Genomic DNA, 57671 nt, shown 5'->3' on the forward strand with positions numbered 1-57671 from the left:
AAGCTAAAACTTTAACATTTTTATATCCCATCATAATAAGATAGTTGGCAATATTGTGAGATTTGGCACACTCATATCCACCACAAAACGTAACAATAGTAGTCGTCATACTTGCAGGCATGTACCCTGTGAACTCTTTGAACTTAGTGTCAGGTACACTCAATGCTCCAATAATAGTTGACTGTACAAATTTGCTGTAAGGACGTGCGTCGATAAACAGAGCAGACTGTTTTTCATGCAGTGCTGCAGCTACACTTATTTCAATTTCTGAATAGCTTTTTTTACTCCATTGAGGCATTCCCGCAGGATAGATTTTGATATTTGTATACCCTTTATCCATCAACATTTTTGCTAACTTTGGACTCTTGACACACTCATAACCACCACAATAGATAATCAACTCTTTAGAAGTATCAATACCTTTCATAGCTGCTTCATACATGGTATCAAACTTGGTATCGGGAAGGGAGATGGCACTTGGGATGTGTCCCATTTCATATTTCTTTTCAGGTCGAGCATCAATAATGATTGCTTTAGCTGAAGCACGTGTTCCTTTGGAAACGGCTTTTTGAACATAATCAAAATCAACAACCGTTAAATCATACTTTTTAACCAACTCTTTCACTTTTTGTGAAGCATGGGTATTAAAACTTTTAACGGCATTTGCATTGGCTGTAAAAGCACACACTGACACAATCGTCAGTAATATAAATATCAGTTTTTTCATCTTGCTCTCCTTATACTATGTATCGTATTTATTATAAGATAAAAAGATTAAAAATTAATACTTATTCTTATTTCTTAAATTATGTGTGAGCGTATATAACACAGGCAGATAGATTAAGTTTAATACTGTCCCCCATGCCAAACCAAATCCAAGGGCAATGGCAATGGGTTGGAAAATGGCTGCTTGTCCTGTTGGAAAAAAGATTAAAGAACTCATACCAATAAGTGTGGTTACTGTGGTGATGATAATGGGTCTGAAACGTTTAGTTGCACGTGCAAAAATTTGTTCCATGTTGTCTGCTTTTTTCAAATAGGTCATCATAATAATACCATCATTAATCACAACGCCTGCAAGACCCAAAGCTCCAATCATGGATGGCATTGAAAGGTTAAGTCCCATGATTTGATGGCCTAAAAGCACCCCTAAAATAGAGAAAGGAATCACACTCATGACAATAAACGTATCTGTAAATGAGTTAAATAAATAGAGCATGGCAATCATGATAAGAACAATGGCCAATGCTGAAGCATACAACATGTCATGTCGCAATTCCGCTTTTTTTTCTGCTTCTCCTTTAAAGGTGAGTTTAATGCCATTTTGACGAATTTTTTCAAAGAGTGGTTCGAGTTTTTGAATTACTTCTGTAGAGGTGATAATATCAGGGTTCACATTGGCAAAGACATAGAAGTTTTTAATCCCTTCATCTTTTAGGAGTTGTTCAAATGCACGAATGGTTTTAAACTCTACTACTTCTTCAAGAGTGACAAAAGTACCATCACTTAAAGGGATTGAAGTGGTTTTAAAACTTTCAAAATTGTCTTTGCTTTGTGATTGGATTTTAATGTCAAGCATCTCTTTATCATCAAAGGAGACCCCTTTTTTCTTCAAAAGATACAAGTTTGAAAGATATGAACCTATAAAAGATTCACTTAATCCCAACTGTTCCCCATAGGAGTTGACTTTGATTTTAATCTCATCAATACCAAACTTCAGTGAGTTTGAAGCGGATTTGACCCCATTTATTTCTTCTATTGCGTGTTGTAACTCTTCCACTGCTTTGATGGCTTTTTGATTATCAGATGTTACAACTCCGATTTTAATATCGGCTTTAATAGGTCCCACTCGTCGTTCAAGAACAGCTAATTCATCTAAATTGAACTTTTCTTTATACTCATTGTCTTGCAAAAATTTTTTAAGTTTATTTGCCACTTCATCAGATGTGATGGTTCGTATTCGTCCTTCATCATCATAATAAAAACTCAAATAAGGGGTGACATATTTATCTAAAAAGTTAATGGCTTTTAGTTTTTGTAACTCCACTGTCATGTACATTGCGTACGGGAAGTTTTCAGTATTATCGCCCACATCTCGTCGGTATCCTGCCACAGAGTCAATGCTTCGTATAAAAAACTCCTCTTTATGTTGTATCATATCTTTTTCAATGGATTGAACAATCGCAAAAGATTGCTCTAAAGTAGTATTGGCATTGGCTTTGAGAGTGATACGTACATTGGTTGCATCAAATTTAGGGAACATTTGAAAACGTGAGTTTGCTACAAAAAGAACCGTTAAAATAGGTACAAGCACAATAAAAAGTGAAATAAAAGTCTTTTTGTAGTGCATAAAAAAGTGAATGATTTTATTGTATATTTCGTTGGCTTTTTCCCAGGAAGTAACTTTGTCTCCATTTTTAAGCATGTGTGCAGCATGTATGGGAAGAAAAATAAAGGATTCAATTAAAGAAGCCACCACCAATGCACTCAACGCAATGGGAATAAGCTTCATGATTTCTCCCATGGTTCCACTGATCATTAAAATTGGTAAAAATGAGAACAGCGTTGTCAAGGAAGCAATGGTAACGGGTTTGACCATCTCTCTTGCACCCATATAGGCTGCCTCTTTAGGAGAGTGTCCCTCTTCAATGTGTTGTTGGATATTTTCACTGACAACAATCGCATCATCCACAACAATACCAATGGCAATAAGCACACCCACTAAAGAGATCATGTTGATGGTGTATCCAGAAAGATACATATACACTGCAGCAATGACAAATGAAGTGGGAATACCAATAGCAATAATCGCAGACATTCGAATGTTGATTAAAAGTGCCACTAAAATAGTAATCATGATGATTCCTAAAAGAATATTAGATGCCACAATGTTTAATCGGTCTGTGATACGTTCACTGTCATCATCAGCTATAGTAATATCAATATTGGGGTATTTTTGTTTGAGTTCGGGAAGCAGTTGTTTAATTGATTGAGCGATTTTAATAGCGTCACCCGTTTCAGACTGCTCCACAGCAAGAGAAAGTGCATTTTCACCATTAAATGAGTACAGGGTTGAGGAGTCTTCATACCGTTTTGAAATGGTTGCAATATCTCTTACATAAACGGTAGCATCCCCAATTCTTATGAGTGTGTTCCCAAAATCTTTGGCGTTTTTAGCACCATTATAGGTTGAAAGATAGTAGTGTTTTGTTGGGTCTTCAATCTTACCAATAGGAAAAATATAAGAAAGCGTTGAAATGGCATCAAAAACAGAGCTTTTACTCAATCCTAAAGCATCGATTTTTTTCTCATCTAAAAGTACTTCAAAATATTTGTCTGAATCCCCATAAATAGTAATATCATTGATACCATTAATACCCATGATTTGACTTTTGAGTGCATCTGCAATGGGTTTTAACTCATCGGTGGTGTATTTTCTTGAAGTTAAAGAGAGATCAATCAAAGCTCGGCCTCGATCAAGTACATTAACGCTTGGTTCATCCATGTCTGAAGGCAAATCAGATTTGACCAACGTGATGATGTCTTTTATTTTATCCGCTTCTTCATATTTGAGTTCATTGGGTTTGAGTTCCAATACAATTGTAAATCTTCCCGGACTAATAACGGTGGTCATTGTATCAATACTGTCAAGGTTTTTTAGGTCATCTTCTATTTCAGTGACTGCCATTTTATCTAAAATATCAACCGATGAACCATTATATGAACCTTTAATGGAGATCATATCAAGTTCAAAGCTGGGAAAAATCTCTTTAGGGGTATTGGAGTATGACCATATTCCAATGGAGAAAATTAATACAAACAAAGTGTAGTTTACTCTGGTATTGTTTATAAAAAAATTGAGAACTTTATCAAACATTCCTAGCCTTTTAAAAATAACATAGGATTATAATATAGCTTTATTAACATTATGTTAATAATGAGCCTTATAATGGGAGAAATTATACAATATTTATTGTATGGTCATCCCAAAATAAGTTAAATGATTTTTGTAATAAGTGTATCAGTGGGTGCAAACTCCAATAAATCAAAAGGGAAGAAACTGAAATGACCCGTAATATGCAGTGAAATGAGGTCACTGTTGGTTTCTAAGGCATATTTTGAAAGCGACTCCACTTCAAGTGCATCTTGTTTGATAAGAAGGTCAATTCTGTTTTTATCTACATCAAGGGATTCATAAAAGTTATACGTGTTATTAATCGCACACGTATTGACTTCTTTTTGATACTCTAAGATCTCTTTTTGATCCACCCCATAAAAGTGCAGACGCCGTTCATAAGGCAAAGAGTAACTGTGCAGTAACTCTAAGTTTGCATTGGGCATGAGTTTGTGTACTGCATGAATGTTTTTTTGTGAAGCCTCACTTAAATCTGTTGGAATCAATATATTTTCAAATTTGAGTTTCTTACCGTGTGTTTTGATAATCAAACAAGGCACTTCCACACTGTTAACAATCGATTTGATGTTTGAACCAAGCAGTTGTTTTAAAGCATCTCCTCTCTCCCCTGAACTTCCTAAAATCACTAAAGAAGCACCAAGTGAATCAACATAACTCTTAATCCCGTCATCTAAAGAGAGGTACTCTTTGGGTATGTGAAATTGCTCTTTTGTAATGTGTGGGAAAACCATTTGAAGTTCACTAAAAGAGTGCGCATAAATTGTATCATACCCTTTGAGTGTTTTAGCAAAAAAACGCTCCTCTAAAATATGTACAATGTGCACAACATATTTATGAGTTTGAGCAAACTCCAAAGCTTGATGAATCACATCAAAACTGTTTGTTGAAAAATCTGTCCCTACAATAATAGTCTCTTTCATCATGGACCTTTACTCTTGCGTTGGTGTTTGAGCAATGAGTTTACACACGCTGCTGCTTGCTAATTCATTTTCAATAACAATATGATCAATGCCCAATTCATTTAAGATGCTCTTTTCATTGCTGTTGTGGATTTTTACAATGATTTTTTTCAATGAGACATATTTATGCAAAATGGTGCAGACGTTATAGAGCTTTTTGGGATTGTCAATGGCGACAATGACATATGCTGCATTTTGAATTTGCACGTTTTTTAAAATCTCTTTGTTGGTGGCATTGCCAAAAATAACAGATTCATTCTCTTTTTTAGCTCTTTGGTAGGTCTCTAAGTTGTTTTCAATGGCAACATATAAACAATCATTCTCTTTGAGATTATGTGCGATGTTTCGACCAAACTCACCAAAACCTAAAATAACCACATGATTTTTAAGCACCGATGACTCAATATTGTGTTCATTTTCATCGGGATGAGGCACAAATTTATCCGTGATATTGGAAAGGTTTTTAAGAATGATGGGAGTGAGAATCATACTTAAAACAATTGTTATAATCATGATTTGTCCATAGGGTGGACCGATTAAATCATACGAACGTGCCAACTCTAATAAAGCCAGAGAGAATTCACCCACTTGCACCAAACTCAATGCGGTTTTAATACTCACACGTTTACTCTCATTGAGGTGAATGATAAAATAAATAATGACAAATTTTAAAATCACCACACCCACTAAAAGGGCTAAAACAATGTGGATATACGAAGCAATGATATCAAACTTAATTTGCATTCCTACGGTGATAAAAAATATACCCAAGAGTAAATCTCTAAATGGAATCAAGTCAGCTTCTGCTTGATGTTTATATTTTGTTTCAGCAATCAACATCCCTGCAATAAATGCTCCAAGAGAGTAAGAGAAGCCTAATGCGTGTGCTAAGTATGAAGCCCCCATTGCTAGAAACAAAATAGTTCCTACAAAGAGCTCATCGGAGTTTGTTTTAACAATTTGATTAAAAAAGGGTTCCAAAAAGTATCGACCAATCAACCATAAAAAGAGCAATAAAAAGGTTGCACTTAAAAACATTCGAATCAAAAGTGAATCAATTTGTGCATCAGAGTTACTCATAAAACCAATGATCAATAAAATAGGAATCACAGCAATATCTTGCATGATGAGTATCCCCAAACTTCGTTGACCGTACCGTTTATTAATTTCACCTGTTTCATTAAATGTTTTTAAAACAATGGCTGTTGAAGACAGAGCAATGGCTAAAGCAATAATAAATGAAACTTGTTGTTCAATACCAAAAATATAGTGACTCATGGCATAAACGATTGACGCCGTGATCACAATTTGAAGTGTACCTGTAAGGAACACTTCATTTTTCATCTTTTTAAGATGTTCAATGGAGAACTCTAAACCAATGGTGAACATAAGAAATACGACTCCAAACTCAGCAATCTCTTTGAGTTCGTGATTATTGACTGCATCATGCAGGTCAAAAACATAAGCAATGATCGTTCCTGTTAAAATATATCCAATAATAGTAGGAAGGTGAGCTTTTTTTAAAATAATGTTTAAGACCAATGCAGTGAAAATTGTAAATACAATAATTGAAAGCATTTGGAAAATCCTGTATAAATAAAATGTTGCGAATTATAACATAAACATTATTATTTTAATGGAAAGGGGGAAAGGGCACGAAGCAAGCTTATCGGCTTGCTCCATAGATGTTCAGTTGGCTTACTTTTTCAAAGTCTTCATCCTCTTTGACATTCTCTGCAAAGACTTTGATATTGATCAGTGTTGAGAGCTCTTGCATCGCTTCAACAAAACCTTGTTTACTGCTGTCGTTGGCAATACCATTGGTATAATCTCTTGCCAATCGAATGTAATCGAGGTTATACTCTTTGATGTTATCAAGTGGAATAAACTTGGTCTCAAATCGTTTGATGATAATTTTCGCTCCACTGTCATGTATCGCTTTTGAGAATGTTTTGAATTTATTCTCATCTTTTGCAACCCCATAAGCGGTAATTGAAAATACCAATTGAGAAGCAACATTCGCATTTGCATGAATGGTTGAAAGTAACCAACTGATAAAGACACTGTTCTCAATGGAATCAAGCGATAAGTTGATTGAAATTTCATGTGCAATTTGGTTTTTGTTGATATAATCAATCACTTTTTTAACGACTGCTTTATCAAAGTCGATGACTTTTTCATACTTTTCAGCAATGGAGATAAACGTACCAATAGGGATAGAATCGCCATTTTTATCTTTGGCTTGTGTGAAGGCTTCTTGCATTACAAGCGTACCTTTTTTCTCTCCATTTAAGATATGCGCATCTCCAATATATCCCACTTCAAATTTACCATGGTCAATGATGTCATAAATGAGTTCTCGCCACTCTTCCATGTCTCGGGTTAAATCACTCTCATCTCGGATATAGGCTTCGTTGGGACCAATTTGTTTGGCCAATTGATACGCCTCATTCGCTGCATCCAAAATACCATATGTGGTACCAATAGGGTTAAATGGCGTTGCTCCAACATGTGCTACGCCATCTTTACCCAATTCAACTCCGAGTTTTTCAAACTCCTTTTTAAAGTGTTCAACGAGTTGTGTGGCTCGTTCATGTGAAAACTCTTTGGCAATTACAGCAAACTCTGAACCATAAAAACGATATGCAGAGACATTTTTACAAAAATCAGATTTGCACGTATCTAAAATATTGGCAAAACTTTTAATAAAATGATTCACCTCTTTAGAGGAGTGTTTATTGGCATACGAAGCCAAGTCATCAATTTTTATGGTTAAGATGTATCCATATGATTTTGCCATAAACATCTTTTTCATATCGGTTTCAAACGTCTGTTTGAGTTGCAATCCTGTGAGGTTATCCACAGATAATTGTTTGGTGATATTAGCAAGATTGTTGTTCAGCTTAGAGATAATGGATTCAATTTTTGTGGACATATCATTCATGGCAATGGCAACATTTTTAATCTCTGTGGTCCACGGCAAGTTTTTAATCACCCCAAAATTCCCTTTGGCAATATTTTGTGCCAGTTTTTCAATGTTTTTAAGCGGTTGCAGAATAAATCGTAAAAACAGCACCAACAGAGCAATAGAGACTAAAAAAGCTACGATGGCATAATAAATGGCGCCTTTGGCTTGTTCATAAAGTTTGGCATACGCTTCACCTGCATTGGCACTGACATAAATAACAGCAGCTTTGTTCCATCCATCACTGATCTCACTGCTTGTCTCTTTTAATTCAATGGGGATAAGGTTAATAAACCATTGAGGCACATACTCAAACTTTTCTTCACGTGTCTGTTTGACTAAAACCTTATCAAATTCAAACTCGACATTTTCTGTGAGGCTTGTTGTATCGTTTGTGAGCGTCACTTCAATGGGAAAATGACCTCCATTAAGATACGCTTGTGACGGTACAAAAATATAACTTTTTACACTGTTTGTTGTATTGGTGTTGTCGAGTTCTTCATTTTCTAAAGCCGCCAATTCATTTAATAATTCCGCATCATCATTCTGTTGTTTAATTTGTCCATATTTTGGATCAATCGTTATGGCTTGAACATACCAAGTACCATCATTTTTACCCACTTTATTAAGCAGTTGGGTGGTGGTAAAGGAAAAGTTAATGTCTTCGAGTCGAATCTCTTTATAAAAGCCACGATTGGCAATCGCTTTGATGATGGTTTCAATTTCTGGGTCTTGTTTATCTTGCATAAATGTTTTCAACGTCATCCCAAGCGATGTTGCCGTATCTTGAGCTTTTGTGATGGATTCACTCTGTAAATAGGCTTTGGTGTTGGTAACACTGATGATAAAATTTCCCGTAAATATCATAAAGAATATCAACGAGATGATGATATAGAGTTGTTTCGACAAAGACATTGTTTTTCCTTTTATTAAATTCGAGACATTAAGTCTTTCCAAGATTTTAAATTATTACTGCCGACGCGTTCGTCGCCTTTTCCTTTTGTTTGTGCTTTCCATAATCCTTCGGCATTAAAACTGTAAACAGGTTTCAAATCGGGACGTTTACTGGCGACTTGCAGACGTTTGTCAACATTGTCTAAAACAATTGGAATCGAGTTGGGTTTGTGATAATAGGTCAATACCATATGTGCTTGTTCATATTGTGTTCGAGCTTGAGATAACTTAACATAGGTAATACGTAACTTCTCATCCGGTACACCCAATTTGCGCAGTGTAAAATATTTTGCAATGGCGTAATCTTCACAGTCACCAGCACCTGTACCCATAAACTCAAAAGGAGTCGCCCAATAATCGTTTTGACCCCAATGTTTACTGTCCAGACTGTAGCGAATTTTATTGAAGAAGTCATTGACATCTTTGAGTTGATGCAAGATGTTTTTTGTTTTGGCTTCTTCAATCATATTGTCCCACAATAAAAGGCGTTGCACTGCTTGTGCATCGTATTTACTCTTATATTTTTCAAATGTTGATTGAGAGATATTTTTGGGGACAGTTGCAATGGTTATTGTTAAAAAAGCAACAGTGAGAAGAAGAAAAGTTCTTACAAGTTTTTGCATACAATAACCTAGTGTAGAGTGTGATTACGCATAAGCATAATCACCTATTCTAACACAAAGTTATTTTAAAACCTCTTCAATTTTTGAAGGCGAGGTTTCATTTTCGTCATATTTTACAATCAGAAGGTTTTCTGTTTCATTAATATACCACTCTTCAATGCCATAAAAGTCATGAAGTGCAGGTGTTTTTTCTTGATTGATGGTGTCTAAATGAATATAGGCAACACGTTTTTTCATTGGGTTGGGCATAGAAAAAATCAATAATAACCATAAAAAACAGACCACAGCAATCGAAGTTACAATGGCACTCATCGAAGTTTGTGCATAAAACATTCCTCCAAGAAGTCCACCTAAGAAGGTTCCTAAATATCCAAAGGCATTGAAAATTCCCAAAACAAATCCACGTTGGTGCACTTTTGCAAACTTTGAGGCCAGTGATTGCATGATAGGTTCGTGCATATTAAACCCAGTAAAGAATATAATTACACCAATGACAAACAGAAGGTCGTCTTGACCAAATCCAATGATTAAATATGAAAGGGCAAAGAAGACAATACCAATAATCAGCACCTCTTTAAACTTTCCATATTTTTCAGCCATAATGGCTGCTGGTGCCATTGCCAATACTCCAAAAATCATGGCAGGGATATAGACTTTATAAAGCTCTTTCATCTCCCAGTTAAACTCTTTTAAAAGTACCATTGGAATAATCATAAAAGCAAACGTCATCAACCCTTTTTGTAAAAAGTTAGTGATGTTCATTTTAACCAAGTTGGAGTTTTTCAGTACATTAAAAATATTCAGTTTTGTAGAGTATGTATGTGTGATTACAGGTGGATTTGGTACTTTTTTAACAATCAAATAAATTGAAAAAACAGCTAAGAATGCCGTAATCCAAAAAAGAACTTCAACTCCCGCATACGCACCGATGGTTGGTCCAAAAAGCATAGAAAGTGCAAAACTTCCTGCAATACTCGCACCCATAAAGGACATCGCTTTTGGGCGTTGTTCCTCTTTAACCAAGTCACTGATCATGGCAGTGACGACTGCACCAATGGCTCCAGCACCTTGTAAGAATCGACCCAACATGAGTGAAAAAATATCTACAGACAAGGCACAAATAATTGAACCAATTGCAAAAAGCAACAGACCCATAATAATAGTACCTTTACGTCCCAGTTTATCGCTTAAAATACCAAAAGGGATTTGAAAAAGCATTTGAGTTAATGCATATCCTCCAATGACCACACCAATAAGCGTTGTGTTTGCACCTTTTAAATTCATGGCATAGACAGAGATAACAGGAAGGACTAAAAAAAGACCTAAGAAACGTAGTGAAATAATTGAACATAAAGGTAGGATGGTTTTAATCATATATAATCCTAAAAAAGATAAAATAAGTCCGAATTATACTGTAAAAATACTTGAATAGAATTAAGGCATTTTTTTAATCAGAATAAAAAGGAAAATTTTATGAAAATAGTTTTAGCCACTGCCAATAAAGGAAAAATTGATGAGTTTAAAAAGCTCATGCCCAATGATGAAGTCTATGCATTTGAAGAGCTTATCGGTAAAATGGATATTATAGAGGATGGGGATAGTTTTAAAGCCAATGCCGTTATTAAAGCCCAAGCAATTTATGATAAGTTAAATGATGCCAATGCGGTTGTTATTTCAGATGACAGTGGGGTTACGGTTCCAGTATTGAATAATGAACCAGGTATTTACTCTGCACGATATGCAGGTGAGAGTGCAAGTGACGAACAAAATAATCAAAAACTCATTTCACAACTTAAATCTAGGAATCTAAAAAGTACTCCAGCATACTACACTGCTTGTATTGCTATTATTTATAAGAATGAAGTCTACACCGTACATGGTTGGATGCATGGTGAAGTGGGAGACACACAAAAAGGTGAGGGTGGATTTGGGTATGACCCACTCTTTACTCCATCAGGATATTCTCAAACCTTAGGAGAGTTGCCACCTGAAGTTAAAAAAAGTTTTTCTCATCGAAGTCAAGCATTGACATTGGCTAAAAAAGTGTTGGATGTGATTTTATAATTTTTTTAAAAATCGTTCATGCAGTCGTATTGAGAAACGCTCACTTTTACTTGTTATAAAGGTGTCAATACGTGCATGACCACTGTTGCATGAACCCTCTATGTACTCAATCTTTGCTTTGAATTGAAATAATCCTTCATCAAATACCAACTCATTTTGACACTCAAAATTGCTTTGATTTAAAAGAAAAGATTTGAAAAACAGTTGATGTACTCTTGCTTGTTCACTCATATATGCATTGCTTAAAGTATAACTTTGAAGTGTCTTGGTGCTTATGATTTGATAGCCTAAAAGTGAAAAAAGCAACACTAAAAAAAGTGTAATAAGCAAAGCAAAGGACTTTTTCATATTTTAAACCTCCAATCAACACATAAGTTTTTATGGCATAAATTTACAAGCAGTGTATTGTTTTGTTGTGTTACATTGAATGCATTTACCTCTTCAAGAAGTAAAGCACCATTTAAAAAGAGTTGTTTGTTTTTTATATAAAGTCTGCTTTGAGAAAAAATCAAATGGTAGTGTTCAAATAATGTTTTACTGCTTTGTGCATTTTTAAAATGTAAAAATTCATCTTGAGTAAAGGGTTCAAGCTCATACCAAAATTGCTCATTAAAATAAACTGCATAAATATTGTGAAGTTGGCCAAGTTTACTGTTGGCTGAGAAGGCTTTTTCTTTACTGCTTTGATTTAAATCAATGATACCACTGTAAAGATTCTGTTTAAAAGCTGTTTGTGCTTTTTGATGAAAAGTAAGTGTGGTATTGTTGGCATGAAATAACACACTGTTTGCAAAAAGGTGCGTTAAAAATAGTTTGCTGCTTTGTAAATTGATGTGTTGTCGTTGTTGCAAATATTCGCTTGTATGCGTTTCATGTAACTGTTTATAAAACTGCAATGCAAACAAAGTGGCACTGCTTAGAATAATGAGTGTGATAATAAGTTCAAAAAGAACAACGCTGCGTTTCATTCAAATACCTTCGACTCTACAATTTGAGCATTGGAATGTGCAACTTCATAACGCGTGAAGAGAAATGTTTCATCTTCATACGTACTTTTAATTATTTTGTTCCCTGAAATTTGTAACAGTTGTGCACCATCTTGAAAAAGTGTGAAATAACTTGTATGATGAGGTAAAGTAAAGGTTTCTTGCTTGAAGTTATTACTGATAGCTTCTAAAGATTTTTGGTCGTTAGTTTTAGGGTAAGTGAATTTTAAAAATCCACTTACTAAAAGTGCAATAATGGTGATTGCTAGAATGGTTTCAAACAGCGAGAAACTATTTTTGACCAACTTCTATGGCTTTTAAATAGGCTTTATCGATTGCTTTGATAAAGGCACTTCGTACATTGGCATCTTCAAGTTCCGCTAAACCTTGTGCTGTGGTACCTCCAGGGCTCATTACCCCTTCTTTAATCAGTGCTGGGTGATTGGTGTCAAGCAGTGCCGCTGTTCCTTCAAACAGACCTCGTACAAGCTCCACACTGTAACTTCTCTCTAATCCAGCTTTTACGGCACCATCTGCTAAAGCTTCAGCAACAAGTGCTAAAAATGCTGGACCACTTCCAGCAAGTGCTGTAGCAATGTCCAATTGATTTTCAGTGTTGACCCAAAGGGCACGACCAATGGAAGAAAAAATCTCAATGGCTTCTGCTTGTGCGTCTTTATCTCCTGTGATTGTGGTCATGGATTTTTGTTTTGATGCTGCAATATTGGGCATGGTTCTTATGTATCGTTTGGCTTTAATTTGTCGTTTCAGATACTCCAGTTTCGTTCCTGCTAAAATAGAGTAGAGTGTATTGGCTGTTCCATCCAGTCGCAAAGAGACGCTTTGTAAAGCATACGGTTTTACACAAAACAGAATGTTTTTTCCTGTAATGTCCTCTTTATCGCTCATCACTTTGATGCTGATTTCTGGAATCTTTTGTTGGAGTTTTTGCAGTTTGGCTGCATTTCGTCCAATCACTTCTACTTCATATTTTTTGGTCAGTCCAACAGCTAAAGCTTCAGCCATCATACCATTTCCGATTAATGTAAGTTTCATTATAGTACCTTTGGTTAGTCAATTGGTTTATTATATCAAATATTTTTTAATATGTGATTTAGAAGTGACTTATGTATTTGGTTAAGCTTCGATTGGATAAAATAGCTTGACTAATTAAGAGGACAAACAATATGGTTAAACTAAACAGTGTTTTTAAAACAAGCAAATATCTTGTTGCAAGTGGTATTATTGCAGCTTTATTACTGGGGTGTTCTTCGAAAGAACCAGGCATTAAAGAGTACAACAAACCTGCAGTGTATTGGTACAATAAAATGCTCAAACAAATTGCATTTTATGATTTAGAAGCAGCAGACGATACCTATATTTCTTTAGAGAGTGAGCACAAAAACTCACCATTGATTCCAACAGCGATGTTGATCATTGCTAATGCGCATATTGCTGAAGAGGAGTATGAGTTAGCAAAATATTACCTTGATGAGTACATCAAACGATTTGCATTGAGCAAAAATATTGATTATGTGCGATACTTAAAAATCAAAGCAAATTTCTTTGCTTTTGAAAGCCAATTTAGAAATCAACAACTTGTAACTGAAACATTAGATGAAATTCAAGAGTTTATGCAAAGTTATTCAAACTCACCTTATATTCATTTAGTACAAGACATCAGTTCTCGAATGGCAATGGCAAAAGCCTCTTTTGACCAAGAGATTTCAGAGTTATATGGTCGTGTGGATAAGCCAATGGCGCAGGAAATGTATGCACAAAAAGCAAAAGAGTCTTGGGAACATACACAAGATGTAAAACCTGTTGATGTTCCTTTTTACCGAAGTATATTTGAATAATTTTTAAAACAAAGGAGAGTTATAAATGGAATTAAGTAATTACGACTCTTTCCCTCAAGAGATACCATTAATTATAGAAGACGATATATTTTTATATCCATTTATGATTGCACCACTATTTTTAGGTGAAGATATTAATATCAAAGCAGTTGAAACAGCTATTGATACCAATAAGTTGGTGATTGTCAGTGTAAGTAAACCCGGACAAGAAGGTAAACGAGATGCCGATAGTTTCTACAACGTCGGTGTTGTAGGAAATATCATGAGAAAAGTGAGCCTTCCAGATGGTAAAATAAAAGTATTGTTTCAAGGATTGGCCAAAGGAAAAATTGAAAAATTTGACTCTGAAAACCCAGCATTTGCTTTTGTTGATACCATCAAACCTGAACCGTATGATGAGCAGCAAATTGTTTCACTCATTGATGTATTGCGAGAACAAGTTAAAAAACTTTCACGAATCAACTCAAAGTTTCCTGCAGATTTAATCAAAACCATCGATGAAAACAATGATCCTGTACGAATTGCAGACTTAATCTCTTCAGTATTAAGAGTGAAAAAAGATGAAGCGTATGAGTTATTTTGTGAACTTAATGTAGAAAACCGACTCATTAAAATCATTGAAGTGATTAAAAAAGAGATTGAGAGTTTTAAAATTCAAAATGAAATTACTCAAAAAGTCAACTCTAAAATTGAAAAAACGCATAAAGATTACTTCTTAAAAGAGCAAATCAAAGCGATTCAAAAAGAGTTGGGTACAGATAATAAAAAAGACCAAGAGATTAAAATTTACAAAAGGAAGCTTAAAAGACTCAAACCTTTTATGCCAAAAGATGGCTACAAAGAGACCAGAAAACAGATTGAGAAGCTTTCAAGAATGCACCAAGACTCTCCGGATGCTTCACTGTTGCAAACTTACATTGAGCAAGTGTTAGAGATACCATTTGGAAAACTCTCTGAAGCAAAAATTTCTGTTGCCAATGTGGAAGAACAATTAAATAAAGACCACTACTCATTGTGCAAACCAAAAGAGCGAATCTCTGAATATTTTGCGGTTAAAGAGTTGTTAGAAGAGCGTGGGATTGATGATGCCAAAGCCAAAGGTACCGTACTATGTTTTGTGGGACCTCCGGGTGTGGGTAAAACCTCTTTAGCCAACTCTATTTCACAAGCACTTCAACGACCATTGGTACGAATTGCTTTAGGTGGTATGGAAGATGTGAATGAACTTCGAGGGCACAGACGAACTTATGTGGGAGCTATGCCAGGACGATTAGTCAAAGGTTTAGTGGATGCAAAAAGCATGAACCCTGTGATGGTTTTAGATGAAATTGATAAATTGGGTGTAAGTCATAAAGGAGATCCAAGTGCCGTGATGCTTGAGATTTTAGACCCTGAACAAAACAATGAGTTCAGAGATTTATACTTGAACTTCTCTATTGACCTTTCACAAGTGATTTTTGTAGCAACTGCTAATGATGCACGACGAATTCCACCGGCACTTAAAGACAGAATGGAGTTTATTGAGATTTCATCATATACACCAAACGAGAAGTACCATATTGCACGAGACTATTTGATTCCTCAAGAGTTACAACGACACGGGCTTAAAAAAAGTGAAGTAACGATGTCAAAATTAACGATTGAAACCATTATTGCTAAGTATACAAGAGAGGCTGGAGTTCGTAACTTACGACGAGTCTTCTCTAAACTTTTTAGAAAAGCAGCCAAAAAACTCTTAACTGAAAAAGAGACCAAAAAGGTTTCAATCAACACTAAAAACTTGGTGAAATATTTAGAACAACCCATTTTTGAAATTGACCCAGCCGATAAGAAAAACTCTGTGGGTGTTACAAACGGTTTAGCTTGGACAGCAGTGGGTGGAGATGTGCTTAAAATCGAAGCCATTAAACTCAATGGAAAAGGGGTGCTTTCTTTAACGGGGAACATGGGGGATGTGATGAAAGAGTCTGCACGTATCTCACACAGTGTAGTGAAAGTACTTATTGATAAAGGACGCATCAAAGTTCCTCAAAACATCATTCCAAAATCGCCTAAAGAGAAAGAGGAAAAAACCAAACTGGATTCAAGTGAAGTGTACAAACGATACGACATCCACTTGCATATTCCTGAAGGGGCTACTCCAAAAGATGGCCCAAGTGCTGGAATTACGATGGCTGTGACCATTGCATCTATTTTGTGTGAAAAAGAAGTGCGGTGTGATGTGGCCATGACGGGGGAGTTAACTTTAAGTGGAAAAGTACTTCCTATTGGAGGATTAAAAGAGAAACTCATTGCTGCTTATAAAGCAAAAATGGTGAAAGTTTTGATTCCTAAAAAGAACTTCCAACGAGATTTAGAAGATATTCCATACGAAGTTAAAAAAGCGTTGGAGATTAAAGCCGTTGATACCATAGAGGATGTTTTAAAAGAAACATTAGTATAAGGTTATGCGAAGAAGAAAGGTTGAGCGAAATCCCGGACAAGTCATAAATAACTTTTTTACACTCGTAACGATTGTTATTATGACGGCGGTGATTACAATGTACATTAAGTATGTTGTTGAACCACAAAATGAAGCGTTGGGAAACCCCGACCTTCCTTGCCAAAAACTCACCTACACCTCACAAAAGATTTTTAATGAAACACTTTTAAAACAAGCCTATGCACTTTACAGTCAAGGTCAGATTGTTTTAAACGGTGGAGTGATACCATCTGAACATGCCCCTTCAAAAATCAAAAATGTGATTGATATAGAAAAGAGTGATAAACTTTTTTTAGATACAATAAATAAAAACGTACCCAAAGAGATGCAGCGTTATGTCACCATCAAATATGAAGTGATTGAAAACGATAAAGACGATCCTCGAAAAAAGAGTGAAGAGTGTCGTTTGGTTGATGGTTCATTGATGACCTCTTTTAGAGTCAATGGGAAAGAGGCATACCGTATGTATACCGATTTTGAAAAAGCAACCATGCAAGATATCTCTCAACGAGTTGAGTGTACGATAAAGGCGTTTGAACATAATGCAAAACTTTAAAACTTATACCCTAACCAATGCTATTATTGTTATTACTATTTTGATGTACATTGTACAAATCAATATGGAATATGGTTCGATTATCTTGGGCTTAAATCTCTATTTTGAGCAGGGTGGTTATTGGTTTCAACCATTAACAACGATGTTTGCTCATGGAGGCATTGGACACTTGGCGATGAACATGTTTGTGTTGTATCAATTTGGTAACTTAATTGAGAAGTATCGTGGTAAAGTACAACTGCTTTTTTTATATTTTGTGGGTGGTATTTTAACCTCTTTAGGAAGTTATGCTTTTATGAGTGCGGTTGGTTTTTCGCATAATCTTGTGGGAGCATCAGGCGCTATTTGTGTGCTGTTGGGTTATGTGGCATTGATGGATAGAAATCAGAGAAAAGGTATCATTACATGGGTATTGGTGATTTCTGTATTTCCAGTGCTTTTAGGTCTGCCGGTTGCTTGGTACGGACACTTTATTGGTCTTGCATTTGGATTTATTTTGGGCTTTATCAGACGTTAGCTTTGGATAAAGTAGGTGTAAGCATACATCGCTGCAACAACAATGGCAATACCAATCCAGACATCTTTGACTTTAACGCTTGGATTTAAGATACCACAATAAGGGCAACGTCTGAGTTTTGGTTCAATCTCTCTTTTACAGTTTCTACAATGTTCTATTTTTTATCCTTTTATAGGGCTTTTTTAAAGAGTGAAATATACACAAAAAATTTTCAAAAGTCAATGATTGCATTTTGTAATATAATTGAGTGTAATCAGAAAAAAACTCTATACTTTTACCATGATATTACACCTGGATCTTGATTGTTTTTTTGTCTCCGCACACCGTACCATTGATAAGAGTTTAGAAGGAATACCCACCGCAGTTGGTGGACGAAGTAACCTCAATATTTTTGATAGAAAAAAAGCGCAACGCTTTATTTCCAATAATTCAGGCGCATTTGTCAGTTCTATTGTCAGTAACAACGAAGGAGAAGACGCAGAGTATTTTAAAGATGAACATGGTCGTATTCGAGGCATCATTACCACTGCGTCATATGAAGCCAGAGCGTATGGCGTAAAAACCGCCATGAGTGTGAATGAAGCGTTGCAACTGTGTCCTCATTTGAAAATGATCAAGCCACACTATCCTTTGTATCATGAACTTTCACATAAACTGGCACAATTTTTAAGCAATCGTATGCCTTATATTGAGCAGTTCAGCATCGATGAATTTTTTGGAGATGTCACAGGATGGGTAGAAAAAAGCGAGATTAAAGAGTTTGCACTGAATCTACAAAAAGAGATCAACGAGCAGTTGGGATTGCCTATTTCAATTGGGGTAGCGGAGTCAAAATGGATTGCCAAACTTGTAACGGAGTTTGCAAAGCCGCATGGGGTAAAAGTGGTATTTAAAGCTTGTGAAGAGGAGTTTATCAAAGATATTCCCATCGAGATGTTTTCAGGAGTGGGCAAAGGGTATGCTGCCAAACTGCATGGGTATGGTATTTCAAAACTGGGGCAAGTCAAAGCCAAAAAAGAGTTGTTTTACTCTTGGAAGAAACCGGGTATTCAACTCTATAACCGTATTTGTGGTATAGATAATGAAAAAATATCTTTTTATTCCGATGAGTACAGTGTACGAAAATCCATAGGTATTGGGCGTACGTTTGATCCTTTACAAGACAGAATAGAGTTGCGACGGCGAGTGGTTATTTTATGTCGATATTTGAGTTTTTTGGTGCTCAAACAAGGCGTCAATCCTCAAACTTTTTATCTGAAAATTCGCTATGAGTTTCGCTCAAAGTCAAAAAATACCGTATCAACCAATCGATTGTTCAGTGAGGCTTATTTTAAAGAGGAGATGCTCAAACTATTTGATATTACAGATAATCATACAACCCATCGTGTGGTCCAACTCAATATTGCGGTGTCCAATTTTAACGAACAAAATCCTAAAAGCTTCAACCTATTTGAGTATGAAAATGATTTACAACAAGCCAAGTTAAACAAAGGTATTCAAGAGTTGCGCAGTAAATTTGGTATTGATATTATTAAAAATGCGAGTGAACTTTAAATGTTACTCGCACTGCTTGGTTAAATCTTGAAGCTCTAAATTCAAAGCATTAGAAGAGATATAGACTTCCCACAATGAAATAAACAGAGATATACACATTGTAATCAGACTTAATCCAAAGATTTTTTTACCAATTTCATGAAACTCTAAAAAAAGACTGAACATCGAAAGCGTACACAAAAGCATTGAAACCACACCAAAAAACTGCATCCATTTGGTCAATTCCAATCTCTTTTTGAGATTTTCAATTTGACCTGCAAGATTTTTACTTCCTGTGGTGCGAGCTTGACTTGAAATAGAACGTATGAGTTGCCCCGTGGTTAAAAAACGGTTGGTATAAGCAAGTAACAGCAAAGAAATTGCTGGAAAGAGTAGGGCTGGAGTTGAAATTTCAATATCCATAAATGACCTTTTTATTTTTGATATTTTAACACAAACCAAACATCATGTAAAGATTGAAAAAAAGGGACCATTATTTTAATTGTATACTATTTCTACAATTTATACATCTATTTCACATTTAATTTACATATAATATGTGATATATTCACTTAAAATATGTAAATTAATATCACAATATAACTTTTTTGATAAATAATTTTTGATAAAATATTACATATTAAATGACAAGGAGGTACATTATCAGTAAAGCAGCTTATAAAACGGACTACGAAGTTGGTCAAGATAATGTTGAAATTTTAGGTATGGATATTCACAATCCAGTATTTTTTTTGAGTGCACTGCTCATATTACTGTTTGTAATTACTACCATTATGTTCCCTACTGTATCCAAAGAGGTGCTTGATGGAGCAAAATGGTGGGCAATTAACCATTTTGATTGGCTCTTTATGAGTGCAGGAAACTTTTTTGTACTCTTTTGTTTGGCACTGATTTTTTTACCTGTGGGTAAAATTCGTTTAGGTGGCAATGATGCAAAACCAGAGTTTTCACGAATTTCATGGTTTTCGATGCTGTTTGCTGCAGGTATGGGAATTGGATTGATGTTCTGGAGTGTGGCTGAACCAGTAGCTTATTATACCGCTTGGTATAAAACGCCTTTAGGCGTAGAAGCCAATACTGCTGAAGCAGCTTCGCTTGCTATGGGTGCGACGATGTATCACTGGGGAGTTCATCCTTGGGCCATTTATGGTGTGGTTGCACTCTCCTTGGCATTTTTTGCTTATAATAAGAAGCTTCCATTGACTATTCGATCGGCTTTTTATCCTTTACTTAAAGAGCGTATTTGGGGCTGGCCAGGTCATCTCATTGACTTATTAGCTGTGTTAGCAACTATTTTTGGTTTGGCAACCTCTTTAGGATTGGGAGCCAAACAAGCCGCCAGTGGATTGAACTATGTATTTGAAACGGGCAATGATATCAATGTTCAAATTGGAATCATCATCTTTATTACAGCTGTGGCTATTTTTTCTGTGGTACGTGGGATTGATGGAGGAGTGAAACTCTTAAGTAACCTCAATATGCTTATTGCCTTTATTCTGTTGGTGTTCATCATTCTTGTGGGAACTTCTACGGGTTTTTTAAGTGTATTGTTTAATACGTTTACCAGTTACATGGAAAATATCATTCCTTTGAGTAATTTTGTTAATCGAGAAGATGAAGCGTGGTTGCATGGCTGGACCGTATTTTATTGGGCATGGTGGATCTCTTGGTCGCCATTTGTTGGAATGTTTATTGCGCGTATTTCAAAAGGACGAACTGTACAAGAGTTTATGATTGCCATTTTAATTATCCCTACTTTGATTACAATGGTTTGGATGTCTGCTTTTGGAGGTACCGCCATTGAACAAGTACAAAATCATATCGGAGAGCTCTCAAATGGTATTTCAACTGTATCTTTAGCAATGTTTCAAATGTTTGATAATTTGGCATGGTCATCAATTATTTCTGTGCTGGGGATTGTTTTGGTATTGGTCTTTTTTGTAACAAGTTCAGATTCAGGCTCGTTGGTCATTGACTCTATCACTGCAGGTGGAAAAATGGATGCACCAGTTCCTCAACGAGTTTTTTGGGCAACAATGGAAGGGCTTATTGCAGGTGCATTACTATTTGTAGGAGGTAAAGATGCCCTTTCAGCCTTGCAAGCGGGTGCCATTACAACTGGACTTCCTTTTGCCGTTGTGTTACTATTTATGTCTTGGAGTTTGTATAAAGGGCTTAAGTCTGAAGTTAAGAGTTGATGCCATTTGAAGCTGTTTGAACCAAGAGTTTGAACAGTTTCAGATGATTTTTCATAAAAAAAAGATATTCAGGATGCCACTGCACGCCATAAATCAGACTCTTACTGTCTTTATATGAAATGGATTGAATGATGTCATACTCATCCATTGCTTCAACTTTAAAACTTTTTGGAATCTCTTTGACCGCTTGATGATGCAAAGTGTTGATTTGTATTTCACGTCGTTTAAGCACTCTTTGTAAAAGGCCTTTGGATTTAATGGAGATATTTTTCCACGCAAACGGAGTATAACGATACTCATATCCCTCTTTACGTATATCTTTATAGAGTTTCCCTCCAAAAAAAATATTGATCAATTGATAACCTCTGCATATACCAAAAACAGGAATGTTTTTTTCAATTGCTTTATGCAATAAGGTATACTCTAATACATCTCTTTTGTAAGTAATCACATCTTCCAGTTCGCAACTCTCTTCTTCGAAAAAAGCGTAATACAAATCATCACCACCACTGATGATTAAACCATCCATTTCAAGAGTTGTATAGTTGTCTTTTGGTCGTATGACTTGACTTCTTGCTCCACATAAAAGAAGGGAGAGTCGAATAAAAAAGCGAGAGATATACCCTTTATTGGGTCCTGTTATTACGATAAGAGGTCGAGAATGTGAAAATGACATTGTTCTATCCACTCATGAGTATTAAATATTGGTGCCTCCAAATAAGTTAAAAACTCCTCACTCATAATCTCAAATTTCTTAGGATTTGCCACTAAGAGTTCAACCATTACCCAAGGCAGAAACTCTTGCGTTAATGACCATCTTAAGATATTGACTTTTGAGTTTGCTAATCGATAGTGAAACGTAGGGCGTGCATTGATTTTCTCTTTTGGAAGGTGTTGTCGTACTCTTTTTTCATCCCAAAAAGTCATTAACGGTAACATATCTAAAATACGATTACGTGTAGGATTAAATGCAATATACTCTTCAATAAACTGCTCTTGATTAGGCTTATACGCTTTGTCAATCACTTTTTTAAGATACTCTTTGGGAAAATCATTGATATATGGAGAGATTTTACGAGCGATGTCCACTTCACTTTGTACTTCAATCCACTTTTGTAAAATCAAAAAAGCTTTAAAGGTTTTAAGCACATCAATGCTCTCTAAGGAAGCAGGTTCAATGTTAAAGTGCACTCCAAAAGCATAATGCAGTGAGTGTGTGGTACCAAAAGCACCATGTAAACAGAATGATTCTGCGAGTTTATCTATTTCAAAAAGATTTGAAATGGGTACGGGTGGTGTGGCCACTTCAAAGGGAACAAAACGTTTGGAGGTTTTATCTAAAAGGGTGTCAATATCATGTGAGACATCTCCAATGTAGTGTTGCAGTTTCTCAAAGAGACCCTCTTTTTGTATCTTTTGAAGCAGTTGGGCATCCAGTTCAAAGTTAAAAGTACCGTATTTACTTTGAGTTAATTGCCACTCATATTTGCTGGTCTTTTTGATTTCTCCACCAAAAAGTTCTCGTGCAAGTTCGATACTTTTTTCTAAAGAGAGGTTTGAATACTCTATTTCTACTCCGACGTGTCGAGCTTTTTTCTCTTTGTTAAAAAAAAGGTGAGGCAAAAATTTTTTTTCTATTTTATTGATATATTCCAGACTCATAAAAACTCCTTAGTGTTCAACAGTATAACTGAGTTTTTGATAAATTCCCAATCCAATGATGACAAAAACGGCAGTGAGTATAAGCATGGCAGGATAAATAAGTAAGTGCATGTCGTTAGCACCTGCTTTAAAGATATAGACCAAGCCTTCAACACTCACTGCTATGGCAATAATGGTCATGATTTTAGTGAGGGTTCTTCGAGCTTCTTTGGGTTCTCTTAACTCTTTATTTCTAAATACCTCTTCTTCAATCATATATTTTGAAATATCTAAAATAGCAATAGAAATAATCACCGTACCCACTGATTGTAACATCACTAAAATAAACTCTTTTTTATTGACATAATTTTTGATGGCTTCAATCACTTCTGTGGTAGACCACCAAAGAATCGCCAATGATATTCCTGTAAGAATAACTGCAAAGAGCAGATAAATTAAAGTTGTCAGATTTTCAAATCCTTTTTTCATAAGTGCTCCTTTGTATGCTGTTATTAAAACATAACATAACAAAGTAAAATCAAACTTAACTTTGTCACTTAAGAAAAAGGTTAAAAGCTTAGAGCTGAAGTTCTTTAAGGTAGTTTGAAATGGAAGGAATAAAATCTTTTCTGCATACAAGTGTGGTGGGAATATGAGCATCATTTTTGTCTAAAAGAGTGATTCTTATATCCTTATCATATCCCATTTTTTCAACAAGACTCATAGGTAAAAGTGTGCGTCCCATTCCCACTTTTACGCACCCCAGTATGGTTTCTAAACTTCCAAAACAGAGACTTTTTTCAATTTCAACACTGTTTTGTTTCATATACTCTTTTAAAAACTCATCATATCGACACCCTTTTTTAAAAGTTAGCGTTACATTAGGAGAGAGCATATCATTGGATTCAAGCAGAGCCATATCCTCTTCAATGACATTTAATACCATCAGTTTATCACTTTTGGGATAACCACTGATAAAAGCAATATCAACTTGAAAATCTAAAATCATCTGTACAACATCTTGCGTGGTACCTGTAAAAAGTTCTAAATGCATGGTAGGAAAAGCTTCATGCAGTTGCATTAAAAAAGGTGAGATTCGAACGGCTGCATTACACTCTGTAGAGCCTACTCTTAAATGTGTCATGGGTGTATCATTTTGTAAACTTGATACCGCATCTTCGAGTTTATGAATGATTTCTATGGCTTTGGGATAAAAACTTTTTCCCAATTCTGTAAGAATGACCCCTTTGGGAACTCTGTGAAAGAGTTGGGCATCGAGTATTTTTTCAAGTTGTTTGATACGTGAAGTGACATTAGATTGGGCACACTTAAGTTCATTGGCTGCCAATGAAATACTCTTTTTATTGGCCACACTCACGAATACTTTTAACAAATTCAAATCCATATCACTTCTCCTTATATCATATATCATGATTGATTATTTGACACTCAATAACTTTTAGTGATATGATACCATGAATGAACCAATTTAACAAGGGCATCATATGAACAGATTATTAAACCGCAATGATAATGTTGCGATTTTATTGGCAGGTATTTTTTCAGGTATTGTCGGAATGGGAGTTGCACGATTTGTGTTTACGTCACTTTTACCTGATATGCTGGATGATTTTCTTACATTAACATTTGCAGGTATTTTAGCAGCATTAAATTTTGCAGGTTATATGGGAGGATCGATTCTTTCAGTCTTTATTAAAGACATCAATCAAAAAGTAATACTCTATCGAATCGGAATTGTATTGTGTCTTTTAACTACAATCCTTTTAGGTTTGACCACCAATGAAACCCTGTGGCTAATTTCAAGAATCATTGCTGGTTTTGGAAGTGCGATGCTTTTTGTGGTGGGTTCAGCTATTGTTATGACCAAACTGACCTTTGAAAATAAAACAAAAGCCATGGGGATTCATTTTAGTGGTATAGGATTTTCTATTTTAGTCACAGATTTGGTCTCTCGAGCAGTATTGTCTTCAGGCTATACTTGGCAAAATTCATGGATTGTATTAACCATTTTTGGTGCTGTTTTAAGCTGTTATTGTTGGTATATTTTATGTTTTGATAAAGAGGTGCATCAAAAAGTAGTGAAACACAAATTTGATTTTTCACTCTTTAACTTGTATGTCATACTTCTTATTATGGCTTATTTTACGGAAGGTGTTGGATTTGTTGTTCAAGCAACATTCTTGCCTGATATCATCAACTCTTTAGAAGGCTTAGAAGGGTATGGAAACCTTACATGGACGCTGGTGGGGATTGCTGGAATTCCTTCGTCTATTATATGGTTACGATTGGCACATAAATATGGCAGTATCAATATCATTATGATTGCTTTGTTGGTGCAAGTCGTGGGTATTTTAATTCCAGCATTGACCAATAACATTGTATTGAATCTGCTTTCAGGTATTTTATACGGTGGAACTTTTATTGGATTGGTTGGGTTGTTTATGAATTTAGGGGGAAAACTATCACAAAAAAACCCTGTCGTATTAATGGGTGCTTTGACCACATCTTATGGAGTAGGACAAGTGATTGCTCCTCTTTACAGTGTTGCTTTAACGCATCATTATGGAAATTACAACATGGCACTGTATGTCACAGCTGCCATTGTGGTTGGTGGAATACTTCTTTTGATGATTGCTAAAAAATTAGAAACAGTCAGAAACTAAGAACCAAATAAACTGTCTCTAAAAGCGACATCGCGTAAAAACAGTGCAATGTCAGGGAAAAAAATCAGAGCAATCGCCACACTTAAAAGAATAAAAATAAAGGGAGGTGTCCCTTTAATCACCTCCATATATGGTCGTCTGAACACAGCAATGGCCGTAAAAATATCACACCCAAAAGGGGGTGTGGCTGAACCAATGGCCACTTGTAGAGTAATAATCGTACCCACTAAAACAGGATCCAATCCTACACTAGTCACAACAGGTGCAAAAATAGGTACTAAAACCAAAATAACGACAATGGGATCCACAAACATACAACCAATAAAAAATGCCAATGAGATGACCAATAAAATTTCATACTCATTCATATGTATTAAACCAATGGCATTGAGGATTTGTTGGGGAATTTGTGCGTAAGATAAAACCCAGGCAAAAGCTGCACCTGCTCCTACAAGTATAAATACAACGGCTGTGACTAAACCTGTTGATTTTGCTGTTTCATAAAAATCATGAAGTTTCATGGTCTTAAAGACAACACCCTCTAAAAAAACAGCATACGCAACACTCACTGCTGCTGCTTCAGTGGGACTGAAAATGCCTCCAAAGATTCCGCCAATGATAATAAAAGGAAAACCCAACGGCCATAACGCATTGTATACAGCACTTGTTCGCTCTTTCCATGAGGCTTTAGGTTCAGTTGGAATATTATTAAAATGAGCATAAGCATAACTGTATAATGAAAAAAGAAACAGAATCAAAAGTCCTGGACCAATACCTGCAATAAAGAGTTCTGGGATAGAGGTTTTTGCCACAATACCATAAATAATCATACCAATGCTGGGTGGAATTAAAAACGCAATATCACTGGAATTAATAATCAATGCCAAGATAAATGAGTCTTTATAACCCCCTTTTTGCAAACGTGGTCGCAAAGGTGAACCAATAGCAACAACCGTGGCTTGTGTGGAGCCTGACACTGCACCAAACATGGTACAAGCCCCTGCTGTACTTATGGCCAATCCGCCTTTGATGTGTCGAACAAATGCCATGATTAAATCGATGAGTTTTTCAGCCGATTTCCCTCGTGTCATGATGTCTGCTGAGAGAATAAACATTGGAACTGCAATCAAAGCAGGGGGACGAATACCTCCCATCATCTGTTGAATGATAAACTGCATGTTGTCCATTTGTCCATCGTATAAAATAAAAATACCCAGTGTTGCTCCTGCAATAAGAGGAATTTTCATTGGAAAACCCAAAAGAAGAAAAACAATCATAAGAATAAACACGGTTAAACCAAAATGGGTTTTGAGATACTCAAAAAGGTTAAATCCTCTATCTAATACAATCGTACTGTTTGTTTGTGCAGGATCATTTCCCTTTTCTATAAAAGCAGAAATCTCGATTTTCCCATCATTGAAATGTGCAATATCAACGGCTTCAATGCTCCAGTTTCCAAAAGCATTGGTCTGAACAGTTTGTTTAATGGTGTTGCCACTGTTATCTGTCAAAACAACTTTTATAGCGTGTTTTTCGACATTTTCTTCGGCATAACCATACACAGACAATAAACTCTTTTGTTCTAACACACTCTCTTCAATCACCAGTTTAATATCGGTGTTTGCATGACTGATTATGGTAAGCAAACAAAAAATCAACGCTAAAACAAACTTTTTAAAAAAAGGAGTATTCATTGGTTTTGCTCCTCTTTTTTTTCACCATACTCATCTTTCATACATGTAGAGAGATAGACGTTGTTTTCTTGCAGATTCTTAATCAGTGTAAAAGCGTATTGCAGTGCAGTGATAAAAAAACCAACAGGCACCCATAAGTAGATATAAAAAACAGGGATTTGAAGTGCAGGAAGAATACGGCCACTTTGATACACCTCTACAATATATAAATAAGAGTAGTATGAAAGCATGAACATAAAAACAGAGGTAATTAAAGCAATCACAAGCATTAAAAGTTTTCGGTAGGGTTTTTTTAAAGCATCATATAAAGCCGACATTCTGATATGTCGAGCTTTTCTCGCAGCATAACTCAGACCTGCAAAAGTTGTAATGATGATAAAAATAACATTGAGTTCACCCGTGAAAGTTAACGCATCGTTAAAAATAAAACGGCTTATAACTGCAGCAATGGTATTTAAAGCCATACAAACGACCCCTAAAGCTAAGATAAAGCCCTCAAATTTATGAAGGGCATTATCAATAAAATCAAGAGGTTTTAAAAGAGTGTTAAAAAGAGTCAAAAGAAAAACCTAATGTTCTAGTTCCCATTTTTCATTGCTTGTTTTAAGTCCATGCGCATTTGCTTCAAAATGTCTTGGTTTGAATCACTTTTATCAGCAAAACTCTCTTGCACTTTTTGCGCTGCTTTGATAAAAGGGGCACGCTCTTTTTTGCTCAATGTTACAATTTTAAAACTCGGGTTTGTACGAACAATACGTCCTAAACCATAGGCATCGAGTTTTTGTGCCTCTTTTAAAATCACCTTGTGTGCATACGCTGCTGCTGCTTTAATGAGTTTTTTATCCCTTGAACTTAAAGCATCAAAGAATTGTTTATTGGCACTCGCACTGGCATTGAAGTGTCCATGTCCAGTATACGTCAATACGTTGGTTAAATTGTCCAAATCATACGCTTCAATCCATACTGTGGGGTTCTCTTGACCATCAATCATATTGGTTTTAAGTGCACCAATTAAATCTCCCCAACTCATTGGAACAGGAGAAGCTCCAAAAGCTTTATAAGTCTCTACAAGTATCGGAGAACCAGGCATTACACGAATTTTTTTACCTTTTAAATCATTAGGAGAATGAAATGCTTCAAAAGTAGTGATTGCCATTTCTCCTTCAGGAAAGATTGAAAGTAACTCTAAACCGTGTTGATGAAACACCGAAGGCAACATCTCATTAATCACTTTGGAGTGTTTAAAAAAGTAGTCCAGTTGTTGGGTATTGGTTGGTAAAATATAAGGCAGTGTAAAAAGATCCATTTCTGGAATCGTTCCACCCATATAGCCTGTGGATTGTCCTAAAAATTGGAGCAGACCTGCACGTGTTTGCTCCATCATGTCGGTCTCTTCTCCTAAACTTCCTACAGGGTAAATCTTGATTTTGTGTCGAGAATTCTCTTCAATAAACTCTTTAAAGGCTGTGGCGTAGATGCCTTGAGGGTCGTTTAGTCCTTCTCCCATGGCATATTTCCATGTAGCTGCACTTAAAGTAGTGGCACATATTGTAAGGGCTAAGACGAAAATTTTAAACTTTGAAATCATGTTTTTTCCTTCAAATTTTTGGTGGTAAAATAAACACAAATAATGTATATATTTTACATATTTTATGTTTATTTATAACATTAAATAGGTATAAATAGAATTAAACAGATGAATAACGTATAAAATATTAAACAGCTTTAAATAAAAACACTGCATAAAACCAAGTTAAAACGTGTCAGAAAGAGTTAATGCGACACTGCCTATAATGATACTATAGTAACATAACAAGGAGAGAAAAATGAACAGCATTATAAAACGTACTCTGATTAAATGCAGTATTGAAGAACTGTTTAAGTTTCACTTAAATTCAAGTAATATTGCACATATCACACCTTCAAATATTACAGTTGAACTTCTCAATGAAGACCCTGTTACCTATGTGGGGAAAGTGGTTAAACTTAAAATTACAAAGTTTTTTATACCGCAATATTGGCATGTGAAAATCGAAAAGTTAGATGAACCATATATATTGGTAGATGTTGCAATTCGTTCTCCGTTTGCATATTGGAAACATCAACATATTTTTACACCAAAAGAGCAAGGGTGGTGTGAGCTTAAAGATATAATAGAGTACAGACTGCCATTTGGCTTTTTAGGACAACTGTTTAATCCTTTGATTAAAAAAGATATTGAAAATATGTTTGAATTCAGACATCAAAAAACAAAAGAAATTTTGGAACAATAAGATAAAAAAGAGTTTCTTTTTAATATTAATTATTAAAATTAAAGTAATCAGAGGAAAATTGTATTATAATATGCACAAATTATTATGATGTATGAAACGGAAGTCTTGTTATTCTATTAAGAACAGAATTTGCACAGAGTATTACATAAATACACCCGCTTCCTTTATAGACAGCCAAAGGATCACACATGAACCGTCAAATTTATGTAAAAAGTATTGCCAATAATCGCGTACGTTTAAAGTCTGAGCTTTTTTGCACACAACATAATCTTGAGTTATTGGAAAAAGAGTTTCAAGATATTTTTACTTCGTTTAGAACCAATCTTTCATGCAAATCGATTATTTTTACCTACTCTTTAAATACAACCTTAGAAAATATTTTAAACAAAATGGAACGTCTGTTTCATATCACACTCTCTGTTCCTGCAAGCAATGTTTTGTGTGAAAACAAAAGTTGCAGCAGTTGCAGCCTGAAAAAACATGATGCCGTTTCATGGAAAAGAAAACTTATTGAATTTGGCTTGTTAACGGGGTATGCTCTTTATATTTTTATAGGCGAGAGTTTTTTAGGTGTAAGTATTGCTGCAACACCATTGAGTCTGGTGGCATTGGTCTCACTGGTTGCCGCCATTCCTTTATTAAAAGAGTCATGGCAAGAGATGAAACACAAACAGTTTACGCTTCATACGTTTATGAGTGGTACACTGCTTTTAGCTATATTTTTAGGAGAAGCAACGGCTGCCTTTGAAATCATCTACATCTTACGTGGTGGCATGCTTTTAGAGGAGTATATTGCCAATCGTTCACGTGAAGAGATACAAAATTTAGTAGAACTGGATATTCAAAAAGTCTATGTGCTTATTGATGAAGTGGAAGTAGAAATCGATATGCATACACTCAAAGAGGGTGATATTGTTGTAAGTAGAAGTGGTGAAAAAATCCCTGTGGATGGTATCATTATCCAAGGCAATGCAGAGATCGATGAAGCCATTATCAATGGTCGCAGTGAACCTACATTTAAACAAGAAAATGAAGAGGTTTTTGCTGGAACAGTGTGTGAAAGAGGGCGTATTTATATTGAAGTTTCGGCTTTGGGTAATGAAACCTACATCTCTCGAACCATGAGAGAAGTGGAGTATTCTCTTATGCAAAAATCACCCAGTGAATTAGAAGCAGACCGATTAGCAAATCGACTGCTTAAACTGGGGACACTTTTAACTGTAGGAACTTTTTTTATAACAGGTTCATTCACAGCAGCTTTTTCTACCATGATTGTCATGTCGTGTCCATGCGCTACTGTTTTAGCTGCATCTACAGCTGTCAGTGGTGGGATTGCTAATGCTGCTAAGCAAGGTATTTTAATCAAAGGGGGCGATGCCTTAGAGAATGTGAGTAAAAGTGAAGTTTTTTGTTTTGATAAAACAGGAACACTCACAACGGGTCGTCCAGTTATAACGGATATTGTCAGTTTCAATGGTTCAGATGAAAACAGAGTGTTAGAGTATGCTGCTATGGCAGAATATCGAAATTCACACCCCATAGCAAAAGCGATTGTGGCACAAGCTAAAGATAAAGGTATGACATTTGAACACACTTTAGAAAGTGAAATCATTCCTGGATTTGGCGTTAAAAGTACCTATAATAGTGAGCGTATTTTAGTAGGTAATAAAGCGTTACTTCACCGTTTTAAAGTTGCGACCAAAGAGTACAGTAAAACGGTCTCTGAACTTTTAGGTAGTGGAAAAACGGTGGTGTATGTGGTTAAAGGTGAAACCATTTTAGGACTGCTTGCTTTAACGCATGAGGTTCGAAAAGGCACCAAAGAGATGATTCAACACTTAAGAGATAAAGGAGTAAAACACATTGTACTTCTAACAGGGGATGAGGTACAAGTGGCCAACAGTTTTGCTTTTGATTTTGGTTTTGATGAAGTCTTTGCCAATCAAACACCACAAGGAAAAGCTGAAGCGATTATGCAATTAAAAAAAGAGTATGACAAAGTGGTCATGGTTGGGGATGGTGTAAATGATACGTTTGCCATGAGTAAAGCAGATGTGGCCATCTCATTTGCTGCAGGTGGAAGTGAAGCAGCGATTGCCGTTTCAGATATTGCAGTGACACACTCTCACCCTGAAGATGTAGTGAATTTATATGATATAAGTAAACGAAGCTTGAATGTAGTGAATCAAAACTACTACATTGGTACGGGTACAAATTTAATAGGGGTAGGACTTTCTGCAGTTGGAAAATTAACTCCGGTTGGTGCAGGCTTGATTCATATTGGACATACTCTAGGAATTATGTTAAACTCTTCTAGACTGGCTATTGATACTAATTCTTGATTTATTTTAAGGTTAAGTTAAAGTGGGTTTTTGAATAATCATTAAAATCAAAAGGATACAGTAAGTGATTACGGTTGATAAAATTATAGAAATCAGTTCTTACCTTACACTTATTCACCATACAAAAGGGCGAATACGTGTGAGAGTAAATCCAAAAATAAAAGAACAAAGTGAAAATATCACATTACAAGATATTGAGCAAATTCCTCAAAAGATTGATGGAATTAAAAAAGTTAAAATCAATAAGATAGTAGGTTCTATTACCATAGAGTATGACAACACAATTTTCCCTGATTATTTATGGAAAAACCTACTCAATCAAGAGAACGTTGAAGAGATAGCAGAGATTTTAAACAGACTTTCAAAAGAGGTAGAGTAATGGAAAACACGACAAACCAAGAGGTGTTAAAAAACTTTGATGATGAGGTGCTTAAAACATTTAAAGTGGATGTAAACAGTGAAATTCCTGTACTGCATCAAGTTTTGAGGATTGCTGTTTATGATGAGTATCATGCGTATGAAACTTATAAAAAAGTATTAGAAACGTTTGGAGACACACCACCATTTACCAATATCATAGAAGCCGAAGTAAGACACTATCAAGCACTTTTACATCTGCTTGAAAAGTATCAAGTTCCTGCTCCTTTAAATGATTGGGAATCTAAAATTGAAGCGCCCAACTCTGTTTTAGAAGCGTGCGAAATAGCAGTGGCTGCAGAGATTGATAATATTCAAATGTACGACAATCTGATTGATTATGTTCAAGAGTATCCCGATGTGCTTGATACGATGTACAAACTTCAAGCAGCTTCATACAATAATCACTTGCCAGCATTTAGAAAAGCAGTGGCACAACACAGCCAGTTAGAAAATGTGAACCTCAATGATATTCATCAACAATACTCTGCACATAATCTTGATGATGCCATTGGCAAAATGGATGAAATTGGACAGATGGTTCAAAAGTTTTCTGCTGGGGATGTATCACAAGAAGATTTAATGAAAATGTTAAGCAACACTAACCTTTCATTTATAGGTGGGGCACTTTTAGGTGCTGTAGGAGCAGGGGTGCTTTCACAAATGATTAAAGAGAATGAACATAAATCTACACAAGAGGAGGATTAAGTATGCCCATTATCCCTTTTTCGTTAGGAGCCGTAGTAGGAGCAACACTCATGGTGATGCTTAAAACAACCAAACAACATAATAAGGAGAAGTAATGTTACCGTTTATTGCAGGAGTAGCCGCTGGAGCAATCGCAGTTGTGGCTTATAACAACAATGATAAAATCAAAAAAAGTGTTAATGAAGGTACTAAAAAAGCAAAAACATTGGCCGAAAGTGGATTAGAAAAAAGCAAAGAGCTTGCAAAAGATGTCAAAGCAACCGTAAGTGAAAAAGTGGACTCCATCAAATCAAAAAAGTCTGAAACCAAAACTGAAACCAAAGGAGAAGTCAGTGATGCCAAGTAATTTAGCAATCAATACAGGTGCACCCAGAAACGTAACAGGTCACGTAGTAAGTGGTGCATTAGCAGCAGGAGCCTTAGCAGCAGCGCTCAACTACAATAAATATAAAAAGGGTGAAATAGCAAAACAAGAGGCGATCAGCAACTCTTTAAAACTCTCTGCTCAAGGTGGTGTGGCAACAGGCAGTGCCATTGCTGCAGCAAACTACATGGGTAAAGGAAACATCATGGGAGTACTTACAGCTATTTCTGTTGGTGCCATGGGAGTATATGCGGTAGAGAAAGTGAGTGAAAAACTTGAAGAGAGACAACGATTAGAAAAAAGAAAAGAGGCATAAAATGCATAAGAATACGATTCAAAATAATCCATACATCAATACTCAAAACCAAGGGTTAAATGATTTGAATTTGGCCAATCAAAATCCATATATTAACAACGCACCAGCTGATGGTTTATTGGGTAATTTTGATACGGGTAAGTTTTTATTAGGGGCTGCTATTGGTGCTTTGGGTGCTTATGTGTTGACCAATGAAAATGCACAAAAAGCAATTTTTAAAACCGTGGCAAAAGGAAGTGCGCTTTTTACAGCTGGAATTGAAGAGATGAAAGAGCGATTTGAAGATGCAAAAGCTGAAATGGAAGCTGAACCAGTTGAGTAAGAGAGTCTCATGAGTTGTAACATCAAACTGGTACATAAAACGAAAAAACGTTATCGATTTTATTGTCAAGAGTTAAAAGGAACAGAGTATAATAGCTCCTCTTTAATTCACAATTTAAAATCAGTAGACGGTATCAACGCAGTACGTATCAATCAAAAAATTGGCACCATCATATTTGAACACGAGGGCGTCTCTTTAAGTGTAATAGAAGAGATGCTTGCTTCTTTGGATATGAATAAATATAAAACATGCCAAACATTTATAAATGATTGTATGGATTGTATCAGTGATGAAGAACCCAGTCTTTTTGGTGTAACACGTGCAGGAACGGCATTGGTCGCTGAACGCATGGTCTCCAATGACACAGCGAAGATGTTTATTACTTCTTTGGCTGCTAAACCCTTGCTCATTGAAGGGGTTAAAGAGCTCTTTTCTGAAGGTTTAACCTCAAAAGTACTTGAAGCCACAGCTGTGGGTGTGAGTATTGCACGAAAAGATTATCTGGCTGCGAATAGTACGAATACCATGTTGGAATTGGGTGAATACATTGAAGAGACAACCGTACACAAAAGTGATGATCTTATTAAAGAGTTGGCCAAACCAAACGTGCAAAAAGCATGGATAGAAGTTGAAGAGAAGGGCAAAGCCGTACAAAAATTGGTCAATACAGCTGAGATAAAAGTGGGTGATATTGTAATTGTAGGTGCGGGTGATACCATCGCTATTGATGGGCATGTACTTTCAGGAAGTGCTTCAGTGAACCAAGTCTCAATGACAGGTGAAAGTGAACCTGTGGCAAAACAACGAGGTGATAAGGTGATTTCAGGAACGGTTGTGGAAGATGGCAGACTGAAAATCTGGGCAGAGTATGTGGGAGAAGATACTGCAACGGCACGTATTAAAAACTACATTGCCACTTCACTGAATGAGAAATCAGCCATTGGCTTAAAAGCCACAAAATTGGCTGATAAATTAGTACCCGTTACCTTAGGTTTAGCAGGTGTCTCTTATTTGATTAATCGAGATTTTGAAAGCGTGGCAGCGGTTCTGCAAGCTGATTATTCGTGTGCCTTGAAACTGGCAACACCGGTTGCATTTAAATCTTCGATTTCAAAAGCAGGTAAAAATGGTATCATGATAAAAGGAGCCAAAGCGATTGAAGCATTAAACAATGTAGATACGTTTGTTTTTGACAAAACAGGTACCCTTACTTATGGTGACTTGGAAGTAGAATCCATTAACTCTTTTTTACCTAAATGGAAAGAAGATGATATTTTAAATCTTACAGCCAGTGCTGAAGAACACTACTTTCATCCCGTTGCAGAAGCGGTTGTAAAAGCTGCACGTGAAAAAGGCTTTGTTCATATGCATCATGAAGAAGTAGAGTTTATTGTGGCTCATGGAGTTAAAACCATCGTCAATGGTAAAGAAGTAGTTATTGGAAGTCGACACTTTTTAGAAGATGATGAAAACATTGATTTTTCTAAACATGAAAAAAAGATAGAGAAGTGTCTGCTTGAAGGTCGAACACTGCTTTATGTGGGCTATGATAAAAAATTACTTGGAACCATTGGCATGCGAGACCGAGTGCGGAAAAATGCAAAAACAACGCTACAAAAACTTAAAAGCATGGGTGTAAAAGAGATTGTGATGCTCACGGGTGACATTCAAGAAAAAGCAGACTCTTTGGCCAAAGAATTAGGTGTAGATACGGTCTATGCCAATATGAAACCTACTCAAAAAGCAGAGATTATAAAGTCATTGAAAGACAAAGGTGCTAAAGTGGCTTTTGTGGGTGATGGAATCAATGATGCCCCAGCATTAATGAGTGCTGATGTGGGTATCAGTATGAGTAAAGGGGCTGATATTGCTAAAGCCACAGCCGATATTGGTCTGTTAAAAGATGATATTGATGCGGTGGCGCAAGCAAAAGAGTTGGCCAATAAAACGATGAAACTCATCAATAATAACTTCAATGCAACGGTGGGGGTCAACAGTTTGATTTTAACGGGAGCAACCGTGGGATTGTTCAGTCCTATTACCACAGCAGTGTTGCATAATGGTACGACCATTGGATTGCTTTTTAATTCAATGAAAGGTGTCAATATAACTAAGAGGGTTCAATAAATAATGGAAAACGAAGCAAAAAAAATCACCATTCCTACACTGGATTTGGATACAAAAAAAGAGATTGCAAAGATAGGAATGACCGCAACCATGGGGATTACTGTGGCAACCTCTTTTTATATGAAAAATAAGTTAATGAAACGATTACACGTTGTAGCTGGTGCTGCGTTGGTTGGTTTTTCATATTGGCACCATACCTTATATCAACCTGCAAAAAAAGTTAAAAATATTTCAATGGTTTTAAAAGAAGAAGTTCTTGAGGAGTTTAATGAAAAGAATTTGGCCATCTCATTAAACAACTTTTTTGTTGAAGTTGCTATAACAGGCAAATTAACTCATAAAGAGTTTGCACTATTTCAAGAAAAAATTGAGTTGTTAATGGAGACTTATAAAGTACCATCCATGAATATTTTACTTGATATTACTCAAATAGAAGGTATTGAGTTAAAAGCGTTATGGGATGATTTAATATTTACCATGAATCATATAGATGAATTAAAGAAAATTGCTATTGTTGGAAACAATAAAGTTGAAGAGTACACTGTACATTTAGCAGATAAATTATTCTCTTTTGATTTAGAATATTTTGAAGAGTATATAAAGGCAAAACAATGGCTTTTAGAGGGGAGACCTAGCAAGTAGGTACTCGAGGTAATATTTAGTTAATAGCATTTTTAGAAAGGTGAACATACCAATCTTCTGTTAAATCATTGATTTTTAAATTATGTAGAATAATCTCTAATCCTTCATGCGTCATATTCAATTCTTCTATTTTCTTTTCAGGAATAAACAACACTTCTATACAGTAGTCAAAGAGTTGTTCTTCACAAACGATGTCCTCCATTCCCCATCCTTCTTCAAATTCATTTATAATAAAATATCTTTCATGATCATTCATTTTGTTTTTCATATAATACCTTTGATAAATTAATAATGAATCTTATAATTAAAATACTTTCTTGGAACTTAAAGGCGAAAATTGAGTAACTTATAGGAAAAAATTCCTATAAGTTTTGAGTGCTATTTATTTGTAAGGTAGAACTATTATTTCATTGGTTTAGCTTCGACCCAAATAACAGCATCTTGGCTGAGCTCTTTGCCTTTGTATTCTGTATCAGACCCCACTCCTAAAGCGCAAAATCCCCAAAATCCAGCTTTTGGAATTGAGAAGGTAAATTCACCATCTTTATTTGCTTTAATTCCCATTGTTACAAATGAATCTTGAGGTGCTTCGTATTTGTTAGGTCCCATGGCATTATTTTTCATATCGGGGGTATTATTTATATACTCCACTTCTATTTCTGCAAATGGTACGGGTTTGCCATTTGATTTTACAACACCTGTAAAACTTCCATGTTCCCAAATAGAGTAAGGTTTTGTTAAAGGAACAATTTCAGCTTTTAATCCTAATTCAGCATCCCAATCGGTTGGAGTACCCGCTACATTGATGACGGTTTTTGTAATTTGTTGGATATATATTCCTTCACCTGCTTCAAAATATGGCACGGGCTGCATAATAAATAAGTGGTCACCCATTCTTCGTGCTTTATATGATGATTCAAAAGCTTTTCCTGAGTTGTGTTTACCTTTCCAAGTAATAGGCTTTAAACTCTCTTTTAAATTTTTCTTTTTTCCTTTATTAATGACATAAAACTCTTCGACTCCAGCCATATCCATCGTATGTTCATCAGCAAATGGATGAGTAAATACATGTTTAAACTCTATTGTTTCACCTTTTGGCAATGCTGTATTGGGCGTATATACCATTTGAAAGTGTGCAAATGCCGATGTTGCTGCTATTGAAGCAGCTGCTAATGTACTGATTATTAACTTTTTTGTCATTTTTTTTCCTTTATGTGTATAAATGAAGTACCGTGTTAAGTGTACTTTATAGTGATTACTCAGTAATTTCTGAACCTTTTACATGTACTTGGTGACCTTCTCCTGCATCAAATACAGCACTGTATGATCCTATAGGTTTTTTAAATGTGACTTCACTGTCTTCATTCATTTTTGTTTCAAAAGTTTTTTTACCATCTTCTAAAATATGAAATTTAACACCACTTGCACTGCTTCCATCGCTGAAACCTCCTTCGCAAGTGATGGTACCATCACCATTATCAAAACAACTCATAATCGCTGTATGAGCAAACACAGAACTAGCTAAAAAAGCTAAACCAATTAAAATTTTTTTCATCTATTTTCTCCTATATTAAAATTGTTTTCGTAAACGTTGTATTGTCCTTTTGCTTTGGATTGTATTCCTCCTTTCCAGTTGATGTTTTTAGTTGGGAACAGACCAATAATAAGTGCTATAAGCACAACTGTTATGTAAAAATAAATCATCGCCTCAACACCACTCCAGTTATTAAATGAACCCAAACTAAATATAACAGATGAGATGATAATTCCTAAAAATACAGGAAAAAATATAGCAAACAGCATCCATTTGTAACTGTTAGTTTGCATTTTTACTACAATCATCGTTGCAATACAAGGTGGTGTTAATATCATAAAAATGATAATAGCCACAGCATGCAAAGGGGTATAGCCGCTGTTAAGTGCCATTGCTTCTTCTGCTCTCATATCATCTGCTTTATTATTTTCATAGATAGAACCAAGCGTTGCAACAGCGCTCTCTCTTGCAGCAAAAGAACTGAGAAAAGCAACATTGATTTTCCAGTCAAATCCTGCATAACGTGTTAGAGGTTCTATAGATCTTCCCGCCATACCTAAAAGTGAACTTTCAACTTTGTCGTTTTTCATCCCTCTTAAAATTCTTTTTCTTTGAGTGGAGAGTGTTCTTAACGCTTTGTTGACTTTTTTGGCTTCTTTGTCTCTTTTGGGTTTAATAAATTTAAAAGATGAGGGATTGATTTCACGATACTCATTATCCACATCTTCAGCTCCTTCACGAGAGCTTGTAACCATTCTTTTAGCTCTGTATCCATCATAATAGTTTAATAGTGTCGATACCTTTTGTTTGGTATCTACTTCGTTATAATAGCTACTGGATTTCACTTTTTTATCAAAAGTTTGAAGTGCTTTTGTTCCTTGTGCTTCATATACTTTCATGGCATTTTCATCAAGTCCAGGAAATTGAAGCATCGCAAATAGTACAATAGCAACTGCTAGCACAATGGTCACAACTTTTTTAATGTATAACCATACTCTTTGAAATGCTCTGATGATAACCCCTTTAAAAGTGGGTAGATGATAAGGCGGAAGTTCCATTAAAAAAGGAGCAGTTTCTCGAGTGCTTAAAATAGTGGCGGTAATGATTCTTGCTACAATCATGGCTATAAAAAGTGTGATGGTAGAGATAAAAAACATCATAATAGCCATATCAGGTTTGAAAAAGGCACCTAAAAGAAGAGTATAAAAAGGCACTTTCGCCAAACAATTCATGTATGGAACAGAAAGAATGGTTGCCATTCTTGCTCTGTCATCTGCAATTCCTTTGGTTGCCATTACTCCTGGTACTGCACATCCACCAACCATAGCACCTCCTAAAACAAGAGGAAGAGTTGATTGTCCATGCAGACCAAAACGTTTGAAAACCCTGTCTAAAATAAAGGCCATTCTTGGCATATAGCCCACATCTTCCATGATGGCAATAAGTGCAAAGAGAATAAAAAAGATGGGAAGATAGTTCATGAGAGCATTTCCACTGTTGACCATCCAAATACCAAAATCGGTGATCATCGGAACATCAATAAAATCAGCAGCAGGTAAAATATCAATAACCAAGTTTTTAAAAGCAGCTAGTATAGGCCAAGTATAATCGGTAAGTTTGTATCCACCCACAATGGAAATTTCATAAACTAAAAACATAAAAAGAATCAAAATAGGTAAAGCCAGAAATCGATTTAAAATAATCTTATCGGCCTTATCTGTTAAAGTTGCTTTTCCTAAATTTTTCTCTTTGATGGCATTGTGGTGTATTATATCTGCTGATTCATATCTGTAGGATGCCAAAAAGGATGGGGCATCTTTATCATATTTTTCATGAAATAATTTCTCTTGATTTTTGATATACTCATCTATATCATTGAACTCTGTTTTTAAATGGGAAATAATGGAACTGTCACCTTCTAAAGCTTTAATAGCAAGCCATCTTTTATTTAAAACAGATTGTGTACTTTCGATTTTTTCTTCAATGTTGTGAATATGAGGTTCTAACTCTTCATAGTTTATTTTAAACTCTTCATATTGGTGTGCATGAGTTACCGTATCAACAATCCCTTTCATGATATCTTTGCCACCAATACCTTTTGAACCAGATGCTTCTATGACAGGACAGTTTAACATTTTTGATATCTTTTTAGAATCAATCTCTATACCCCTTCTTTTTGCTACATCCATCATGTTTAAGACAACAATTACAGGTATACCAATTTCTAAAAGTTGAAAAGTTAAATAGAGATTTCTTTTAATATTTGAAGCATCTACTATATTGACAATAACATCAGGTTTTTCATCTATAATAAACTCTTTTGCCACTCTCTCTTCTAAAGAGTATGAACTAAAAGAGTAGGTCCCGGGTAAATCAACCATTTCAATTTTGTAGTTATCATATTTAAAATAACCCACTTTTTTATCAACAGTTACTCCAGGGTAGTTTGCTATATGCTGTTCAATTCCACTTACAAGGTTAAATATTGTGGATTTACCACAATTGGGTTGACCAGCAAGAGCTACTTTAATGTGTTTCATATTATTCCTTTACATCCATCTCTATAAGAAGAGCTTCACTTTTTCTGATACTTAAGTTATAGTTATGGAGTTTTAACTCCATGGGATCAAAAAGAGGAGCTTCTCGTATAACCTCTATTTCCACATTATTCACAAACCCCATATCTAAAAGTTTTTGCAATAGTTTCCCTTTTGCATAAAGCTTGTTCACTTTTGCTTTTTCACCTTTTTCTAATGACGCCAGTGTTCTCATTTTACTGTTCATGGTTTCTCCTTATTTAAAAATTTTTTCATCAATTTTATTGAAATCTTTGTCAAATACTGCGGCGTGATATTTTATGTGATCGTCATATCTTACTAAGTAATATTTGGGGTTTGAGATAAACAGAAGTTTCATCTTTTTATAGTCAAAACCTTCTATATCAATTTTTTTAAACTTGAGTGTTTGATAATCTAAAATATAAAAGTTACTTTTACTGTCTATGGCAAAACCAGCAAGTCCCCTCTTTTTATTTTCACTTATTTTCATAAATTTAAGCTCTATGCCATCGGGATACTTTATATGATTTAAGTAGAGGGTGTTGTCATATCGGTTGAGTCTAAAAAGTTTATTATTTGAATCCAACATAAAATAACCCAAATCAAAAGGCTTCATATTGGTAGCTTTCCCCCAAACATTTTTTATGGGAAAGGTAATCTCGTGTGTAAGAGGTAACTGAATCATCTCTTCTATTAAATGAGTATGAGTATTGTTTTGAGATTCATCATGTTCAATATGGTCAAGTTCATAAAAATCAATCGTATCATTTTCAAAAGAGACCATCTCTTCGGGAAATCTAATCATACCAATGTTGCTTTGAGGATTAAAAAAAGGATAGATTTGGATTTCTTGTTTTTTTAATAAACTCGGATTATATGAGAAACTGAGTCTCGATTCTTTAATGGTTTTTTTATCATACATCTCTCCATCAAGATGTAAAGGAAGTTTTCCTTGAATATCCAAGTCTCTCCAATATACAAACGGCAAATAAGATTTATACGTATTCATATCAAACGTCTCTTTTTCATCAGTGCCATATTCAAATTGATGCTCTCCAAAGTTTTTTTGATAGACAAACTTTTTTAAAATAGGAGAATAAAATATATAGTACTTATTAAGATTGTTTTCATACTTGTCAATATAGAGTTGGTATGAAAAAAACAGAACCGTTATGGTTGAAATAAAGATGGAAAATTTAAATATAAAGCTCTTTAATCTCTGTTCTTTAATACTGTAAAAACTATCAAGTGACACAAACAACAGTATCAATGCAATGAATATCCAAGTGAAATCAATCGATGAAAAGGTGGTTTTATGAAACACAAAAATAAGCAACAGTGTTATAAAGAGTTTGAGTGTACTTATAATTGCATTTTTTTCAATAACCGCACTGGATATACCCAGATAAACAATAATGGAACCCAAGAAATAAAAAGAGGTGTCTTTCACAGAGACCATTCCTATCTCTAAAGGGTAGTAAAAAGAGACAATCATCACAATAGTCAAAGTCAAAAGTAAACTTAAAATAAAGATATAGAAAATACCAATAAACAGGTGTAAAAACAGAGATCGTTTTAATGAGATGGGTAAGTGAGTCATGATTTTGATTCTGTTTTTGATTTTTTCAGGAACAAATTGAAATACAGCAACAGCAAAACCAATGATATAAAAGAGATACGATAGAGACTCATAAGGTTTTTGTTCTAAAGAAGCAAATCTATACCACATCATAGATTCAGGTTCAACTGTAGAGAATTGAAAATTCAAGTTGTACCAAAAATTTGCAAGAATAACAAAGGAGACTATCATTAAAAGTAAGATAATAAATTTGAGTTTTAACCACTCTTTTTGGATAATTGAACGGATCATCTTAATATTTCCCTACAAAACCTAAGAACTTATCTTCAAAGTCTGTTTGAATCTCTTCTAATTCATGAATATCTTCAAAGGTATAAATCTTTTTTTCACCTTTATACTCTTCTAGTCTATGGATTCTTGTTTCACAAATTGTTTGGTTGTCGAGTTTATAACATTTAAAGTTCTCTATAAAGTTTCCCATGGTATCTTGGTGTATCCTCCCACCTCGTTGTATAATGGCCATTTCATCGATAAGGTCTACTAAATCTCCCATTACATGCGAAGTAATAAGAACTGTTTTATTGGTATCTTTGATATAATCTTTTAAATAATCAATAAAAAGTCTTCGATAACCAGCGTCAAGGCCCATTGAGTAATCATCCAGTATTAAAAGCTTTGCGTTTTGAGCAAAAATTGCCCCCAGTACTACTTGTGATTTTTGCCCAAAAGAGAGCGTAGAGAGTTTTTGTTCATAGTTGAGTTCCATTAAATCAACTAAGTTGTAAAATATCTCTTTATCCCACTTTTCATAAAAGGGAGCTAAAAAAGCTTCAAACTCTTGTATAGACATATAATCATAAGAGATAAACCCCTCATGTAAAAGGGCAATCTCCTTTTTGGCTTGATTGGATAAATTATGAGAAGGTTCTCCAAATATTAAACACTCTCCATGGTTTGGTTTGATATATCCCATCAAAATATTAATCAGTGTGGATTTTCCTACACCATTTTTACCTAAGATTCCATACACGGAACCCTCTTTAATAGAAAGATTTAAATTGTTATAAATGGTTTTTAAACCAAAATTGTGTGAAAGATTTTTTATTTCAACAATCGTTTTATTTTGTTCAAGCATCTTTATTTTTACTTTTGCACTCCGCGCTGCCACAATTGCAACCACTATTTTTAAAAGTTTTTATATAAATATAGTACAGTGCCAATAACGCTACTACACCCAGAATAATATTTTCCATTGGTCAACACCTTTTAAAAGATTTTTATTATGATAATCAATATTAAAATTATATTCTTAGTTTTCTTTTAGCATACTTAAAAGAAAAAAATCAGAGATGATTTGAACAATGTTATTGAAGTTTTGATTTAAAAATGAGAAGAGTGTTGTTTATAGGATTTTCAATGGATACAAGAGATAAGTTCATTAATGGTGCGACTGGAGGGATTTGAACCCTCACGCCGTGAAGCACGAGCCCCTCAAGCCCGCGTGTCTACCGTTCCACCACAGTCGCATAGTAAATTAGAGAAAGAATATTACCCTAATAATATTTAATTTAATTTTAAATGAGGCATAAAAAAAGGTCAAGAGTCAAAACTCTTGACCTTTTAAGGTTATTAAATCTGTAGATTTAATGATTACCCTAAGAATGGGTTTGCATATAATGCAATCATAGCAACAACAAGTGCATAAATAACTTGTGCTTCGATCATCGCTAAAGCAATGAACATTGTTGTCATTAATTTTCCACCTAAACCTGGGTTTCTAGCAGTACCAGCGATTGTTGCAGCAGCAGTGTTACCCATACCGATAGCACCACCAAGTGCAGCAAGACCAAGACCAATACCTGCAGCAACTACAGAGTAAGCTTTTAAAGTTTCGTTTGCAACCGCACCATCAGCAGCGAATGCAGCACCAGCGATAGCCAGCATTAAAAGAACGATTTTTTTCATTCTAGATTCCTTATAATTTTTTATTTTACAAAGTCCGTTCGGCTTGCGTATCCCTACTTATCACTTTGTTCGGCAAGAAGTATACATTAAGAAATTTTAAAAGAAGTTTATATTGAGTAAAGGATAAGCAGTAATTTAAAAAGTTAAGCTTTAAATTGTACAAAAAGTAACAAATAAAAGTGGATTTCCCACTTTTATTTGATGGCATCACCTTCAATCTCTAGGTTGATTCTAACAATGTCGCCTACAACAACACCACCTGCTTCAAGTACTTTGTTCCAGTTCAGACCAAAATCTTTTCGATTGATTTTTGTTTCTAAAGAAAACCCTGCTTTTTTTACACCGTTAGGCGCGACGATGCTTCCTCCATTTTCAAACTCAAATTCCACTTTCTTTGTAATGCCTTTAATGGTTAAGTTTGCGATCATATCCTCACCATCAATGCTTAACATCTCTAAGGTCATGATGGGAAATTTTTGTGCATCAAAAAAGTCAGCACTTCGTAAGTGGTTGTCTCTTTTTTCAATGGATGTATCGATGCTGTTGACTTTTACTTCTCCTTTAAAAGCTGTAAGTGTCCCTTTTTTTTCATCATAATCAAACATTCCATTGAACTCTTCAAAGTGACCAACCACATTGCTGATCATCAGGTGTTTGACTTTAAATCCCACTTTAGTATGAGACGTATCAACTTTAAAACTTTGTGCATTTAAACTAAGGGCTGTTAAAATAACAGCAATAAAAATTTTGAACTTCATGTTTATTCTCCTTTTAGAAATTGCTACCATTTTAAAGTCTTTTTTTTCATTTGTCAAGTTTTTGTTATATTATGGGAAAGTCAGAACTTTTAATGTATAATTTTGCATCAAGGAGTTTCTTATGAGAAAACTATTTCTGTTTTTAAGTCTTTTTATTTTATTGAATATCTCAACAGCGTATATCTTTTTATTCACTTCTTTTGGTAATCAAACGGTGGCCTCTATTATTGAAAATAAAGTACATGAAAAGGGTATTGCTACATTTAAATTTGATTCTTTTGTTATTACCATGAGTGAGATGAATATAGCGGCATCTTTGGATGAGAGTTCGAAATTCTCTGTTGCAGGTGAAATTGCACCATTGAGTCTGAAATTCAATTTAAAATATGACGTGAATTTCGAGGATCTTTCAAAATTAGAGCAGTTCACAGCACAAAAACTTCAAGGAAGTTTCCAAACCAATGGTGAAATCAATGGAAATAAAGAGTTGCTTTTAGTAAAAGGGATTACAGATATTTTTGGAAGTGATTCTAAATATGATGTGGTGTTGAAAAACTTTGCAGTGACCAATGTGGATATTGCAAGTAAAGGGGTGAAGATTGAAAAAGCGCTCTATACACTCAATCAACCAGCCTATGCAACAGGATTGGTGGATATAAATGGGAAAATCACCAACACAAAGATTCCGACGCTTGCAGGACAAATTACAACCAATATTCATAATGGGGCATTGAATAATAAAGTTGTCAATGAAGCATTTAATTTAAAACTTGACACGGTGAAACTCTTTCAAGGAGAAATCATCACCGATTTAAAACCGTATATGGTTGAAAACAGAGTGGACTTTTTTACCTCTATTGTCAATGTATTTGTACAAAAAGCGCGATTGAGTTTGAAAGATAACTCTTTGATTTCAGATTATCAAATTGTGTTTGAAGATTTAGCACGTTTGTATGATATAACACAAATGAAATTAGCTGGTAATTTAGAAATCAATGGTACGGTTAAAAAAGATGATAATCTTGAAATCACAGGAATTTCTGAAACTTTAGATGGAGAAGTGAACTATACACTTTATAATGATGAGTTAACTGCAAGCATGAAAGATATTGAAGTATTGGCGTTAACAAAGATGCTGACATACCCCTCTTTTTTTGATTCTAAAGCCAATGCCAATGTGAACTATAACTTAGTGACTCAAAAAGGTGACATCACTGCGATGTTGGTTAATGGTCAGTTTGTGAAAAACAGATTTTCTTATTTAATCAATACTTTGGCTAAGTTTGATATCACCAAAGAGGTGTATGAAAACTTTACACTCAACAGTCAAATTGATAAAAAAGTCATCAATTCAACAGTGAATATGAAGAGTCAATACACTCAAATCACGGTGCCTAAAAGTAGGGTGGATTTAGAGAACAAAACACTCGACACCAATGTGAAACTGGATTTAAAAGGGCATAAGGTCGAAGCAAAAATCAAAGGCAATATTGATAAACCTGACATCTCAATTGATGTGGGTGAAGTACTCAAACAAAGAGCTGAAGAGAAAGTAAAAAAAGAGCTCTCAAAAAAACTCAATGACAAACTCTCGGACGAAGAAATGGATGGATTAATTAAAGGATTAAAGTCTCTCTTTTAATCCCCATCCTCTCCCTTTCCACCTTATTTTAATAATTATTATCACTATTAAGTTTCTTTAAAGTCAAATGATGTTTTAATTGCATATCTTATTGATAATAACAATCATAATTACAAAATTAAAAGGAAGAGATATGAAAAAAGTGAAGTTATTGATTTCAGGAATCAGTATAGCTACGGCATTGATAGTATCAGGTTGTGCAAAAGAGAGTGTGGATGCACCTGTTGCAAAGACATCAGATATTGTGCAAACGTATGCAAAAATTGCAACAACCAATTATAATGATGCTCTTAATGATGCTGTTAAACTACAAACAGCTGTTAATACATTTACACAAAACCCAACAGAAGAGACATTCCAAGCGGCAAAAGATGCTTGGATACATTCACGAGAATCATATGGTCAATCTGAAATTTTCAGATTATCAAATGGTCCTATTGATGCCGAAGAGAATTGGATTTCTGAAGCATATGGCGCTTTAGAAGGACAAATCAATGCATGGCCACTTGACGAAAATATGATTGATTATACGATTGATGCAGATGGTAAAAAGACTGCAGGAAATATCATTGACACTGCAGGTGCATTTAATCCAGGTGGGGAACAAAGCACAGAGGTTGATGTAACAACCATAACCAAAGAGGCGTTAACAAACTTGAATGAAAATGGTGGTGAAGCAAATGTAAGTACGGGTTACCATGCAATTGAATTCTTACTTTGGGGACAAGACCAAGATTACTCTAACTTCATTAAAGATCAAGTTACTTCAGGTGATTTAGTTGCAGGACAAAGACCATTAAGTGATTTTACAAGTGACGTGAATGCACCAAGAAGATTGGCATATTTAAAAGCTGTAACGGATAAGTTAGTAGAGGACTTACAAATCGTTGCTTCTGCTTGGGATAATAAAGTTGATGGAACAACAGGACTTTATAAAGCGGCGCTTTTAAATACATTAGAGGGTGAAAATGCAGATAAAAACATTGATGAAAAAACAGCAATGAAACAGATTTTTGCAGGTATGGGTGTTTTTATTAAATCAGAACTTGCAAACGAAAGAATTGCAGTTGCAGTATTAACTCCAAGTGAAGAGGACGAACATTCGTGCTTCTCTGACAACACGCATCGAGATATCGCTACAAACTACCAAGGGTTCAAAAACGTTCTTTTAGGAATCTATGAAGGTAAAAAATTAGGTAAAGCACCAATCGATGCATTGAATGAAGAGGACAAAAAACGAGTAACGACGTTAATGACTTCTATCGAAGCAAAAATTGCATCAGTGGATGAAGTGGCTCGAACTTCAAGACACTTTGACCGACAAATTATCTCAACGGATCCACAATCAAAAGTGATTGTTAAACTTAAAAATGAGATGAGAAAACTGGGTGATGAAATGGTCAATGTTGCTAAAGCAAATGGAATTGACTTAACTGTTGATGATGTAACTGACGCAGAAGAGACACAAATCTAAAAGAGATTCGATGAAATCATTCATAACAATATCAACACTCACAGCTTTATTGGCTGTGAGTGTTTTTGCCGTTCAAACAACTCATCCTTCTAAAAAAGCTTTTACAAAACCGTATGATGGTTTAAATGATGAACAAATCGATTTGTCGATGTTGGGAAAAAGTTTTTTTAGAATTCCTTGGGTGGAAGCACCCAGCGCAACCACTGCAAGAGATGGATTGGGACCACTTTTTAATGCCAACTCCTGTATCAGCTGCCATCCCAATAATGCTTTAGGCAGTCTCTTTACTAAGGATGGCAATATCAGCAGAAGTGTGGTCGTACGTCTCTCCATTGACAGCAATAATTCACAAGAACATCAAGCGTTAATGCAACAGCAAGGTTTTGTGCCTCACCCCGTTTATGGTGCACAATTGGCAATCAATGGGGTTAAAGATGTTCCTTTTGAAGGACGACTTAAAGTTGTGTATGAACAAAAAAAAGTTGTTTATCCTGATGGAGATATGGTCTACTTAAATGTGCCTCACTACTCATTAATCGATTTAAATTACGGTGAAATTTCAAAACAGACGCATATCAGTGTACGAAAAGCACCTGCTTTGGTTGGACTGGGTTATGTCGATGCCATTTCTGATGAAGCCATTCTTGCCAATGAAGACGTGAATGATGCAAACAAGGATGGCATCTCTGGTCGAGTAAATTGGGTCTACTCTAAAGAGAAGGGTGGCTTAGCTGTAGGAAAATATACGTATAAAGCCAGCGCTCCCACAGTTAAAAATCAAATTGCCAATGCCTTTTTTAATGACATGAGTTTGACCACCTCTTTTTACGGAAAAGATAATTGCACTTCGTATCAAAAAGAGTGTTTGAACGCACCACATGGAAGAGATGAAGTGGATGTACCTGATTTACGTTTGGATGCGATTGATTTTTATCTTAAACATTTAAAAGTGCCGGTGGTTGAAAACAAAGATGCTAAAGCAGAACAACTTTTTGAACAAATAGGGTGTACCTCATGCCACATTCCATCTTTGAGTTCATCTAAGGGCAAACCCGTTTATGTCTACAGTGATTTTTTATTGCATGATATGGGTGAAGAGCTCAGTGATGGACGTGTAGAGTTTATGGCACAAGCAAATGAGTGGCGTACCGCTCCATTGTGGGGCATTAACAGTTATGACAAGGCCATTGGACAGAGTGCAGAGTATTTACATGATGGACGAGCAAAAAGTTTAGAAGAGGCCATTTTATGGCATGGTGGAGAGGCCTTAAATGCTAAAAAAGCATTTATGAATTTAGCCAAACAAGACAGAGAAAAACTATTGAAGTTTTTAGGAGAATTATGAGAACGCTATTCGTAGGACTGCTTTTTGTATGCTCTTTATTTGCACAAGATGCAAAACAGAACATACTCAATAAAGTATTAATCAACGACACACAAGTAACAATTGATGTAACAAAAAAGTTTATCACAGATTTAGATGATAAGAGTGAAGAGGTTTTAAAAAAAGATTTTCAAGAGCTGATTTATAATTGGAAAAAAGTGGAAGCAGTATATGTTGCGGGGGATTTAGACAGTGACTATTTGGATTCACCACGATACATTGATGTCTATCATAACCTAAAAGAGAATCTTCATGAGCAGATGCAACGTGTGAGAGAATCCAATGACAGTTTGGCTGTTTCAATGTTTAAAAACTCATTTAAAACCATCAATGCTTTAGAGTATATTCTTTATTCAAATGAGAAAATCACCACTAAAGACAGAGCGATTTCTAAAATGATATTGCAAAATATTCAATCTCATTTAGAAGATATCTTAGAAGTGTATACAACTAAAAACAGACAGTTTTTAGAGGATGAAACATTTACCAATGCAGCAGTGATGAATGCTTTGGTTGGAAGTGCGTATAAACTCAAAGAGTGGAGAGTGGCTGATGTATTGGGTGCCACACTTAAATATAAAGACAATCCCAATAATAATCGAGCAGAGTACTACTTAAGTAAAAATTCGGTCTTGGCTTTAAAAGCGATTTTAAAAACACATCAAGCAATCTTAGATGCACCTGAGTATTTTGATTTTGGGGATTTATACATCAAAGACTTAACCCATGATGAAGTCCAAATTACTCGACAAATCATCAAAGATGCCTTAGATGCATTAGAAAAAATTCCCAATGATGACTTGACAAGTAAAGAGGCAAAAGAGTTCTATGTGATTGCAAATAATTTATATAACAACTACTTCATGTCGTTGATACAAGAGTTGAAAATCACATCAAAAATTCTGGATGCTGACGGAGACTAGTCATGGATTTTTCAGCATTTGAGTATTTTATTGATGCCAATAAGCGTCTTTATTTTATCTATATATTAAGTTCCATGCTTATTGCAATGGGATATTTGATGCTGAATAAAAAAGAGGCACGTGTGGTCTTAAGCTCAAAGTTGTGGCTACACGAAAGTGCCAAGTTGGACTACATCTATTTTATTGTAAATGTCTACATCAAAATCTTTTTAATTTTTCCTTTGGTTATTGGAGCTAAAGAGGTGACGATGTGGGTGTATAAAATCTGTATTCAAAACTTCGGTTATGTCTCTTTTGATTGGTCGTATGAAGCTGTTTTGGTGTGTTATACCTTGGCCTTGTTTATCGTCAGTGATTTTAGCCGTTATTGGGTGCATCGTTGGTTGCACACCATTCCAATTTTGTGGGAGTTTCACAAAGTACATCACAGTGCCAAGGTGTTGACACCGTTTACGTTTTATCGAGTTCATCCGGTTGAAAACTTATTGTTTGGACTGCGGTATGCTTTAAGTATTGGAGCAGTTACGGGGCTCTTTTTTTATTGGTTTGGCGCACGGTTGGACATTTACACAGTTTTTGGTGTAAATATTGTGGTGTTTGTATTTAACCTGTTGGGATCAAATTTACGACACACACATGTGAAGTTAAAGTATTTTAAAGCCGTTGAAAAGTGGTTGGTTTCCCCTTATATGCACCAAATACATCACAGTAAAAAACATTTTGATAAAAACTATGGAGGTTATCTATCACTTTGGGACAGAGTGTTTGGAAGTGTGAAGTATTCGCAAGAGGTGAAGTATTTAAAATTTGGTCTAAGAAAGGAGCAAATGGCATCGTATTCAACACTGCAAGGTTTGTTGTTTTTCCCATTTGCGAATTTGTTGAAAAAAAGGAGAATAAGTGAGAAGTTTAAAAGTTTTAGTCGTATCTTTGTGTCTGACAAGTGCGATTCATGCGCAAGATAGCGTAAAAAGTGATGAGAGTGTTGCTTTAGGTAAAGCACTCTTTTTTGATAAGAATTTATCTAAAAATAGAACGCAAAGCTGTGCAACATGTCATAACCCAGAAGCAGGTTTTACAGATAATCGTGAAAATGGAATTAAAAGCCAAGCTTCATTAGGGGATGATGGAAAATCTTTAGGTGACAGACAAGCACCAACGGCAGCGTATGCGATGTTTTCTCCAGAGTTTCATTACAACGAAAAGACAAAAAAATATGTGGGTGGACAGTTTTGGGATGGTCGAGAAGCAACTCTAGCTGGACAAGCAGGGGGGCCACCTTTAAATCCTATTGAAATGGGTATGAAAGATAAACAAGAGGTTGTAAGTCGATTGCAAGAGAATGCCTATTATGTGCAAACAATGAAAAAAATTTATGGTGAAGATATCTTTAATGATACAAACAAAGCTTATATGGCAATGACAAAAGCACTTGAAAATTTTGAGAAGACCGATTTCTTTGCACCATTTGATTCAAAATATGATCGCTTTTTAAAAGGGGAGTATGATTTAACGGTATTAGAAGATTTAGGACGTTCTTTGTTTTTTTCCAATAATAATAATTCGTGTGCCACATGCCATGTTTTAAAAGGTGAAGACAAACCAGGTGAAACCTTTACAAATTATGAATATCATAATATAGGAGTTCCTGTCAATGAAGAACTTCGAGTAAAAAATGGCGTAACGGCACTTGATGATGGTCTTTTAGCCAACCCAGCAGTTAATGATACTGCTCAAAGAGGAAAATACAAAGTGCCAACACTCAGAAATGTGGCAATCACTGGTCCATATATGCACAATGGTGTCTTTAAAGATTTAAGAACAGTTGTAGAGTTTTATGACAAATATAATAATCCTGATCGAAAAATCAATCCTGAAACAGGTGAACCTTGGGCTGCACCAGAAGTGGAAGAGACCATCAGTTTAGATGATTTAAAAGCCAATAAACAAAATGACCGAAAAGTCGATGCCTTGGTTGCCTTTATGAAACTGTTAACAGATAAACGGTATGAACATCTTTTAAATGAGAATAAGTAGCATCAGCTGCTTATTCCATACTGTATTATTTTTTTCTAAATAGATAACTTTTTGCATTGTATGAATTAAAATTATACGATATAATTAATTCTTACACAAAATTTAGGAGTTAATATGACTAAAAAAGTATTAATTACTGGAGGCAATAAAGGAATTGGTTTAGAGGTGGCAAAAATCTTTGTCAAACTCGAATATGAAATTTATGTCGTTGGTCGCGACTTCAATGAGTTTGAGTTAGGTGGCTTACCTAATGTGACTGAAATTGAAGCAGATTTAACCAACTTAGACAACATCTCTGAAATTGTAAAAACTGTAGGTGATATTGATATCCTCATCAATAATGCAGGTTTTATGCAACCCCACATCTCTTATGACAAATACACTTCCCAAGAGAGAGAAAACATGATGAATGTTAATTTATATGCTCCGGTTGAGCTTATGAATGAATTTTCTGTTGGCATGAAGAAGCAAAAGTGCGGGCGTATTGTCAACGTAGCATCCATTGCTGGACAAATAGGTCATCCTGACGTTTGGTATGGTATTGCAAAAGCAGGTTTAATCAATGCAACAAAAATCTACGCTAAGCTTTTAGGTGGTGATGGCATTGTTGTCAATTGTATTGCTCCAAGCCCTGTTGAAACGGATATGCAAAAGAGTAACTCTAAAGAGCGTATCGAAGAGTTTAAAAAGACAGTGGTGACTCACCGTTTTGCACGAGCAAGCGAGATTGCACGAACGATTGTATGGTTGGCCATAGGAAGCCCCGAGTACATTAATGGTACGTGTATTGATATTAATAATGGGGCATACCCAAGATAGAGTATAAAGAGCAGAAGCTCTTTATATTATGAAGCGAGTTTTGTGTCTTGAAATGTATTTCGAATTTGAATAAATTCATCAATATGTTTAAAGAAAATATCTACAAGCTTTGGATCAAATTGATAACCTCTTTCTTCTTTAAAGAGATTAAAAATCTTTTCATCATCCCATGCTTTTTTATAAACCCGGTCACTTCCCAGTGCATCGAATACATCCGCAATGGCAGTAATACGACCATATATATGTATCTGCTCTTCTTTTAAACCTTGAGGATATCCTTTTCCATCCCATCTCTCATGGTGTTGATATGCCACAATTGCAGCTGTTTGAAGTAGCGGGCGTTTGGAGTTTTTAAGCATGTTGTATCCCAATGTGGTATGCTCTTGCATGCATCGGTGCTCTTGTTCTGTAAGCAGTCCTGGTTTATTCAAAATTGAATCAGGAATTCCCACTTTTCCAATATCGTGCATAGGACTGGCTTGTTTTAAAAGTTCTACTTCTTCTTTAGGCATACCTAAATAAAGTGCCAAGAGTTTGGAGTACTCGGCCACACGTTTGACATGGTTTCCGGTCTCTTCACTACGACGCTCTCCAATGGCTCCCATAGTAAATACAACTTCTTTTTGAGTATCTTCAATTTCACTCATAAGCTCTTCAATTTGTGAAGTCGCATTTTTCACACGTGTTTCAAGATGTTTTTTATAAATATCAAGTTCACGATTGAGTTGAATAATCTCTTTTTGTTGTGTGATGTCTTGTCGAATTGCACTGTAGCCGGTAATCTCTTGGTTATCATTAAAAATAGGGGCAACCGTGGCATAAACATAATAAAAATCCCCATTTTTCTTTCTGTTTTTAACTTCACCTCTCCATACTTCACCTGCTTGTATGGTTTCCCACATATCTTTAAAACTCTCTTTCGGCATCTCTGGATGTCGCACAATATTGTGAGGTTGCCCCAGCAACTCCTCTTTGTTGTATCCTGAAATTTCAACAAAAGCTTCACTGATATACGTAATGTTTCCTTTTATATCTGTTTTAGAAGCAATGACGTTTTTGCTGTAAGATTCAATGAGCTTTTCAAATTCATTGTTTTTATTCGTGATTTCATCGTGTAAATTAGAAGCAATTTCAATGTTTGTATTGATTGATTTTGCCATTTTGCCAAACTCATTGTCGTTATTAAGTTGAATGGGGTGTGCACGATGTTTATTGTCTGCAAGAAATTTAAAGAAAGCATTTAAGCCTTTTTCTATTTCAACCAAAGGGTCAAGGATGGTGTGTTGAAAGAACCCTTTTAAATAAAGCGTAAACAGAATAATTGAGATGACTACAAAGATACTTAACGAGTAGATGTATTGTATGGTTGAGTCTAAACGTGTTGAGATGTCTTTACTCACTTGCGCAAATTTTGTTTCCAATGCATCAAGTGCATGTAGAGCATTTTGCTCATCTTCTTTTAAAACCGTTAACTCTTTTATCGGTTGATTTAACTGTGTTTGATAGGCTTTAAAAACATTCTCAATCTCTTCTAAATAGAGCAGCTCTTCTTTGGTGTGTTGAAGTTTTAAATACTTGTTTTTTAATGCTTCAAAAACAGTAAAACTTTGATTAAAAGCGTTGATGTATTGTTTGTCTTGGGTTAAGAGATAATTTTGGTAAGATTGTATCATTCCACCATAACCCATTTGACTCTTTATTTGAGAAATAATAATAACTTTGCTGGTAATATTTTTTTCAAATAAATCCCATTTGGTCTTAACATCATTTGAAAAAATAAGCAATGTTATGTGGAAAATAATATATATGGTTCCTGTGATAGCTGCTAAAGAATAGAGCTTCTCTTTGACCGTTGTATTTTTATACACCTTGTACCTCGAAATATAATTATAAATTATTTAATAATTTCATTGAGGTAGTATATTAACACAAATATGCTGACTTTCACCATTAAATTTTAAAAATAATTTTTTTAGGTATTAGTTAGTAATTAAAATGTGATTATATAACGAGAATATAACGAAGCAGGACTAAAAAGAGCTAAATAAAATCTGCTAAAACCTTTTTACTTCTTGTTTGAATCCCCAAGTGAACCACTTTTGCTACAAAGGTTTCTTGTTGATTCAAAATATCAATTTTGTAATTTAGCATTTTACTTTTATGCAGTTTTGTTCTGCAAATAAATGACTTCGTTGAAACTAATTTAAATCAACGTTTTTCTTCTTATATATTTTTATATTATTTAGAATCTTCACAGCAACTATAGTCATGATTGTTCCAATAATAATTGAAACAGTGATGTTTTCTTTTAAAAATATTGCACTCAGTGTAATTGCAGCAAAAGGGACTAAAAATATAAAACTGCTTACATTGGCAGCTCCTAGTTTTTCTATACCTAAAAAGAAAATAGTATTTGCAAAGGTTGAAGCAAAAATTGTAATGGCAAAAAGATTTATATAAAATATTGAATCAAATGTATCATACGCAATAGTTGTAAAATCCATAAAGAAAATAGCCATAAAACTGCTTACTATATACATGTAAAAAGTAAATACGATAGGAGAGATCTTTTTTGCTTTTGAACTTGTTATTGTAAGAAGAGGCCAAAGAACTGAGGCCAAAATAAAATATAAGTTATGAATAACAAAGACTTCATTTAAATGTGCACTCCAAACATTTAACATTGTTAAAACACCTAATGCACCTAAAGCTAAAGCAAAGTAGTCTTTTTTGAATATTTTTTTACTTCCAAATATTGCAAGTATTAAAAAAGTATTAATAGGAATAAGTGTTGTTACAAAAGCACCACCTAAACTGGCAGTACCTAATTTAGTACCAAGATAAAAATATTTCATATAGGCAACAAGTATTGCTGAAGCTACAACAACGATAAAAAAGCTTTTTAAATCAATTTTAAAAGATTTTCTAAGTACTAGCATAATAGGAATCATTGTAACAGCAGTAATGATGTATCTAAAAAACATTACATCATATTCATTTATATAAGAGCTTAAAACCTTTATATTTACCCACGAGCCACCCCATCCAAGCATGGCAAGAAACATTAAGATATAAAATATATTTTTATTTGATTCAGTCATTGTATAATCTTTTTTTGTGGGATTATACTATTTAGTTGATTTATTTATCTGAAATATTATTGTTATTTTAAAAGAGTTTCTAAACTTTCTTTAATTTTATTGGGATCAGAGAAGTGATCAACTTTTGCTACAAAGTTTCCTTGTTTATCAAAAATATAGATATACGATGTATGTGAAACAGAGTAATCCATTTTAGAATCTTTCAAATAGATTTTTTCATAAAATGTACCGTATCGTTGGGTGATGTCATCAATGTTCTTTTTATTGCTGGTGGCACCTAAAAAAGTAGGGTGAAAATATTGAGCATACTCTTTTAAATTTTCAAGAGTGTCTCTGTCAGGATCCACACTGATAAACAGACCTCGAAATGATTTGAGTTGTTCAGGTGAGAAGTCACTTAATGCTTGTGCCAGTGAACTTAAACTGGTGGGACAAACATCAGGACAAAAAGTGTATCCAAAATAGACGGCCAATACTTTACCTTTAAAGTCCTCTTTGGAGACATCCCCTTTGATAGTGGAGACTGTAAATGCATACTTCTTTTGCTCTTTTGATTGCTCAATAATGGGTTTTAAAAAGAGTATCGCAACAATCGCAATAATAACAGGAATTCCAAAGGTGATAAGTTTTTTCATTTATATGTCCGTTTCAAATTGGAACCGTGCTCCAATGATTTTGTTTATTTTTCCTACTTCTAAATCAGCATTCCATTTCATACCACCCACAGGACATGT

At 35.1% G+C, this 57671-nt stretch carries 56 protein-coding genes and 1 tRNA gene (2 of these 57 running past the window's edge); 24 read left to right on the top strand and 33 right to left on the bottom strand.

What is annotated here, in order from left to right; translation table 11 throughout:
- The 7 genes from CRV04_RS00550 to CRV04_RS00580 form a co-directional block, all read right to left on the bottom strand.
- Window positions 1-727: the 5' portion of a rhodanese-like domain-containing protein gene (locus tag CRV04_RS00550; RefSeq protein ID WP_128994675.1), read on the bottom strand. 464 nt of this gene lie to the left of the window's left edge; only the first 727 of its 1191 coding nucleotides appear in the window; it begins with the start codon at window positions 725-727; its stop codon lies beyond the left edge, outside the window.
- A gap of 54 nt (window positions 728-781) precedes the next feature.
- Window positions 782-3877, bottom strand: coding sequence for an efflux RND transporter permease subunit (locus CRV04_RS00555; protein ID WP_128994676.1), 3096 nt, complete (start codon window positions 3875-3877; stop codon window positions 782-784).
- Window positions 3878-3996: 119 nt separating this feature from the next.
- Entirely contained in the window at window positions 3997-4836 is an 840-nt protein-coding gene (locus tag CRV04_RS00560) for a universal stress protein (protein WP_164969083.1), read from the bottom strand.
- A gap of 9 nt (window positions 4837-4845) precedes the next feature.
- Window positions 4846-6453: a cation:proton antiporter gene (locus tag CRV04_RS00565; RefSeq protein WP_128994678.1), complete on the bottom strand. Its 1608-nt coding sequence runs from the start codon at window positions 6451-6453 to the stop codon at window positions 4846-4848.
- 88 nt (window positions 6454-6541) lie between these two features.
- Window positions 6542-8755: a bifunctional diguanylate cyclase/phosphodiesterase gene (locus CRV04_RS00570; RefSeq protein ID WP_128994679.1), complete on the bottom strand. Its 2214-nt coding sequence runs from the start codon at window positions 8753-8755 to the stop codon at window positions 6542-6544.
- A 14-nt stretch (window positions 8756-8769) separates the two neighbouring features.
- Complete coding sequence (locus tag CRV04_RS00575) at window positions 8770-9417, bottom strand: transglutaminase-like cysteine peptidase (protein WP_128994680.1); 648 nt, start codon at window positions 9415-9417, stop codon at window positions 8770-8772.
- A gap of 60 nt (window positions 9418-9477) precedes the next feature.
- Window positions 9478-10791, bottom strand: a complete 1314-nt coding sequence (locus CRV04_RS00580; protein WP_128994681.1) for an MFS transporter — start codon at window positions 10789-10791, stop codon at window positions 9478-9480.
- A 99-nt stretch (window positions 10792-10890) separates the two neighbouring features.
- Between CRV04_RS00580 and rdgB the strand changes: the two genes are divergently transcribed.
- Window positions 10891-11481 (top strand): RdgB/HAM1 family non-canonical purine NTP pyrophosphatase, encoded by a 591-nt coding sequence (rdgB, locus tag CRV04_RS00585; protein ID WP_128994682.1) that lies wholly within the window; start codon window positions 10891-10893, stop codon window positions 11479-11481.
- Here rdgB and CRV04_RS00590 read toward each other — a convergent pair.
- Genes CRV04_RS00590 through CRV04_RS00605 form a run of 4 tightly spaced genes read right to left on the bottom strand, consistent with a single transcriptional unit; the run spans window position 11476 to window position 13523 of the window.
- Window positions 11476-11829, bottom strand: a complete 354-nt coding sequence (locus CRV04_RS00590; RefSeq protein ID WP_128994683.1) for a hypothetical protein — start codon at window positions 11827-11829, stop codon at window positions 11476-11478. The two genes, rdgB and CRV04_RS00590, sit on opposite strands and share 6 nt — an antisense overlap.
- Window positions 11826-12449, bottom strand: a complete 624-nt coding sequence (locus CRV04_RS00595) for a hypothetical protein (protein WP_128994684.1) — start codon at window positions 12447-12449, stop codon at window positions 11826-11828. The genes CRV04_RS00590 and CRV04_RS00595 overlap by 4 nt, the downstream gene beginning before the upstream one ends.
- Window positions 12446-12772, bottom strand: a complete 327-nt coding sequence (locus CRV04_RS00600) for a hypothetical protein (RefSeq protein WP_128994685.1) — start codon at window positions 12770-12772, stop codon at window positions 12446-12448. Before CRV04_RS00600 ends, CRV04_RS00595 begins: the two co-directional genes overlap by 4 nt.
- On the bottom strand, window positions 12759-13523 hold the full coding sequence (locus CRV04_RS00605; RefSeq protein ID WP_128994686.1) for a pyrroline-5-carboxylate reductase: 765 nt from the start codon (window positions 13521-13523) through the stop codon (window positions 12759-12761). Before CRV04_RS00605 ends, CRV04_RS00600 begins: the two co-directional genes overlap by 14 nt.
- A 131-nt stretch (window positions 13524-13654) precedes the next feature.
- Between CRV04_RS00605 and CRV04_RS00610 the strand changes: the two genes are divergently transcribed.
- The 5 genes from CRV04_RS00610 (at window position 13655) to CRV04_RS00630 (ending at window position 19435) form a co-directional block, all read left to right on the top strand.
- Window positions 13655-14326 (top strand): outer membrane protein assembly factor BamD, encoded by a 672-nt coding sequence (locus CRV04_RS00610; protein WP_128994687.1) that lies wholly within the window; start codon window positions 13655-13657, stop codon window positions 14324-14326.
- Window positions 14327-14351: 25 nt separating this feature from the next.
- Complete coding sequence (gene lon, locus CRV04_RS00615) at window positions 14352-16769, top strand: endopeptidase La (protein WP_128994688.1); 2418 nt, start codon at window positions 14352-14354, stop codon at window positions 16767-16769.
- 4 nt (window positions 16770-16773) lie between these two features.
- A complete protein-coding gene (locus CRV04_RS00620; RefSeq protein WP_128994689.1) occupies window positions 16774-17364 on the top strand; it encodes a hypothetical protein in 591 nt (196 codons plus the stop codon).
- The gene (locus tag CRV04_RS00625; RefSeq protein ID WP_128994690.1) at window positions 17351-17881 is read left to right on the top strand and encodes a rhomboid family intramembrane serine protease; all 531 of its coding nucleotides are present in this window, start codon (window positions 17351-17353) and stop codon (window positions 17879-17881) included. The genes CRV04_RS00620 and CRV04_RS00625 overlap by 14 nt, the downstream gene beginning before the upstream one ends.
- Window positions 17882-18160: 279 nt before the next feature.
- On the top strand, window positions 18161-19435 hold the full coding sequence (locus tag CRV04_RS00630) for a Y-family DNA polymerase (protein WP_128994691.1): 1275 nt from the start codon (window positions 18161-18163) through the stop codon (window positions 19433-19435).
- Window positions 19436-19438: 3 nt separating this feature from the next.
- Here the strand turns inward: CRV04_RS00630 and CRV04_RS00635 are convergent, their stop codons facing one another.
- A complete protein-coding gene (locus tag CRV04_RS00635) occupies window positions 19439-19837 on the bottom strand; it encodes a DUF2721 domain-containing protein (RefSeq protein ID WP_128994692.1) in 399 nt (132 codons plus the stop codon).
- Window positions 19838-20058: 221 nt separating this feature from the next.
- On the opposite strand from CRV04_RS00635, the gene CRV04_RS00640 reads away from it, so the two are divergent.
- Complete coding sequence (locus CRV04_RS00640) at window positions 20059-21633, top strand: BCCT family transporter (protein WP_128994693.1); 1575 nt, start codon at window positions 20059-20061, stop codon at window positions 21631-21633.
- Here CRV04_RS00640 and CRV04_RS00645 read toward each other — a convergent pair.
- The 4 genes from CRV04_RS00645 to CRV04_RS00660 all read right to left on the bottom strand — a co-directional run bounded on the left by CRV04_RS00645 (window position 21623) and on the right by CRV04_RS00660 (window position 24679).
- Window positions 21623-22309 (bottom strand): gamma-glutamyl-gamma-aminobutyrate hydrolase family protein, encoded by a 687-nt coding sequence (locus CRV04_RS00645; RefSeq protein ID WP_128994694.1) that lies wholly within the window; start codon window positions 22307-22309, stop codon window positions 21623-21625. The two genes, CRV04_RS00640 and CRV04_RS00645, sit on opposite strands and share 11 nt — an antisense overlap.
- Window positions 22276-23295: an amidoligase family protein gene (locus CRV04_RS00650; protein ID WP_128994695.1), complete on the bottom strand. Its 1020-nt coding sequence runs from the start codon at window positions 23293-23295 to the stop codon at window positions 22276-22278. Before CRV04_RS00650 ends, CRV04_RS00645 begins: the two co-directional genes overlap by 34 nt.
- A 9-nt stretch (window positions 23296-23304) precedes the next feature.
- On the bottom strand, window positions 23305-23763 hold the full coding sequence (locus CRV04_RS00655) for a hypothetical protein (protein ID WP_128994696.1): 459 nt from the start codon (window positions 23761-23763) through the stop codon (window positions 23305-23307).
- A gap of 88 nt (window positions 23764-23851) precedes the next feature.
- Window positions 23852-24679 (bottom strand): LysR family transcriptional regulator, encoded by an 828-nt coding sequence (locus CRV04_RS00660; protein WP_128994697.1) that lies wholly within the window; start codon window positions 24677-24679, stop codon window positions 23852-23854.
- A gap of 100 nt (window positions 24680-24779) precedes the next feature.
- Here CRV04_RS00660 and CRV04_RS00665 point away from each other — a divergent pair, with 100 nt between their 5' ends.
- On the top strand, window positions 24780-25958 hold the full coding sequence (locus CRV04_RS00665; protein ID WP_128994698.1) for a YbfB/YjiJ family MFS transporter: 1179 nt from the start codon (window positions 24780-24782) through the stop codon (window positions 25956-25958).
- On the opposite strand, the gene CRV04_RS00670 is transcribed toward CRV04_RS00665, so the two are convergent.
- From CRV04_RS00670 to dctP, 3 genes are read right to left on the bottom strand one after another with little or no spacing between them, the layout of a single operon-like run.
- Window positions 25955-27652 carry a TRAP transporter large permease gene (locus tag CRV04_RS00670; protein ID WP_228126418.1) on the bottom strand — a complete coding sequence of 566 codons (1698 nt, stop codon included), beginning with the start codon at window positions 27650-27652 and terminating at the stop codon, window positions 25955-25957. The genes CRV04_RS00665 and CRV04_RS00670 overlap by 4 nt on opposite strands.
- Window positions 27649-28212, bottom strand: a complete 564-nt coding sequence (locus tag CRV04_RS00675) for a TRAP transporter small permease (protein ID WP_228126419.1) — start codon at window positions 28210-28212, stop codon at window positions 27649-27651. Before CRV04_RS00675 ends, CRV04_RS00670 begins: the two co-directional genes overlap by 4 nt.
- A 17-nt stretch (window positions 28213-28229) precedes the next feature.
- The gene (gene dctP, locus CRV04_RS00680) at window positions 28230-29240 is read right to left on the bottom strand and encodes a TRAP transporter substrate-binding protein DctP (protein WP_128994699.1); all 1011 of its coding nucleotides are present in this window, start codon (window positions 29238-29240) and stop codon (window positions 28230-28232) included.
- 238 nt (window positions 29241-29478) lie between these two features.
- Here dctP and CRV04_RS00685 point away from each other — a divergent pair, with 238 nt between their 5' ends.
- From CRV04_RS00685 to CRV04_RS12805, 9 genes are all read left to right on the top strand, one after another.
- Window positions 29479-29925, top strand: a complete 447-nt coding sequence (locus CRV04_RS00685) for an SRPBCC family protein (protein WP_128994700.1) — start codon at window positions 29479-29481, stop codon at window positions 29923-29925.
- A gap of 188 nt (window positions 29926-30113) precedes the next feature.
- The gene (locus CRV04_RS00690; protein WP_128994701.1) at window positions 30114-32267 is read left to right on the top strand and encodes a heavy metal translocating P-type ATPase; all 2154 of its coding nucleotides are present in this window, start codon (window positions 30114-30116) and stop codon (window positions 32265-32267) included.
- 64 nt (window positions 32268-32331) lie between these two features.
- Window positions 32332-32646: an HMA2 domain-containing protein gene (locus CRV04_RS00695; RefSeq protein WP_128994702.1), complete on the top strand. Its 315-nt coding sequence runs from the start codon at window positions 32332-32334 to the stop codon at window positions 32644-32646.
- Window positions 32646-33392 carry a ferritin-like domain-containing protein gene (locus tag CRV04_RS12925; RefSeq protein WP_228126420.1) on the top strand — a complete coding sequence of 249 codons (747 nt, stop codon included), beginning with the start codon at window positions 32646-32648 and terminating at the stop codon, window positions 33390-33392. The genes CRV04_RS00695 and CRV04_RS12925 overlap by 1 nt, the downstream gene beginning before the upstream one ends.
- A 94-nt stretch (window positions 33393-33486) precedes the next feature.
- The gene (locus tag CRV04_RS00705) at window positions 33487-33738 is read left to right on the top strand and encodes a hypothetical protein (protein WP_128994703.1); all 252 of its coding nucleotides are present in this window, start codon (window positions 33487-33489) and stop codon (window positions 33736-33738) included.
- Window positions 33728-34072, top strand: coding sequence for a magnetosome protein MamC family protein (locus CRV04_RS00710; RefSeq protein ID WP_128995070.1), 345 nt, complete (start codon window positions 33728-33730; stop codon window positions 34070-34072). Before CRV04_RS00705 ends, CRV04_RS00710 begins: the two co-directional genes overlap by 11 nt.
- Window position 34073: 1 nt before the next feature.
- Window positions 34074-34394: a YtxH domain-containing protein gene (locus CRV04_RS00715; RefSeq protein WP_128994704.1), complete on the top strand. Its 321-nt coding sequence runs from the start codon at window positions 34074-34076 to the stop codon at window positions 34392-34394.
- Between the two features lie 9 nt (window positions 34395-34403).
- Window positions 34404-36521: a heavy metal translocating P-type ATPase gene (locus tag CRV04_RS00720; protein ID WP_128994705.1), complete on the top strand. Its 2118-nt coding sequence runs from the start codon at window positions 34404-34406 to the stop codon at window positions 36519-36521.
- 3 nt (window positions 36522-36524) lie between these two features.
- Complete coding sequence (locus CRV04_RS12805) at window positions 36525-37163, top strand: SpoIIAA family protein (RefSeq protein ID WP_164969084.1); 639 nt, start codon at window positions 36525-36527, stop codon at window positions 37161-37163.
- A 16-nt stretch (window positions 37164-37179) separates the two neighbouring features.
- Here CRV04_RS12805 and CRV04_RS00730 read toward each other — a convergent pair whose 3' ends face one another.
- The 10 genes from CRV04_RS00730 to CRV04_RS00780 all read right to left on the bottom strand — a co-directional run bounded on the left by CRV04_RS00730 (window position 37180) and on the right by CRV04_RS00780 (window position 45557).
- Entirely contained in the window at window positions 37180-37431 is a 252-nt protein-coding gene (locus CRV04_RS00730) for a hypothetical protein (protein ID WP_228126421.1), read from the bottom strand.
- A gap of 134 nt (window positions 37432-37565) precedes the next feature.
- Window positions 37566-38363 (bottom strand): DUF4198 domain-containing protein, encoded by a 798-nt coding sequence (locus tag CRV04_RS00735; RefSeq protein WP_128994706.1) that lies wholly within the window; start codon window positions 38361-38363, stop codon window positions 37566-37568.
- A gap of 55 nt (window positions 38364-38418) precedes the next feature.
- Window positions 38419-38718 carry a hypothetical protein gene (locus tag CRV04_RS00740; protein WP_128994707.1) on the bottom strand — a complete coding sequence of 100 codons (300 nt, stop codon included), beginning with the start codon at window positions 38716-38718 and terminating at the stop codon, window positions 38419-38421.
- A complete protein-coding gene (gene feoB / locus CRV04_RS00745; protein ID WP_128994708.1) occupies window positions 38715-41237 on the bottom strand; it encodes a ferrous iron transport protein B in 2523 nt (840 codons plus the stop codon). The genes CRV04_RS00740 and feoB overlap by 4 nt, the downstream gene beginning before the upstream one ends.
- A gap of 1 nt (window position 41238) precedes the next feature.
- Window positions 41239-41481, bottom strand: a complete 243-nt coding sequence (locus CRV04_RS00750; RefSeq protein ID WP_228126422.1) for a FeoA family protein — start codon at window positions 41479-41481, stop codon at window positions 41239-41241.
- Between the two features lie 9 nt (window positions 41482-41490).
- Entirely contained in the window at window positions 41491-43125 is a 1635-nt protein-coding gene (locus CRV04_RS00755; RefSeq protein ID WP_128994709.1) for a DUF4857 domain-containing protein, read from the bottom strand.
- Window position 43126: 1 nt separating this feature from the next.
- Window positions 43127-44014: an ABC transporter ATP-binding protein gene (locus tag CRV04_RS00760; RefSeq protein WP_228126423.1), complete on the bottom strand. Its 888-nt coding sequence runs from the start codon at window positions 44012-44014 to the stop codon at window positions 43127-43129.
- 262 nt (window positions 44015-44276) lie between these two features.
- A tRNA-Leu gene (locus tag CRV04_RS00770) sits at window positions 44277-44360 on the bottom strand.
- Window positions 44361-44484: 124 nt separating this feature from the next.
- Window positions 44485-44799, bottom strand: coding sequence for a F0F1 ATP synthase subunit C (locus tag CRV04_RS00775; RefSeq protein ID WP_071627412.1), 315 nt, complete (start codon window positions 44797-44799; stop codon window positions 44485-44487).
- Between the two features lie 194 nt (window positions 44800-44993).
- Window positions 44994-45557 (bottom strand): YceI family protein, encoded by a 564-nt coding sequence (locus tag CRV04_RS00780; RefSeq protein WP_228126424.1) that lies wholly within the window; start codon window positions 45555-45557, stop codon window positions 44994-44996.
- Between the two features lie 121 nt (window positions 45558-45678).
- Here CRV04_RS00780 and CRV04_RS00785 point away from each other — a divergent pair, with 121 nt between their 5' ends.
- From CRV04_RS00785 to CRV04_RS00815, 7 genes are all read left to right on the top strand, one after another.
- Window positions 45679-47199 (top strand): hypothetical protein, encoded by a 1521-nt coding sequence (locus CRV04_RS00785; protein ID WP_128994712.1) that lies wholly within the window; start codon window positions 45679-45681, stop codon window positions 47197-47199.
- A gap of 133 nt (window positions 47200-47332) precedes the next feature.
- On the top strand, window positions 47333-48673 hold the full coding sequence (locus tag CRV04_RS00790; RefSeq protein WP_128994713.1) for an imelysin family protein: 1341 nt from the start codon (window positions 47333-47335) through the stop codon (window positions 48671-48673).
- Between the two features lie 10 nt (window positions 48674-48683).
- Entirely contained in the window at window positions 48684-50018 is a 1335-nt protein-coding gene (locus tag CRV04_RS00795; protein WP_128994714.1) for a di-heme oxidoredictase family protein, read from the top strand.
- Window positions 50015-50980, top strand: a complete 966-nt coding sequence (locus tag CRV04_RS00800) for an imelysin family protein (RefSeq protein ID WP_128994715.1) — start codon at window positions 50015-50017, stop codon at window positions 50978-50980. The genes CRV04_RS00795 and CRV04_RS00800 overlap by 4 nt, the downstream gene beginning before the upstream one ends.
- Before the next feature lie 2 nt (window positions 50981-50982).
- Window positions 50983-51945, top strand: a complete 963-nt coding sequence (locus CRV04_RS00805; RefSeq protein ID WP_128994716.1) for a sterol desaturase family protein — start codon at window positions 50983-50985, stop codon at window positions 51943-51945.
- The gene (locus CRV04_RS00810) at window positions 51881-53017 is read left to right on the top strand and encodes a cytochrome-c peroxidase (protein ID WP_128994717.1); all 1137 of its coding nucleotides are present in this window, start codon (window positions 51881-51883) and stop codon (window positions 53015-53017) included. Before CRV04_RS00805 ends, CRV04_RS00810 begins: the two co-directional genes overlap by 65 nt.
- A gap of 114 nt (window positions 53018-53131) precedes the next feature.
- On the top strand, window positions 53132-53836 hold the full coding sequence (locus tag CRV04_RS00815) for an SDR family NAD(P)-dependent oxidoreductase (RefSeq protein WP_128994718.1): 705 nt from the start codon (window positions 53132-53134) through the stop codon (window positions 53834-53836).
- A gap of 26 nt (window positions 53837-53862) precedes the next feature.
- Here CRV04_RS00815 and CRV04_RS12930 read toward each other — a convergent pair whose 3' ends face one another.
- The 4 genes from CRV04_RS12930 to CRV04_RS00835 all read right to left on the bottom strand — a co-directional run.
- Window positions 53863-55704, bottom strand: a complete 1842-nt coding sequence (locus CRV04_RS12930; RefSeq protein ID WP_228126425.1) for an HD domain-containing phosphohydrolase — start codon at window positions 55702-55704, stop codon at window positions 53863-53865.
- A gap of 330 nt (window positions 55705-56034) precedes the next feature.
- The gene (locus CRV04_RS00825; RefSeq protein ID WP_128994719.1) at window positions 56035-56937 is read right to left on the bottom strand and encodes a DMT family transporter; all 903 of its coding nucleotides are present in this window, start codon (window positions 56935-56937) and stop codon (window positions 56035-56037) included.
- A gap of 62 nt (window positions 56938-56999) precedes the next feature.
- Entirely contained in the window at window positions 57000-57572 is a 573-nt protein-coding gene (locus CRV04_RS00830) for an SCO family protein (protein ID WP_128994720.1), read from the bottom strand.
- On the bottom strand, window positions 57573-57671 hold the end of the coding sequence (locus CRV04_RS00835) for a hypothetical protein (RefSeq protein WP_128994721.1). It continues 363 nt past the right edge of the window; 99 of the gene's 462 nt are visible here — the last part of the coding sequence; its start codon lies beyond the right edge, outside the window; the stop codon is at window positions 57573-57575.

Source organism: Candidatus Marinarcus aquaticus, from assembly GCF_004116335.1.
GTDB lineage: Bacteria > Campylobacterota > Campylobacteria > Campylobacterales > Arcobacteraceae > Marinarcus > Marinarcus aquaticus.

Bases quoted from the DNA above. Each gene is read 5' to 3' on its own strand.
- CRV04_RS00555 (WP_128994676.1), bottom strand. From the start codon at position 3,877: ATGTTTGATAAAGTTCTCAATTTTTTTATAAACAATACCAGAGTAAAC.
- CRV04_RS00560 (WP_164969083.1), bottom strand. From the start codon at position 4,836: ATGAAAGAGACTATTATTGTAGGGACAGATTTTTCAACAAACAGTTTT.
- CRV04_RS00565 (WP_128994678.1), bottom strand. From the start codon at position 6,453: ATGCTTTCAATTATTGTATTTACAATTTTCACTGCATTGGTCTTAAAC.
- CRV04_RS00570 (WP_128994679.1), bottom strand. From the start codon at position 8,755: ATGTCTTTGTCGAAACAACTCTATATCATCATCTCGTTGATATTCTTT.
- CRV04_RS00575 (WP_128994680.1), bottom strand. From the start codon at position 9,417: ATGCAAAAACTTGTAAGAACTTTTCTTCTTCTCACTGTTGCTTTTTTA.
- CRV04_RS00580 (WP_128994681.1), bottom strand. From the start codon at position 10,791: ATGATTAAAACCATCCTACCTTTATGTTCAATTATTTCACTACGTTTC.
- rdgB (WP_128994682.1), top strand. From the start codon at position 10,891: ATGAAAATAGTTTTAGCCACTGCCAATAAAGGAAAAATTGATGAGTTT.
- CRV04_RS00590 (WP_128994683.1), bottom strand. From the start codon at position 11,829: ATGAAAAAGTCCTTTGCTTTGCTTATTACACTTTTTTTAGTGTTGCTT.
- CRV04_RS00595 (WP_128994684.1), bottom strand. From the start codon at position 12,449: ATGAAACGCAGCGTTGTTCTTTTTGAACTTATTATCACACTCATTATT.
- CRV04_RS00605 (WP_128994686.1), bottom strand. From the start codon at position 13,523: ATGAAACTTACATTAATCGGAAATGGTATGATGGCTGAAGCTTTAGCT.
- CRV04_RS00610 (WP_128994687.1), top strand. From the start codon at position 13,655: ATGGTTAAACTAAACAGTGTTTTTAAAACAAGCAAATATCTTGTTGCA.
- lon (WP_128994688.1), top strand. From the start codon at position 14,352: ATGGAATTAAGTAATTACGACTCTTTCCCTCAAGAGATACCATTAATT.
- CRV04_RS00620 (WP_128994689.1), top strand. From the start codon at position 16,774: ATGCGAAGAAGAAAGGTTGAGCGAAATCCCGGACAAGTCATAAATAAC.
- CRV04_RS00625 (WP_128994690.1), top strand. From the start codon at position 17,351: ATGCAAAACTTTAAAACTTATACCCTAACCAATGCTATTATTGTTATT.
- CRV04_RS00630 (WP_128994691.1), top strand. From the start codon at position 18,161: ATGATATTACACCTGGATCTTGATTGTTTTTTTGTCTCCGCACACCGT.
- CRV04_RS00635 (WP_128994692.1), bottom strand. From the start codon at position 19,837: ATGGATATTGAAATTTCAACTCCAGCCCTACTCTTTCCAGCAATTTCT.
- CRV04_RS00640 (WP_128994693.1), top strand. From the start codon at position 20,059: ATGACAAGGAGGTACATTATCAGTAAAGCAGCTTATAAAACGGACTAC.
- CRV04_RS00645 (WP_128994694.1), bottom strand. From the start codon at position 22,309: ATGTCATTTTCACATTCTCGACCTCTTATCGTAATAACAGGACCCAAT.
- CRV04_RS00650 (WP_128994695.1), bottom strand. From the start codon at position 23,295: ATGAGTCTGGAATATATCAATAAAATAGAAAAAAAATTTTTGCCTCAC.
- CRV04_RS00655 (WP_128994696.1), bottom strand. From the start codon at position 23,763: ATGAAAAAAGGATTTGAAAATCTGACAACTTTAATTTATCTGCTCTTT.
- CRV04_RS00660 (WP_128994697.1), bottom strand. From the start codon at position 24,679: ATGGATTTGAATTTGTTAAAAGTATTCGTGAGTGTGGCCAATAAAAAG.
- CRV04_RS00665 (WP_128994698.1), top strand. From the start codon at position 24,780: ATGAACAGATTATTAAACCGCAATGATAATGTTGCGATTTTATTGGCA.
- CRV04_RS00670 (WP_228126418.1), bottom strand. From the start codon at position 27,652: ATGAATACTCCTTTTTTTAAAAAGTTTGTTTTAGCGTTGATTTTTTGT.
- dctP (WP_128994699.1), bottom strand. From the start codon at position 29,240: ATGATTTCAAAGTTTAAAATTTTCGTCTTAGCCCTTACAATATGTGCC.
- CRV04_RS00685 (WP_128994700.1), top strand. From the start codon at position 29,479: ATGAACAGCATTATAAAACGTACTCTGATTAAATGCAGTATTGAAGAA.
- CRV04_RS00690 (WP_128994701.1), top strand. From the start codon at position 30,114: ATGAACCGTCAAATTTATGTAAAAAGTATTGCCAATAATCGCGTACGT.
- CRV04_RS12925 (WP_228126420.1), top strand. From the start codon at position 32,646: ATGGAAAACACGACAAACCAAGAGGTGTTAAAAAACTTTGATGATGAG.
- CRV04_RS00705 (WP_128994703.1), top strand. From the start codon at position 33,487: ATGTTACCGTTTATTGCAGGAGTAGCCGCTGGAGCAATCGCAGTTGTG.
- CRV04_RS00710 (WP_128995070.1), top strand. From the start codon at position 33,728: ATGCCAAGTAATTTAGCAATCAATACAGGTGCACCCAGAAACGTAACA.
- CRV04_RS00715 (WP_128994704.1), top strand. From the start codon at position 34,074: ATGCATAAGAATACGATTCAAAATAATCCATACATCAATACTCAAAAC.
- CRV04_RS00720 (WP_128994705.1), top strand. From the start codon at position 34,404: ATGAGTTGTAACATCAAACTGGTACATAAAACGAAAAAACGTTATCGA.
- CRV04_RS12805 (WP_164969084.1), top strand. From the start codon at position 36,525: ATGGAAAACGAAGCAAAAAAAATCACCATTCCTACACTGGATTTGGAT.
- CRV04_RS00730 (WP_228126421.1), bottom strand. From the start codon at position 37,431: ATGAAAAACAAAATGAATGATCATGAAAGATATTTTATTATAAATGAA.
- CRV04_RS00735 (WP_128994706.1), bottom strand. From the start codon at position 38,363: ATGACAAAAAAGTTAATAATCAGTACATTAGCAGCTGCTTCAATAGCA.
- CRV04_RS00740 (WP_128994707.1), bottom strand. From the start codon at position 38,718: ATGAAAAAAATTTTAATTGGTTTAGCTTTTTTAGCTAGTTCTGTGTTT.
- feoB (WP_128994708.1), bottom strand. From the start codon at position 41,237: ATGAAACACATTAAAGTAGCTCTTGCTGGTCAACCCAATTGTGGTAAA.
- CRV04_RS00750 (WP_228126422.1), bottom strand. From the start codon at position 41,481: ATGAACAGTAAAATGAGAACACTGGCGTCATTAGAAAAAGGTGAAAAA.
- CRV04_RS00755 (WP_128994709.1), bottom strand. From the start codon at position 43,125: ATGATCCGTTCAATTATCCAAAAAGAGTGGTTAAAACTCAAATTTATT.
- CRV04_RS00775 (WP_071627412.1), bottom strand. From the start codon at position 44,799: ATGAAAAAAATCGTTCTTTTAATGCTGGCTATCGCTGGTGCTGCATTC.
- CRV04_RS00780 (WP_228126424.1), bottom strand. From the start codon at position 45,557: ATGAAGTTCAAAATTTTTATTGCTGTTATTTTAACAGCCCTTAGTTTA.
- CRV04_RS00785 (WP_128994712.1), top strand. From the start codon at position 45,679: ATGAGAAAACTATTTCTGTTTTTAAGTCTTTTTATTTTATTGAATATC.
- CRV04_RS00790 (WP_128994713.1), top strand. From the start codon at position 47,333: ATGAAAAAAGTGAAGTTATTGATTTCAGGAATCAGTATAGCTACGGCA.
- CRV04_RS00795 (WP_128994714.1), top strand. From the start codon at position 48,684: ATGAAATCATTCATAACAATATCAACACTCACAGCTTTATTGGCTGTG.
- CRV04_RS00800 (WP_128994715.1), top strand. From the start codon at position 50,015: ATGAGAACGCTATTCGTAGGACTGCTTTTTGTATGCTCTTTATTTGCA.
- CRV04_RS00805 (WP_128994716.1), top strand. From the start codon at position 50,983: ATGGATTTTTCAGCATTTGAGTATTTTATTGATGCCAATAAGCGTCTT.
- CRV04_RS00815 (WP_128994718.1), top strand. From the start codon at position 53,132: ATGACTAAAAAAGTATTAATTACTGGAGGCAATAAAGGAATTGGTTTA.
- CRV04_RS00825 (WP_128994719.1), bottom strand. From the start codon at position 56,937: ATGACTGAATCAAATAAAAATATATTTTATATCTTAATGTTTCTTGCC.
- CRV04_RS00830 (WP_128994720.1), bottom strand. From the start codon at position 57,572: ATGAAAAAACTTATCACCTTTGGAATTCCTGTTATTATTGCGATTGTT.